General features: G+C 60.9%; 51 protein-coding genes and 1 pseudogene (1 of these 52 only partly in view). 37 read left to right on the top strand and 15 right to left on the bottom strand.

Annotated elements, in window-relative coordinates:
* Together B4F27_RS03160 and B4F27_RS03155 are read right to left on the bottom strand one after the other, a co-directional pair.
* Window positions 1–3,822, bottom strand: partial view of a cytochrome P450 gene (locus B4F27_RS03160; protein ID WP_286758840.1) — the 5' portion only. The gene continues 1,041 nt to the left of window position 1, outside the view; 3,822 of the gene's 4,863 nt are visible here — the first part of the coding sequence; it begins with the start codon at window positions 3,820–3,822; its stop codon lies off the left edge, out of view.
* A 56-nt stretch (window positions 3,823–3,878) separates the two neighbouring features.
* Window positions 3,879–5,510 (bottom strand): hypothetical protein, encoded by a 1,632-nt coding sequence (locus B4F27_RS03155; protein ID WP_286758839.1) that lies wholly within the window; start codon window positions 5,508–5,510, stop codon window positions 3,879–3,881.
* A 192-nt stretch (window positions 5,511–5,702) separates the two neighbouring features.
* Between B4F27_RS03155 and B4F27_RS03150 the strand changes: the two genes are divergently transcribed.
* A complete protein-coding gene (locus tag B4F27_RS03150) occupies window positions 5,703–7,388 on the top strand; it encodes a thiamine pyrophosphate-dependent enzyme (protein ID WP_286758838.1) in 1,686 nt (561 codons plus the stop codon).
* A gap of 70 nt (window positions 7,389–7,458) precedes the next feature.
* Here the strand turns inward: B4F27_RS03150 and B4F27_RS03145 are convergent, their stop codons facing one another.
* Entirely contained in the window at window positions 7,459–8,208 is a 750-nt protein-coding gene (locus B4F27_RS03145; RefSeq protein WP_286758837.1) for an SDR family oxidoreductase, read from the bottom strand.
* A 96-nt stretch (window positions 8,209–8,304) separates the two neighbouring features.
* Between B4F27_RS03145 and B4F27_RS03140 the strand changes: the two genes are divergently transcribed.
* Window positions 8,305–8,940 carry a glutathione S-transferase family protein gene (locus B4F27_RS03140; RefSeq protein WP_074636903.1) on the top strand — a complete coding sequence of 212 codons (636 nt, stop codon included), beginning with the start codon at window positions 8,305–8,307 and terminating at the stop codon, window positions 8,938–8,940.
* A gap of 13 nt (window positions 8,941–8,953) precedes the next feature.
* Here B4F27_RS03140 and B4F27_RS03135 read toward each other — a convergent pair whose 3' ends face one another.
* The 4 genes from B4F27_RS03135 to B4F27_RS03120 all read right to left on the bottom strand — a co-directional run bounded on the left by B4F27_RS03135 (window position 8,954) and on the right by B4F27_RS03120 (window position 12,085).
* A complete protein-coding gene (locus B4F27_RS03135; protein WP_009824373.1) occupies window positions 8,954–9,247 on the bottom strand; it encodes a CcdB family protein in 294 nt (97 codons plus the stop codon).
* 8 nt (window positions 9,248–9,255) lie between these two features.
* Window positions 9,256–9,477, bottom strand: a complete 222-nt coding sequence (locus B4F27_RS03130) for a type II toxin-antitoxin system CcdA family antitoxin (RefSeq protein ID WP_037966680.1) — start codon at window positions 9,475–9,477, stop codon at window positions 9,256–9,258.
* Window positions 9,478–9,641: 164 nt separating this feature from the next.
* On the bottom strand, window positions 9,642–10,787 hold the full coding sequence (locus B4F27_RS03125) for a ParB/RepB/Spo0J family partition protein (protein ID WP_286758836.1): 1,146 nt from the start codon (window positions 10,785–10,787) through the stop codon (window positions 9,642–9,644).
* Window positions 10,787–12,085 carry an AAA family ATPase gene (locus tag B4F27_RS03120; RefSeq protein ID WP_009824376.1) on the bottom strand — a complete coding sequence of 433 codons (1,299 nt, stop codon included), beginning with the start codon at window positions 12,083–12,085 and terminating at the stop codon, window positions 10,787–10,789. The genes B4F27_RS03125 and B4F27_RS03120 overlap by 1 nt, the downstream gene beginning before the upstream one ends.
* Window positions 12,086–12,589: 504 nt before the next feature.
* On the opposite strand from B4F27_RS03120, the gene B4F27_RS03115 reads away from it, so the two are divergent.
* The 10 genes from B4F27_RS03115 to B4F27_RS03070 all read left to right on the top strand — a co-directional run bounded on the left by B4F27_RS03115 (window position 12,590) and on the right by B4F27_RS03070 (window position 24,862).
* Window positions 12,590–13,270 carry a DnaA N-terminal domain-containing protein gene (locus B4F27_RS03115; RefSeq protein ID WP_005848978.1) on the top strand — a complete coding sequence of 227 codons (681 nt, stop codon included), beginning with the start codon at window positions 12,590–12,592 and terminating at the stop codon, window positions 13,268–13,270.
* Between the two features lie 123 nt (window positions 13,271–13,393).
* Window positions 13,394–14,155, top strand: a complete 762-nt coding sequence (locus tag B4F27_RS03110) for an SDR family NAD(P)-dependent oxidoreductase (protein ID WP_286758835.1) — start codon at window positions 13,394–13,396, stop codon at window positions 14,153–14,155.
* A gap of 24 nt (window positions 14,156–14,179) precedes the next feature.
* Entirely contained in the window at window positions 14,180–15,340 is a 1,161-nt protein-coding gene (locus tag B4F27_RS03105) for an acetyl-CoA C-acetyltransferase (RefSeq protein ID WP_074636909.1), read from the top strand.
* Window positions 15,341–15,441: 101 nt separating this feature from the next.
* On the top strand, window positions 15,442–16,419 hold the full coding sequence (locus tag B4F27_RS03100) for an NAD(P)H-dependent flavin oxidoreductase (protein WP_005848974.1): 978 nt from the start codon (window positions 15,442–15,444) through the stop codon (window positions 16,417–16,419).
* A gap of 58 nt (window positions 16,420–16,477) precedes the next feature.
* On the top strand, window positions 16,478–17,740 hold the full coding sequence (locus B4F27_RS03095; RefSeq protein WP_286758834.1) for a glycerate kinase type-2 family protein: 1,263 nt from the start codon (window positions 16,478–16,480) through the stop codon (window positions 17,738–17,740).
* A 267-nt stretch (window positions 17,741–18,007) separates the two neighbouring features.
* Window positions 18,008–21,124, top strand: coding sequence for a CHASE domain-containing protein (locus B4F27_RS03090; RefSeq protein ID WP_286758833.1), 3,117 nt, complete (start codon window positions 18,008–18,010; stop codon window positions 21,122–21,124).
* Window positions 21,125–21,259: 135 nt separating this feature from the next.
* On the top strand, window positions 21,260–22,912 hold the full coding sequence (locus B4F27_RS03085) for a PAS domain-containing sensor histidine kinase (protein WP_074636913.1): 1,653 nt from the start codon (window positions 21,260–21,262) through the stop codon (window positions 22,910–22,912).
* Window positions 22,913–22,921: 9 nt separating this feature from the next.
* A complete protein-coding gene (locus B4F27_RS03080; protein ID WP_005848967.1) occupies window positions 22,922–23,287 on the top strand; it encodes a response regulator in 366 nt (121 codons plus the stop codon).
* 334 nt (window positions 23,288–23,621) lie between these two features.
* A complete protein-coding gene (locus B4F27_RS03075; RefSeq protein ID WP_286758832.1) occupies window positions 23,622–24,125 on the top strand; it encodes an RNA polymerase sigma factor in 504 nt (167 codons plus the stop codon).
* The gene (locus tag B4F27_RS03070; RefSeq protein ID WP_286758831.1) at window positions 24,122–24,862 is read left to right on the top strand and encodes a hypothetical protein; all 741 of its coding nucleotides are present in this window, start codon (window positions 24,122–24,124) and stop codon (window positions 24,860–24,862) included. The genes B4F27_RS03075 and B4F27_RS03070 overlap by 4 nt, the downstream gene beginning before the upstream one ends.
* Before the next feature lies 1 nt (window position 24,863).
* On the opposite strand, the gene B4F27_RS03065 is transcribed toward B4F27_RS03070, so the two are convergent.
* The 3 genes from B4F27_RS03065 to B4F27_RS03055 form a co-directional block, all read right to left on the bottom strand.
* Window positions 24,864–25,613, bottom strand: a complete 750-nt coding sequence (locus tag B4F27_RS03065; protein WP_286758830.1) for a c-type cytochrome — start codon at window positions 25,611–25,613, stop codon at window positions 24,864–24,866.
* A gap of 55 nt (window positions 25,614–25,668) precedes the next feature.
* The gene (locus B4F27_RS03060; protein ID WP_260005617.1) at window positions 25,669–26,853 is read right to left on the bottom strand and encodes a sulfite oxidase; all 1,185 of its coding nucleotides are present in this window, start codon (window positions 26,851–26,853) and stop codon (window positions 25,669–25,671) included.
* A 268-nt stretch (window positions 26,854–27,121) separates the two neighbouring features.
* On the bottom strand, window positions 27,122–27,658 hold the full coding sequence (locus tag B4F27_RS03055) for a peroxiredoxin family protein (protein WP_278375705.1): 537 nt from the start codon (window positions 27,656–27,658) through the stop codon (window positions 27,122–27,124).
* A 238-nt stretch (window positions 27,659–27,896) separates the two neighbouring features.
* Between B4F27_RS03055 and B4F27_RS03050 the strand changes: the two genes are divergently transcribed.
* From B4F27_RS03050 to B4F27_RS03030, 5 genes are all read left to right on the top strand, one after another.
* Window positions 27,897–28,892: a TRAP transporter substrate-binding protein gene (locus B4F27_RS03050; protein WP_132997914.1), complete on the top strand. Its 996-nt coding sequence runs from the start codon at window positions 27,897–27,899 to the stop codon at window positions 28,890–28,892.
* A gap of 71 nt (window positions 28,893–28,963) precedes the next feature.
* On the top strand, window positions 28,964–29,494 hold the full coding sequence (locus B4F27_RS03045; protein ID WP_254704279.1) for a TRAP transporter small permease: 531 nt from the start codon (window positions 28,964–28,966) through the stop codon (window positions 29,492–29,494).
* A 2-nt stretch (window positions 29,495–29,496) separates the two neighbouring features.
* Window positions 29,497–30,777 (top strand): TRAP transporter large permease, encoded by a 1,281-nt coding sequence (locus B4F27_RS03040; RefSeq protein ID WP_286758829.1) that lies wholly within the window; start codon window positions 29,497–29,499, stop codon window positions 30,775–30,777.
* Window positions 30,778–30,835: 58 nt separating this feature from the next.
* A complete protein-coding gene (locus tag B4F27_RS03035) occupies window positions 30,836–31,552 on the top strand; it encodes a ribonuclease activity regulator RraA (RefSeq protein ID WP_005848951.1) in 717 nt (238 codons plus the stop codon).
* Complete coding sequence (locus B4F27_RS03030) at window positions 31,528–32,271, top strand: FadR/GntR family transcriptional regulator (protein ID WP_050752188.1); 744 nt, start codon at window positions 31,528–31,530, stop codon at window positions 32,269–32,271. Before B4F27_RS03035 ends, B4F27_RS03030 begins: the two co-directional genes overlap by 25 nt.
* Before the next feature lie 4 nt (window positions 32,272–32,275).
* Here the strand turns inward: B4F27_RS03030 and B4F27_RS03025 are convergent, their stop codons facing one another.
* A complete protein-coding gene (locus B4F27_RS03025) occupies window positions 32,276–32,623 on the bottom strand; it encodes a cupin domain-containing protein (RefSeq protein WP_005848947.1) in 348 nt (115 codons plus the stop codon).
* Between the two features lie 371 nt (window positions 32,624–32,994).
* Between B4F27_RS03025 and B4F27_RS03020 the strand changes: the two genes are divergently transcribed.
* The 16 genes from B4F27_RS03020 to B4F27_RS02945 all read left to right on the top strand — a co-directional run bounded on the left by B4F27_RS03020 (window position 32,995) and on the right by B4F27_RS02945 (window position 49,583).
* On the top strand, window positions 32,995–33,741 hold the full coding sequence (locus tag B4F27_RS03020) for an SDR family NAD(P)-dependent oxidoreductase (RefSeq protein ID WP_005848946.1): 747 nt from the start codon (window positions 32,995–32,997) through the stop codon (window positions 33,739–33,741).
* Between the two features lie 71 nt (window positions 33,742–33,812).
* The gene (locus B4F27_RS03015; RefSeq protein WP_286758828.1) at window positions 33,813–35,318 is read left to right on the top strand and encodes an aldehyde dehydrogenase (NADP(+)); all 1,506 of its coding nucleotides are present in this window, start codon (window positions 33,813–33,815) and stop codon (window positions 35,316–35,318) included.
* 166 nt (window positions 35,319–35,484) lie between these two features.
* A complete protein-coding gene (locus B4F27_RS03010; RefSeq protein WP_286758827.1) occupies window positions 35,485–36,477 on the top strand; it encodes a TRAP transporter substrate-binding protein in 993 nt (330 codons plus the stop codon).
* 75 nt (window positions 36,478–36,552) lie between these two features.
* Window positions 36,553–37,047: a TRAP transporter small permease gene (locus B4F27_RS03005; RefSeq protein ID WP_005848940.1), complete on the top strand. Its 495-nt coding sequence runs from the start codon at window positions 36,553–36,555 to the stop codon at window positions 37,045–37,047.
* Window positions 37,044–38,354, top strand: coding sequence for a TRAP transporter large permease (locus tag B4F27_RS03000; protein ID WP_009824395.1), 1,311 nt, complete (start codon window positions 37,044–37,046; stop codon window positions 38,352–38,354). Before B4F27_RS03005 ends, B4F27_RS03000 begins: the two co-directional genes overlap by 4 nt.
* Window positions 38,355–38,391: 37 nt before the next feature.
* Window positions 38,392–39,582 (top strand): mannonate dehydratase, encoded by a 1,191-nt coding sequence (gene uxuA / locus B4F27_RS02995; RefSeq protein WP_286758826.1) that lies wholly within the window; start codon window positions 38,392–38,394, stop codon window positions 39,580–39,582.
* Entirely contained in the window at window positions 39,579–40,490 is a 912-nt protein-coding gene (locus B4F27_RS02990) for a sugar kinase (RefSeq protein ID WP_286758825.1), read from the top strand. Before uxuA ends, B4F27_RS02990 begins: the two co-directional genes overlap by 4 nt.
* Window positions 40,491–40,620: 130 nt before the next feature.
* Entirely contained in the window at window positions 40,621–42,231 is a 1,611-nt protein-coding gene (gene ccoN, locus B4F27_RS02985) for a cytochrome-c oxidase, cbb3-type subunit I (protein ID WP_286758824.1), read from the top strand.
* Between the two features lie 5 nt (window positions 42,232–42,236).
* Window positions 42,237–43,073 (top strand): cytochrome-c oxidase, cbb3-type subunit II, encoded by an 837-nt coding sequence (gene ccoO / locus B4F27_RS02980; protein ID WP_260005601.1) that lies wholly within the window; start codon window positions 42,237–42,239, stop codon window positions 43,071–43,073.
* 10 nt (window positions 43,074–43,083) lie between these two features.
* Window positions 43,084–43,272 (top strand): CcoQ/FixQ family Cbb3-type cytochrome c oxidase assembly chaperone, encoded by a 189-nt coding sequence (locus tag B4F27_RS02975; RefSeq protein ID WP_074636931.1) that lies wholly within the window; start codon window positions 43,084–43,086, stop codon window positions 43,270–43,272.
* Complete coding sequence (gene ccoP / locus B4F27_RS02970; RefSeq protein ID WP_286758823.1) at window positions 43,269–44,174, top strand: cytochrome-c oxidase, cbb3-type subunit III; 906 nt, start codon at window positions 43,269–43,271, stop codon at window positions 44,172–44,174. The genes B4F27_RS02975 and ccoP overlap by 4 nt, the downstream gene beginning before the upstream one ends.
* Window positions 44,175–44,270: 96 nt before the next feature.
* Window positions 44,271–45,878, top strand: coding sequence for a cytochrome c oxidase accessory protein CcoG (gene ccoG, locus B4F27_RS02965; RefSeq protein ID WP_286758822.1), 1,608 nt, complete (start codon window positions 44,271–44,273; stop codon window positions 45,876–45,878).
* Window positions 45,859–46,329 (top strand): FixH family protein, encoded by a 471-nt coding sequence (locus tag B4F27_RS02960; RefSeq protein WP_286758821.1) that lies wholly within the window; start codon window positions 45,859–45,861, stop codon window positions 46,327–46,329. The genes ccoG and B4F27_RS02960 overlap by 20 nt, the downstream gene beginning before the upstream one ends.
* Window positions 46,326–48,446, top strand: a complete 2,121-nt coding sequence (locus tag B4F27_RS02955; RefSeq protein ID WP_286758820.1) for a heavy metal translocating P-type ATPase — start codon at window positions 46,326–46,328, stop codon at window positions 48,444–48,446. Before B4F27_RS02960 ends, B4F27_RS02955 begins: the two co-directional genes overlap by 4 nt.
* Window positions 48,443–48,607, top strand: coding sequence for a cbb3-type cytochrome oxidase assembly protein CcoS (gene ccoS / locus B4F27_RS02950; protein ID WP_286758819.1), 165 nt, complete (start codon window positions 48,443–48,445; stop codon window positions 48,605–48,607). The genes B4F27_RS02955 and ccoS overlap by 4 nt, the downstream gene beginning before the upstream one ends.
* A gap of 154 nt (window positions 48,608–48,761) precedes the next feature.
* Window positions 48,762–49,583: a glycosyltransferase family 25 protein gene (locus B4F27_RS02945; protein WP_349676269.1), complete on the top strand. Its 822-nt coding sequence runs from the start codon at window positions 48,762–48,764 to the stop codon at window positions 49,581–49,583.
* Window positions 49,584–49,588: 5 nt separating this feature from the next.
* Here the strand turns inward: B4F27_RS02945 and B4F27_RS02940 are convergent, their stop codons facing one another.
* From B4F27_RS02940 to B4F27_RS02930, 3 genes are all read right to left on the bottom strand, one after another.
* Complete coding sequence (locus B4F27_RS02940; protein ID WP_286758818.1) at window positions 49,589–50,377, bottom strand: hypothetical protein; 789 nt, start codon at window positions 50,375–50,377, stop codon at window positions 49,589–49,591.
* Entirely contained in the window at window positions 50,343–51,188 is an 846-nt protein-coding gene (locus tag B4F27_RS02935) for a glycosyltransferase family 25 protein (protein WP_286758817.1), read from the bottom strand. Before B4F27_RS02935 ends, B4F27_RS02940 begins: the two co-directional genes overlap by 35 nt.
* Before the next feature lie 308 nt (window positions 51,189–51,496).
* Window positions 51,497–52,657 carry a glycosyltransferase gene (locus tag B4F27_RS02930; protein ID WP_286758816.1) on the bottom strand — a complete coding sequence of 387 codons (1,161 nt, stop codon included), beginning with the start codon at window positions 52,655–52,657 and terminating at the stop codon, window positions 51,497–51,499.
* 181 nt (window positions 52,658–52,838) lie between these two features.
* Here B4F27_RS02930 and hmgA point away from each other — a divergent pair, with 181 nt between their 5' ends.
* The 4 genes from hmgA to B4F27_RS02910 all read left to right on the top strand — a co-directional run bounded on the left by hmgA (window position 52,839) and on the right by B4F27_RS02910 (window position 57,125).
* On the top strand, window positions 52,839–54,200 hold the full coding sequence (gene hmgA / locus B4F27_RS02925; protein WP_009824410.1) for a homogentisate 1,2-dioxygenase: 1,362 nt from the start codon (window positions 52,839–52,841) through the stop codon (window positions 54,198–54,200).
* Between the two features lie 140 nt (window positions 54,201–54,340).
* Complete coding sequence (locus tag B4F27_RS02920; protein WP_005848911.1) at window positions 54,341–55,291, top strand: MBL fold metallo-hydrolase; 951 nt, start codon at window positions 54,341–54,343, stop codon at window positions 55,289–55,291.
* A gap of 23 nt (window positions 55,292–55,314) precedes the next feature.
* Window positions 55,315–56,940, top strand: a complete 1,626-nt coding sequence (locus B4F27_RS02915) for an FAD-dependent oxidoreductase (RefSeq protein ID WP_286758815.1) — start codon at window positions 55,315–55,317, stop codon at window positions 56,938–56,940.
* A 2-nt stretch (window positions 56,941–56,942) separates the two neighbouring features.
* Entirely contained in the window at window positions 56,943–57,125 is a 183-nt protein-coding gene (locus B4F27_RS02910; protein WP_074636951.1) for a DUF2783 domain-containing protein, read from the top strand.
* 164 nt (window positions 57,126–57,289) lie between these two features.
* On the opposite strand, the pseudogene B4F27_RS02905 reads toward B4F27_RS02910, so the two are convergent.
* Window positions 57,290–57,511 (bottom strand): annotated as a pseudogene (locus B4F27_RS02905) (transposase); the annotation flags it as partial.
* Window positions 57,512–57,546: the final 35 nt, after the last annotated feature.

Below are 57,546 nucleotides of genomic sequence, written 5' to 3'. Positions count from 1 at the left end.
CACGATATCCTTGTCGCCGGGCATGTGGTCGCCCTGCCGGATCCTGATGTCGGCCTGCATATCCTCGCGGATCGCATCCGCGATGCCCTCTTGCGGCAGATGTCGCGCCTCAAGCCCGCGCGCCTTGGCCGCCACAAACTCCTTCAAAGCCTTGTCATTGTGCAAGATCTGCCGCACCGCCAGAAAGCTCCCGCCGCGGCCAAAATCACGCTGGTCCCCCAGATGCAGCCGCCCAAAGCGCGGCACCAGATCCGTCACCGGCCGCTCGACCGCCGACAGCCCCTGCGCCGCCGGCGTATCGGCGGGCACGGTGATCGCCAGCGGCAGGTAGCCCCGGGAATCGGGATACCCCAGGATGAACTCCCCCGCGCCGACCACATCATCCGGCGCGGCCTTGCCTTTGGCAAAGGCCTGGGTATGGCGCATGATCGGCTGCGAGATACCGTCACGCGTGCCGAACCCGTCGCTATGGGCCAAGCCGCGGCGTTGCAGATCCGCCCGCACGATGCTGTCCACCGCGATGCCATATTGCTCGAACATCACGGTCAGCGTGTCGTCGGTCGCCCCCTGCTCCGAAGGATCGCGGGCATAGGACAGCAGCAAAGCGTGCGCGGCGCCGTCGCTCCACCGCCAGCGGGCGGGATCGGCGGGCGTGCCCGCATCGCCCAACATCCGCGCCCGTGCCGCCATGCCGCTGGCAAAGGCATGGGGCAACGTCGCGCGCCCGTCGTGGGGCGTGTCGGGAAACCCCAGCAGCGACAGCCCGCCAGAGGACAGGGCAATGAAATGCGCCGGATAATCGGGATAGGCGTCGCCAAAGCTCAGCCGCGCATCCCAGGGCGCACCGGGGGTCTCGGCATTGCGCGCCTCTTGCAGCAACTGCGCGATCAGGCGCTTGCCCCCCTGCCCCGTGTCAAAGCGCAGCACCCGCGCCGTCATCAACGGATGTCGCCCCAGCCCGTTGAACAGCAAGGTCTGCACCTGGTCCGTCTCGATCGCATCGGCGGGGCGCGGCGCGGTGTAGAATAGGTTGGCCCACGCGCGATATTCGTCATGGGTCAGCGCCCGCGCCAGCCCGTCGCGCACCAGCGCATTGGTGCGGATCATCCCTGTGGTCAGCTGCGGAAAGCGGCTGTACCAGACCTGCGTCTGCACCTGCTGGCGCCGCACCCAGCGTTTGAACCTGTCACCGTCCTGCGCCCCGTCCAGAAAAAACCACCGGCTGCGCGGAAAGCCCACGCAGTTGTTCCACGCCATCGTCTGGCCGCGGTGCACCTTGGTGATGAAATCTTCGAGGTAGCTTTCCCAGCTGCCGTCGTAATTGCCCTGAAAGATCAGCTTTTGACTGCCTTTGGGGCAGTACCAGCGCGCATAATGAATGGTGGCGAAATCGGTGACAAAGCCGGGGCGGAACCACAGGATTTTCATATATTTGATGATGTGGAACGCCAGCGCCGTGGTCAGCCGCCGCAGCAGGCCGGGATTCAAGGCACTGACCGAGGTGATGTGGTTCTGCGCATAGCCGGGCAGATCCTCCATCGCTTGCACGGCGGCGACGTGATCATGAGGCGCATAGCGGTCATCCGGCGTCTCGCGCGTCTCGACCCGCCGCAACCACGCCAGCACCCCGCCCGCCACCGTAAGCGCCAGCAACAGCGGCACCATCCAAAGCGAGACATAGACATCCGCCGCCTGCAACAGACTGACAATACCAAAGGCGACCAGCCCCACAGGCAGCACCAACGCCAGCAGCGCAAAGACCGCCAAGGGCTTCAGCCCCAGCCCCGCATATTTCGCGATAAACCCCGAGAAGGGGAAATCCTTGTGCCGCGAGAAGCGCGGATAGCGATGGGATGGGCGGTACAGCAGCGCCGCTTTCGCAGGGTCCTGCTGCATCTGTTTGCGGATATCGGCGACCAGATCGGCGGGGTCCGTGGTGCCCTCGGCTGCGCGCTGTCGCACCTGCGCCTCGGCCCAGTCATACAGGTTTTTCTCCGCCTCGATCTGGCGCACAGGCATATGTTCGGTGCCGTTGAAGTTCACCCCGATGGTGCCCCAGGGCTTGGTATCGGGATGCAGCAGATGCGCGCGCACCGCCGCGACAAACCCGCCCTGCGCATCTTTCAGAAACGGCAACACTATCGAACAGGGCGCGTCGATCCGTTGCGCCAGCCGCGCCAGCGCGTCCCGCGGCATGCCATCGGTGTTGAACTCTGCCAGCAGATGGGTGGGCCGCGCATCAAGCCGCGTCTCGGCCCCCAGATTAACCAGATTGAGGCTTGCGAAATGCACGATCCCCGTGCCCTCAAGCCCCTGCTTCAAATCTGATGTCTCCTCCTGCAACCCCGCCAGGACCGCGCGGAGCGCCTCTATATCCACACCCTCTTTCAAGGGCACAGGCGCCACGATCGTCGACTGTGCCGCGTGGCCTTCCACCATGTCGAACCGCATCCGCAAGCGGCCCAGATAGGGGCCATAGAACTTTGGCCGCTCGGGCAGAAAGGCGATGCCGGGGCGCGACAGGATGATCTGGAATGCCTCGGTGATGATCTCATGCGCCATCTCGTGCCCCAGACAGTGATGCATCCCCAAACCAAAGGACAGATCCGGCAGCGCGGTGCCGTCCTTGGCCAGAAACCCTTCGCCGGGCATGAAGCGGTTGGGGTGTTTCACCACCCGCGGATCATGCAGGGCTTGCGCTGTTGCCAGAATGACCACGGCACCGGGTTTGATCCGCCGCAGCGCCTCGGGCAGGCCCTGCGTATCGCCGGCCTCTTTGCGCAGGCGGAACTGGCCGGGAAAAAGCGACGGATTAAAGCGGGCGATCTCGAACAATATGTCACGCAGGGCCAAGCGGGCCTGCGGATCGTCGGGGGTGGCTTCGGCCCGCGCGGCACAGCGCAGCGCCTGATGGAACTGGTCCGGCTTGCGGCGCATCTGGTCGAGTATCTTGCCCGCCGCAAGCGCGGTGGTGGGCACAAAGCCGGTGATCACCCCGAACAGGATCACCCGCACGGTGTCTTTGTCCGACTGCTCCCAAACCGGCCCGCCATCGCCCTGCCGCGCGACCTGATCCATCAACCCTTGCAAGAAACCCGCCTGTGCGGGGTCCGCACGTTCGTCGGCGGACAGATTGGCATAGGCGTCGATACTGGCATCCAGCAGATCGCAAATACGCTTGGCCCCGATCATCGCCTGCCGACGCACCGCAGGCGTGCCCGAGGGGTCGGCAAAGATCAGCGAGGAACAGGCCGCTGAAAACGCGGCAAAGTTTTCCGCGCTCGGGGCCGCGATGCCAAAGGTCTTCAGACAGGCCTCTGCCGTCACGCGCATAAAGACATCGCGCGCCATGTCGATCTGCCCGCCGCTATCCTCCAGCAAGGCTTCGGTCACGCGGCGCACCACAGGGCGCACATGGGTCACCGGATCAATCGCCGCCCAAGGATCGCGCAAAATCGCCATCTGCGCGGCATGGGTCTGTGCATCATCGCCCAAGGCAAACACCGGCGGGCCTGCCATCTCTTCCATCTCGGGGCCAAAGGGCACGCCGAAAACATCGGGCCGATGCAATGCCGCGACAATATCAGCGTGGCGCGTGACAAAGTGATACGGTCCCAACCGGACCACCGGCGCAATCCGCTGCATCAGGCGTAGCCCGCCATGTTTCATCAGCCCTTGCGTGATCCGGCTCCGCACCTGTGCGACCCAACTGCCGTTCAGCGCATCAAGCGTGAAATGCCGCGTTCCCAGATCAGAGGGATGCGCCCGCTCCTCCGCCTGCGCTTGCCGGATACCAGCGTAGTTGTCTGCATATTTCGTCATGCGTCGGATGCCTTCTGCAAAGGCCCCCCGGGGGGTCACCAGCCGGCGCGCCGTACCTAGAACATCTCTTCAATCATACGCGCGTTCAGCGACCGGTCCGAAAAGGGAAGCCAGTTGATATAGCTGCGGTTGAAACGGGGCTCGAACTCGTACAGGTCGCGCTTGGCACGCGCCACGGCGTCGGGGCGGCCCATGCGGTGCAGCGCCAGGACCTTGACCATATGGGCGTACCAATAGGCGGGGCGCAGCAACAAGGCGTGATCCGCGTGCTGCAGCGCGGCCGACAGATCCCCCGCCAGCAGCGCGGCAAGGGCTGTCTCCCCCTCGAAACAAAAGCGCTGCGGGTGGTGGGGCGACAGGCGGATCGCGTGTTCCAGCGCCTCCAGCGCCGCCAGGGGGTTGCCATCATAGGCCAGATTTGTGCCGCGCTGGTCATGGGCAAAGGCCAGCGAGGGGCACAGCCGGATCGCCTCGTCCGTGTAATGCACAGCAGCCGTCTTGTTGCCCAGCCAACATTCCGCACAGCCCGCAATCCAATAGCCCCGCCCGTCCGACACATCCAGCTTGATCGCCTTTTGCGCCTGTCGCCGCGCCAGCTTGATGTCACGCGGATCGGCGCGGCAGGTCCAGACCCGCCACAGCGTGGTCAGCGCAAGATAGACATGCGCCTCTACATGACCGGGGTTGCGCGCGATGATATCCTCGAAGATCCCCTGCGCCTTCTCGAAATCCTCGGGGGTGAGGCGGTTGATATGCCAGCGCCCCTGCCACAGCAGCGCCTCGTCGCTTTGTGCCGGCCGCGACTGGGACCGCTGTTCGTAGGATTGCGCCAAGGCACAGCTGAAATTCCCCGCCACCTCGATCGCCATATCCCGCGCGACGGCGGCAAACCCCGCCCCGATATCGGCAGCATCGGCCAGCGGCGCGGTAAACTGCGCACGTTTCACCGATTGCCCTGTGGTCAGATGCGTCAGCTCCACCATCAAGACCAACCGCCCGCCGCTCTGGCGCAACTGGCCGGTCACCACGTAATTCGCCGTCGCAGGCCGCGCGGCACCGGCGGCGCTGCGGCCACTGTGCACGGCCCAATCCATAAAACTGATCCACCGATGCCGCGCCAGCTGGTCCAACACCTGCTCTGCCAGTTCCTGCGCCTGAGGGGTCAGCGGCTCGGCACTGGCAAAGGGCATGAGCGTCACACAAGGCACATCCAGCGGCGGGGCGAAGTCAACCTCTGATGGGTCGGGACCGCCCTGCGACGTCTCTAGCTGGCGGGACCAAAAGGCGCGTTGCTCGCGCAGCCAGTTGTCGAATTCAGGGTCCCTGATATCAAGCCCTTCAAGGAACTCCGCCTGCCCCGGCAACCGCTGCGCCACCGACGAAAGCTCAAGCGCATCTACCGCGACCTCGCTCAGCGACAGCGTGACCGTGGTGCGATCCGCTTGCAGCACATCGCCCATCGGGGCAAGCGCACGGCGCAGGGCAGACAGCGTCTGGCGCAGGCTCGCCGCACCCTCACGCTCTCCGCGTTCGCTCCATAGCTTGTATTGCAACCAACGTCTTTCGCGCCTGCCACCGGGGGCGACCGCCAACATCGCCAGCACAGCGCGCGCCTTCTTCGAGGTGATGGTGACACGTGACCCATCGGTGCGCCGCAAATCGAACGGCCCGATGACATTTAGCTGCAATCCTAGAGTTTTATGAGAACCATCCGCCAAAACTACCCACCACTTTCGTCATGGTTGAGTGTGCGGGATACGTTTCCATCCGTCAATTTTTTTTCACCGCCGATGTTTCCCTAACGGCATTGCAAAACCCGCCCCGGCGTGCTGCATCTTCGGCAATCGAAAATACCAGATGACATGGACGGAGCCCGACCAATGACCCAGAACGCCCCCCTCAAACGCCGGACCGGCGGACAGGTCCTTGTGGACCAGCTTTTGATCCACGGGGCCGACACCGCCTATTGCGTGCCCGGTGAAAGCTACCTCGAGGTGCTGGACGCGCTGCATGACGTGCAAGACCGGTTCACCCTGATCAACGCCCGCCACGAGGCCGGTGCGGCGAATATGGCCGAAACCTACGGCAAGCTGCACGGCACCCCAGGTATCTGCATGGTCACCCGCGGCCCCGGCGCCTGCCACGCCGCCATTGGCGTGCATATCGCGCAACAGGATAGCACGCCGATGATCCTGCTGGTGGGCCAGATCGCCCGCGACACCACCGACCGCGAAGCATTTCAGGAAGTCGACTACCGCGCCATGTTCGGCCCGATCGCCAAATGGGCGACCCAGATCGATGATGCGTCGCGGGTGCCTGAATATATGGCCCGCGCCTTCCGCGTCGCCACCTCTGGCCGGCCCGGTCCGGTTGTCATCGCCCTGCCCGAAGACATGCTGACCGAAATCGTCGAAGTCGCCGATGCGCGGCCCTATACCGCCACGCAGGCTCAGCTTTCCACGGCAAATGTAGACGCGCTGAAGGACGAGATCGCACAGGCCAAACGCCCGCTGATGCTGCTTGGCGGCTCCGGCTGGACCGAGGATGCCGCCGCCGCGATCACCCGCTTTGCCGAGACCAACAACATCCCCGTCGCCACCTCCTTCCGGCGACAGGATATCGTGCACAACCTGTCGCCCGTCTTTGCGGGCGATTTCGGCACCTCCACCGCGCCGACGCTTTTTGCGCACCAGAAAGAGGCCGACCTGCTGATCGTCATCGGCGCCCGGTTGGGCGAGATGACGACCAAGACCTACACCACCCTGCAATCGCCCAACCCCGATACCCGTCTGGTGCACCTGCACCCTGACGCGGACGAGATCGGCCGCGTCTATTCCCCCGACCTCGGCTTCGCCGCCTCCCCCGCCGCTGCGGCATCGGCACTCGACTCACTTGATCTCGACCGCGCTGACGATTGGCAGGATTGGTGCGCTAAGCTGCATGGCGATTACCTGACCGACACCGACAGCCCCAATGGCGCGGAATGGGAGCTCGACATGGGCGTCGCCCTTTGCCAGATCCGCGACAGCCTGCCGCAAGATACAATCGTGACGCTGGACGCTGGCAACCACACCGGCTGGGCGCAACGCTATCTGCGTTTTGGCCGCCCGGGGCGCATCGTAGGGTCGACCTGTGGCGCGATGGGGTATTCCGTTCCGGCGGGCGTTTCTGCGGCGCTGGCGCATAAGGATCAACTGGTGCTGTCATTCGTCGGCGATGGCGGCTTCATGATGAGCGGGCAAGAGCTCGCCACCGCCGCGCAATACGGGGCAACGCCGATCGTGCTGCTGTTCAACAACGGCATCTATGGCACCATCCGCATGCATCAGGAACGCGACCACCCCGAACGCATTTCAGGCACCACGCTGATCAATCAGGACTTCTGCAAAATGGCCGAGGGTTATGGCGCGCATGCGGAGCGCGTGACCAAAACCGCCGACTTCGCCGCCGCCTTTGACCGTGCCCGCGCCAGCGGTCGCCCGGCCTTGATCGAACTGGTCACCAACCCCGAACAGATCTCTACCCGCACCACGATCACGAAACTGCGCGATGCGGCAAAGAAGTAGGCTCTAAACCGCTGATTAGAGACACATACCGGCACCCCGCCCGCAACCTTGCGTGGGCGGGGCCCCTCCCCTAGCCGCGCCCGATAAAGGGCATCTTGGTCGCCATCACCGTCACGAACATGGCGTTTGAAGCAGGCGGCAGGCTTGCCATATAGACCAGCGTGCGGCCCACATCCTCTACATCCATGCGCGGCTCTGCCCGACGTGACCCGTCCGGTTGCAGCACACCCTGGGCCATCTGCTCTGTCATCTCGCTGGCGGCATTGCCGATGTCGATCTGACCACAAGCGATGTCATGCGCCCGCCCGTCCAGCGACAGCGACCGCGTCAGCCCTGTCACCGCATGTTTCGTCGCCGTATAGGGTGCCGAGAACGGGCGCGGCACATGGGCAGAAATAGACCCGTTGTTGATGATCCGCCCACCCTTGGGCGACTGCCGTTTCATCAACCCGAAGGCCGCGCGCGCGCATAGAAACGACCCCGTGAGGTTCGCGGCCACAATGGCGTTCCAGTCGTCCAGCGACAGGTCGTCAATCTCGACCGCGGGGGCGTTGACGCCCGCATTGTTGAACAGCAGGTCCAACCGTCCGAACTGCGCCTCGATCTGGTCAAACAGCGCCAGCACATCCGCCTCGACCCCGACATCCGCGGTGATCGCCAGATGCCCCTCCCCCGCCAACGCGGCACAGGCCTCCTCTAGCGGGGCCATCCGGCGCCCCGTCAGCACCAGCGTAAACCCCGCCTCTGCCAGCGCTGCGGCGCAGGCGCGCCCGACGCCGCTGCCCCCGCCGGTAACCAGTGCAATCTTCCTCTCCATCATCCCCCCGATCTGCGCCTTTGTGATCCGCGCAAGCTGATTTATACCAAGGGCATAGCAACCCGTTTTCCCCCCTGACGCAAGCCGAAGGACGCCGCAATGATCGACCTCTATACCTGGACCACCCCGAACGGCCGCAAGGTCTCTATCCTGCTGGAGGAGTTGGGCGTACCCTATACCGCCCACCCCATCGACATCACCAAGGACGACCAATTCGCGCCCGACTTCCTTAAAATCAGCCCCAATAACAAGATCCCCGCGATCAAGGACCATCACAACGGCCTCTGCCTGATGGAATCCGGCGCGATCATGTGGTATCTCGCTGATAAATATGGAAAATTCCTGCCGAACGATGCGATCGGACGTGCCAAGGTGCATGAATGGCTGATGTGGCAGATGGGCGGCTTGGGTCCAATGGCCGGACAGGCGCATCACTTCTTGCAGTTCAACCCGGGCAAGGCCCCCTACGCCGAAACCCGCTATGCGACAGAGGTCCAGCGGCTTTACGGCGTGCTCGACAAACAGCTCGAGGGGCAAGACTACATCTGCGGTGACTATTCGATTGCGGATATGGCCTGTTGGCCCTGGGTCGCACGCTATGAATGGCAGCGGGTGGACCTGACGCAATTCCCCAATGTGTTGCGCTGGTACAAAGCACTGCGCGCCCGCGACGCGGTGATCAAAGGGTATCAGGTGCCGAAAGATGTGGGCGAGGTTCCCCGCGGGGAACCGTAAGCCGCGGGCACAATCACAGCCCGTCGATCAGGATATCCAGCGCCCGCTTCAACGCATCGCGCTCTGCCTCAAGCGAGGTCACCTTGTCGCGCAGCGCGGTGCCGGGTACGGCGGCCAGCTCTTGCACCCGCACGATCCATGCGGTGCCGTCGACCTCTACCTGCGGGGTCAGACCGGGAAAGGCAGCGTACCGCCCCGCCTCGCGCAGCGGTGCCACCACGCGCGAGGCGTCGATGCCAATCAGGTCGGTTTGCAGATCCACCACAAGCTGCCCGCCTGCAAGTCGGTACACGTCAAACTGCGCCATAGCTCGAGCTAGAAACTGCGGAAGCGTTCAAGCGGCAGGCCCTCGGCCTCTACCTCTTGTGCATAGGTATCCAGCGCCTGCTGGTTCTCGATCCGCCAGCGGCGGTTGCGTTCTGCCTTGGCGGCGTCCGAAATCGCGGCCTCGGCCAACCGCGACATGTTCAGCCCAAGCGCGCGCGCCGTCTCGGCGACGCTGGCATCCAATGTAAGATTCACTTTGACACGGCCCATGGCACCCTCTCGTACTATGCGTATAGGGCAGGAGTATAGGTGAGGCTGAGGATTCGGGCAAGGTGGCGCGGGTTGGCGCGTATATGTGGGCCTATCGCGCCCATTAGGCCCGACCCGGCGCCAAGAAGAAGGGGCAAGGCGATCCGCCCTGCCCCCTTCGAGTTTCAGTCTTTCTGATCCAGCGCTGCAAGAAACGCCTCGATCCCGCGCTGTAATCGCGCCTTGCTGACAGCCGAGAAATCGCGCGGCAAGCGCATCTCTACCTTCCCGTCCGACGCGATCACCCGCATCTCCCCCTGTGGCAACCCAAGCCGCAAGGATGTCTTGGCAGAGCTTCGGCCCGCAGGTTTTGGTGCGGCTTTCTTTGCCGTGATCCCTGCCCGCAGAATCGCAAGTTCGGCATCGGCATCCCGTTCCGGCTGCTTGATCAACGCCTTTTTCAGCGCCATCGCATTGCCCGCCTGCGCATCAAGGAAACGATAAACATCCAGCCCAAGCGCCCGCGGGATCGCCTCTGGGTAGCGCAGCGCGCCGTCCAGATCGGCAAGCACACGGGCGAACTGCCGGATATAGGTCTTCTTCTGTTTCAGCGCAGAGGCATAGAGCGTGCCAACCGCATCGCTCACCTCGACGCCCGAATCCTGCGCATAGGACAGGGCCAGCCGCGCCATCTCGCCAAAGGACAGGTCTTTGCGCACAAGGTTCTCGTCCACCATCTTGCGGTACAGATCCGCAAGGGGTTCCCCGCGGGGAACCAGCGCGGCGGGGATGCGGGAATAGCGCGGGTCGCCGGTTTCGGCCGCAAGTTCGCGGAAGGCGGTGAGCCGGCGGAAGCCTTGAATAAGCTCATACCCGTTATCCGTCTGCTCCACCCGAATGGGATTGGAAAGGCCGACCGACTGGATCGACTGCTTCAGTTCTGCCAGTTCGGGGTCGACATTGGCCGACCGGTCGCGGGTCAGCTTGTCGGTATGCACATCCGAGGTCTGGATCAGGTCGGTGATCAACCCCAGCCGTTTCAGCCGCACATGCTCATGCGCCAGCGCGTCGTTTTCCGCGCGAATGGCGGCCTCTGCACTGGCGCGCTCTGAGGTGGCTTCAAGCGTTTCCGAGATCGCGCTCGCCATCGGGCCGCGTCGCGACGGGGCAGGGGGGTTGGGCACAGGATCAGAGTTCTGCAACGGGTGGCCCTGAATGTTGTACTCTTTCACAACGGGCGGTTCGGCAGGTGCGTTCCCCGCGGGGAACGCCACGTCTTCCTCTTCATCCAGATCGAAGTTGATATCGAAAACAGAGCGTTTCTTAACCATTATTCATCCTCCAGTTTATCCCACGCATCGACAAGCGTGGCACGGAATTCATCATAGGCCCGATCAAAGGAGGCCCGCGCGCGGCGCCAGGTCTCGCGGGTCATCTGGCGGTAGTCCATCTCATAGATCGACGACAGGAACCGGCCTGACTGTTCAACCGCGCGGGTCATTTCAATCGGGTGCTCTGCTACATGTGGCTTAAAGACCTGATTAAATGCTGACTGCATCGCACGGTGCAGATCGTTATTAGGCTCGAAACGGGTCAATAGAAACTTGATGTCAGCAAAGGCCTTGACCGGATCGGTGCCCGACGGCAGCCGCCCGCGGAAGCGGCCCAGATCCTCAAGCGCCTCAGACAGCTGGCCGATGAAGCTGGTGGTGCTGTCATATTCCCAATAGCCGGGGCCGGAGGGAATATACAAAACATCCGCCGCAAAGACCGCGTTCATCGACTGGTAGCCAATGGCGGGCGGGCAGTCGAAGATGATCAGGTCATAGGCGTCCGGCGGGATCGTATCAAGATAACGGGACACGGCGGCAAAGAACGACCATTCGGGGTTCAGGTGCCGGTACTGCGCGCTGGCAAATTCAACGAACGCGGCATTGGCACAGCTGGGGATCAGGTCGATCGTGGGCCAGCTGGTCGGCTTGATGAAATCGGTGGCGCGCAATTCGCTGAGCCCCATGCCAGTGACAGAGGCAGGCAGTTTGCGTTGGGGCAGGGTGGCCCCGCTTTCCGCGCCGCCTTGCACGGCGTTCATCCGCTCTGTCTCGCGGATCAGGTCGCGGGCCATGATACCCCAGACAGTGACCTCTTCCGAGACATCCGACAGCCCCATCGAATGGCTGAGTGTGGCCTGCGGATCGAAATCCACGGCCAGCACGCGGTAGCCGTCAAGCGCGGCCGCATGGGCGAAATGCAGCGCGACGGTGGACTTGCCCGCGCCGCCCTTGAAGTTCGCAATCGCGGCACGCACCGCCCGCTTGCCCGCAGGGCGCGGCGGCATCAGCGACCGGTTCTTGATCTTCAGCTTGCGCCGCAGCTCGTTGATCTCTTCCAGCGCATACCAGCGCTGGCGGCCTTCCTCTTCCACCTGCCCCTCGGGCAGGGACGGGTCAGCGGCCAGCCGGCCGCGCAGGGTCGACGGGTTGGTCTTGAAGATCAGCTCCGCCACTTCCCAGCTTGAGAACCGGCGCAGGGTCTTTTCCATCTCGGGCGAATAGGTCTGATGCCGGATGTGCCCCTGCATCTTGAGCGACTGCGCCTGAAGCTTTGCCAGGTCCGCATAGGTAAACATAAGCTGTCCTTTTCCCTACCCGTTCCCCGCGGGGAACCGCCGCCCCGCACGCTGTGGCGGCACCGGAAAACCCGAAAGAGAACGCTAATTACTACTCAATTTGGATTTACGCTGAATTTGCATCTTATGGAAAGACATTTATTCTATAAACAGGTTTTCAATATCCCTTATACCACAGGGCCCCGGTGCGATTCGGGCGATAGGCGCGGCTCTATAGCCCCGGGGCGGAAATATAGGGGGACAGCAGGATCGACCCCGCGACATATTGGGGGACAAAAACGCTGTAATAGGGGACGCTCTGCATGACCCCCTATACCAATGATACCTCAACTTTCAAATTTGAATGGGGAAGAAAGAGGGTCGGTGCAAAACCAATCCTTGACAGAATCGGGTTTCCGGACGCAAATCAGGGAAGAGGCGGAAAAGACGTTGTCTACGCCCCGAGGATCCATCAAGAGATCGAACTGAGGCTGCACATTCACACCGTGCCAGATCGGAGCAGCTATGCTTTCACCGAAACCCGTGGGGCGTGACGCCGCCGCGCGCAAGTATGATATCATCACCGCCTTGGGGGCCTATGCCCTTGCCGGCGGGAAACATGATCACCGTCTGGTGCTGCGCTTCATTACACTTGTAACGGCGCGCTACAACTGGGCGCGCAATGAACTGGCCGTCGGTCAGCGCGAGATCGCGCAGCTTTGGTCCGTCGATGAACGCACCGTCAAACGCGAGATGGCAAAGCTGCGCGGCTGCGGCTGGCTGGTGGTCAAACGTCAGGGCGCGCGCGGACGGGTGACGGAATACGGGCTCGACCTTGATGCGATCCTTGAAAAGACGCGCCCGCAATGGCCGCAGGTCGGGCCGGACTTTGATCTGCGCATGCAGGGCGCGCCGGAACCGACGCGGGTGGTGCCTTTGCCCGTGCGTGGCACCGCCCCGACGCCGCCTGTCGAAGGGGGCAGCGAATGGGCGTTGGCGCAGGCTGTGCTTCATGCCGAAGATGCCGGTGTCTATGGCAGTTGGCTGCATAATCTCACGCGGCAGGATCGGGCAGGGGGGCGTGTCACGCTTCAGGCCCCCAGCCGTTTTCACGGGGCCTATGTGCAGACCCATCTGATCCCCCGCGTTCTGGCCGCATTGCAGGCCGTAGATAGTGACGTGTCCGAGGTCGTGATCACGGCCTAAACCGGATCGGCTGAACGGGGGGCCGCGGGTCCCACGCTTTGCCATTGTAATCCGCGAAACCGCAGGCGACATTCCCCGCAATTAAACTGTTGCCCCTGCGTCAGCAGGGAAGGGGAGGATACCATGCAATTGAACGGACAGGCCGCCATCGTCACCGGTGGCGCTTCGGGATTGGGCGGGGCCACGGCAGCGTTTCTGGCGCAGGCCGGGGCCAAGGTCACTATCTTTGATATGAACGCTGAACTGGGCGAGGAAAAAGCCACCGCCATCGGGGGCAAGTTTCTGCGCGTTGATGTCACCGACGAAAGCGCGGTAGAGGCCGCGATCGCGGAGGCCGAAGGGCTGCACGGCAAGGCGCGTATTCTGGTAAACTGCGCGGGCATCGGCCCACCTGCCAAGGTCGTGGATCGTGACGGCGCGGCGCTGCCCTTGGCGAGTTTTACCAATGTGGTGAATGTGAACCTGCTGGGGTCGTTCAACGTGCTGTCGAAATTCGCCGCGGCCTTGCACAAGGCGGAGTCCGTGGGCGAGGAACGCGGCGTGATCATCAACACGGCGTCGGTCGCGGCGTTCGACGGCCAGATCGGGCAGGCGGCCTATGCGGCATCGAAGGGCGGGATCGTGGGCATGACCTTGCCCGTCGCCCGCGAGCTGGCGCGCTATGGCATCCGGGTGATGACGATTGCACCGGGGCTGTTCCTCACACCGCTGCTGGAGGGTCTGCCGCAGGAGGCGCAGGATTCGCTCGGCGCGCAGGTGCCCTTCCCCAGCCGTTTGGGCGATCCGTCGGAATACGCCAAGATGGTCGGGGCGATTATCGACAACCCGATGCTGAACGGTGAAACGATCCGCCTTGATGGCGCGATCCGCATGGCACCGAAATAGAGACTGAATAGAGGGGAAAGCGTTATGGCACATGCCTATATCGTAGAGACAGCCCGCACCGCAGGGGGGCGCCGTGGCGGCGCGCTGCGCGACTGGCACCCTGCCAATCTGGGGGCCGAAGTGTTGAATGCGCTGGTGGCGCGGTCCGGGATCGACGGCGCGGTGATTGATGACGTGATCGTCGGTTGCGTCAGCCAGGGCGGAGAGCAATCCTTTGCCTTCGGGCGCAACTGTGTGCTGGCCTCGAACCTGCCGCAATCGGTGCCCGCGGTCACCATCGACCGGCAATGTGGCAGCTCGCAACAGGCGGTGCAATTCGCGGCACAGGCGGTGATGTCGGGCACGCAGGATGTGGTTGTCGCCATGGGTGTCGAAAGCATGACACGGGTGCCGATGGGGTCGAATGTATCGCTTTATGCCAAGGCGGGGTTGGGCGAGGGCCCGTTCAGCGACCGGATCGAGGCGCGCTACGGCACCAAGAATTTCAGCCAGTTCATCGGCGCGGAAATGGTCGCGCAAAAGCACGGGTTCACCCGCGCGGAACTGGACGCCTATGCGCTGGAAAGCCACCGCCGCGCCACCGCTGCGCGGGATGGTGGGGCCTTTGACGCAGAGATCATTCCGCTGGCCATCGAGGGCGGGATGCACACCCGCGACGAAGGCATCCGCGATGATGCGACGCTTGACGGGATTTCCTCTGTTAAACTGCTTGATCCGGACGGCATGATCTCTGCAGCGAATGCGTCGCAGATTTGCGATGGGGCGGCGGGCGTGTTGGTCGTGTCCGAAGCCGCGCTGAAGAAATACAATCTGACGCCGAAGGCGCGGATCGTGAACCTGACGGTGACCGCGGGCGATCCGGTGATCATGCTGGAGGAACCGCTGCCCGCCACAGACCGCGCGCTGGAACGGGCCGGTATGAAGATCGACGACATCGATCTGTTCGAGGTCAACGAAGCCTTTGCGCCGATCCCGATGGCATGGGCAAAACACACCGGGGCCGATCCGGCCAAGTTGAATGTGAATGGCGGCGCGATTGCGCTTGGGCATCCCTTGGGGGCCTCTGGTGCGCGGCTGATGACGACGCTGGTGCACAGCCTGCATACGCGCGGCCAAAAATACGGGTTGCAAACCATGTGCGAAGGCGGCGGCATCGCCAATGTCACCATCATCGAGGCGCTGTAGTCCCGATCACAAGAAGGGAGTGACGGACGCAACGTTCGTCATTTCCAAAGCGCGCACATCCTGACAAGTTGCAGGAAAATAATACGTCCCGGAGGAACAAGATGACGCTACCCGCCCTTTTCGACAATTTGCGTATCCCGCTGATTGGCAGCCCGCTGTTCATTATCTCGAACCCTGATCTGGTGATTGCACAGTGCAAGGCCGGTATTGTGGGCAGCTTTCCAGCGCTGAACGCACGCGAAGCGGAAGGCGAACCGATTGAGCTGGACCGCTGGTTGACGCGCATCAAGGAAGAGCTGGACCGTCACAACCAAGCGAACCCTGACAATCCCGCCGCCCCCTATGCGGTGAACCAGATCGTGCATAAATCCAATGCGCGGCTTGAACGGGACGTAGAGATTTGCGTCAAGCACGAGGTGCCGCTGTGGATCACGTCGCTTGGGGCGCAGGAATGGCTGAACGATGCGGCCCATGGCGCGGGCGGTGTTGTCTTGCACGACATCATCAACAACCGCTTTGCCCATAAGGCGATTGAAAAAGGGGCCGATGGTCTGATCGCTGTGGCCGCAGGGGCAGGGGGGCACGCCGGTGCCTTGTCGCCGCTGGCACTGATCCAGGAAATCCGCGAATGGTTCAACGGGCCGCTGTTCCTGTCGGGGGCGATTGCCAAGGGCGACAGCATTCTTGCGGCGCAGGCCATGGGCGCGGATGGCGGCTATGCCGGGTCGGCGTTTATCGCCACGCAAGAGGCGAATGCCGACGCACGCTACAAGCAGATGATCGCGGATTCGGGGGCTTCGGATATTGTGTACTCCGACTTGTTCACCGGCGTTTGGGGCAACTATCTGAAAGCCTCGATCGAGGCGCAGGGCATGGACCCGAACAACCTTGAACGGTCCGACCCGTCGAACATGAACTTCGGTGCCGATCGCGAAAAGCCCAAAAGCTGGAAAGAGATTTGGGGGGCTGGTCAGGGCATCGGCGCGGTCAAGGATGTGCGCCCCGCCGCCGAGGTGGTCGAGCGGATGGCGACAGAATACGCCGCGGCACGCAAACGTCTGTTCGATCAGACCGCGTGAGTGTAAAACAGGCCGTCCCTTCGGGGGCGGCTTTTTTGATGACGGGATAGGGATCGCCATGCACACCGCGCCGGAGACGACTTTACGCCGCTTGTTCGACCGCGCGGTCGCCGTGGCCGATCCGATGCAATCGCTGGCCGCGCATCTGCCGCCGAAACCCACGGGCCGTGTGGTGGTGATCGGTGCGGGCAAGGCCAGCGCGCGCATGGCCGAGGCGGTAGAGGCGGCCTGGGGCCCCTGCGACGGTTTGGTGATCACCCGCTATGGATACGCCCGCCCCTGTCAGGGGATCGAGATTGTCGAGGCCGCCCACCCCGTGCCCGATGCCGCCGGACAGGTCGCAACCGCGCGGATGCTAGAGCTGGTGCAGGGCTTGGGCGAAGGGGACTTTGTGCTGGCTTTGATCTCGGGCGGGGCGTCGGCGCTGCTGACCGCGCCCCTGGGGGAGATTACGCTGGCCGAGAAACAGGCGGTGAACGCGGGGTTGCTGGCCTCTGGTGCGCCGATCACGCAGATGAATGTGGTGCGCAAGCATCTGTCGCAGGTCAAAGGCGGGCAGCTGGCGGCGGCGGCCTATCCGGCGGCGATGCACACATTGATGATCTCGGATGTGCCGGGGGATGATATGGCGATGATCGGGTCGGGCCCCACGGTGGGCGATGCCTCCACCTCGCGCGATGCGCAGGCGATCTTGACGCGGTGGGGCGTGGCGGTTCCGGCCTCGGTCACGCGGGCTCTTGCTGCGGGGTCGCAGGTCGTGCCGCCGGATGATGCGCGGCTGTCGCGTGTGATGAACCGGATTTATGCGGCCCCCAAGCAATCGCTGGATGCGGCACAGGCTTTGGCCGAGGCAGAGGGGTTTCGCGTGATCCGTCTGGGCAATGACCTGGAGGGCGAGGCCCGCGAGGTCGCCCGCGCCCATGCCGCCTTGGCCCTGCAAGAACAGGCGCGTCTACATCCCGGCGATGCGCCGATTGTTATCCTGTCGGGCGGCGAGCTGACGGTCACGCGGCGCGGGAATGGCGTTGGTGGACCGAATGCGGAATATGCCTTGGCGCTGATGCTGGCCCTGAACGGGGCGGCAGGTATCTGGGGGTTGGCCTGCGATACCGACGGCGTCGACGGCGCGGCCGAGGTGGCGGGGGCGATCATCGGGCCCGATAGCCTGGCGCGGGCGGGGGCCGCGCGCGCCGACGCAGAATCGGCGTTAGCGGTAAATGACGCCCACGGTTTCTTTGGCCGGATCGGCTGTCAGGTGGTGACGGGACCGACGCTGACGAACGTCAACGACTTCCGTGCTATGATTGTGCATCCCGTATGATCAACAACCCTGAGTTGGGGCGTCTTTAGATTCTGTTGAGGTTTCTGTCTTAATCCTGTGCGCAAGTAATAATTAACGTTGGCAGGGAAACCGGTGCTACTTATAAGTGAGGGATGCCGGTAACATGATCAGCGGGTGGCTTTCATCGATTAGGCGCTTTTCAGTTTTGCGAAATGTGAGAGTATAGTTTTGTTCAAGCGCTTAGATTTGATTTTGGTCGTTGTCTGCCTTCTCGTGACCTTCGGGATCTACGCTGAAGGCGCGCGAATGAACCGCGCCGCGGCAAAGGCCGAATTCGCCCGCATCACCGAGGATGGACTTCAGGCGCTGGATCGTCGGATGAACATCTATCTGCAAAGTCTGAACGGTGCCGCGGGGATGATGCAATCGTCGGAGAATATCGAGTACGACGATTTCGAGACCTTTGTCGAAAGTCTGGATTTCGAAAACTACCTGCCCGGCATCAACGGCATCGGTTTTGTGGAACCCGTGGCCAAGGTGGACGAGGATGCTTTCGTCGCCGATATGCGTGCCAATGGGACGCCGGGGTTCGAGATCAGGCCAGAAACGAACCATGACCAGAAATATGTGATCAAATATATCGCGCCGGTGCTGCCCAACAAGGAAGCCGTCGGGCTGGACATCAGCTTTGAAAAAGGGCGGCGCGAGGCGGCGGATCGGGCGCGAGAAACCAACACCCCGCAGCTGACACCGCGCATCCTGCTGGTGCAGGACGCGATGAAGGAACCGGGGTTCTTGCTGCTGCGGCCGCTGTTCTATGCCTCCGGCCCGCGCGAGGGGACGTTTCGCGGCTGGGTCTATGCGCCGTTCATCGGCCGCAACCTGTTGCAGGATCTGACGCCGAACCAGAACAATGTGTATGATTTCCACGTTTATGACGGCGATACGACCGACCCCGAGGCTCTGATCTATGCCAGTCAGGATCGCGAACATGCGGCGGGTAAATATAGTATGGTCTATACCACCGAATTCTTCGGGCGGACCTGGACCGTCCAATATGAAAGCACCCCCTTGTTCGAGGCGTTGTTCCCCGGTGGCACGCCGCTGCTTGCGCTGATCGCAGGGATTGCCCTGACCGCGATGCTGGTCGTGGTGTTGCGCGCCATTCGCCAACGTGGGGATTCTTTGGCCGAGGTGGCCGCGCTGCGCGAACAGCAGATCAGCGCCCGCGAAGAGGAAAACCGGTCGATCATCGAGAACAGCGTTGTGGGGATCTTCATTCTGGATGAACGCCGCGAGATCCTGTTTGCCAACCACGCCGCGCTCGAGATTTTCGACAAGCATGAAGACGGGATGGGCGGGTTGCCCCTGACCAAATTCGTGACAGAGGCGGGGTGGCTGCCCGCAGAGGCAGGCTATAACGCCACGGGCACCAAACACGACGGATCCACGCTGCACCTTGATCTACATTATAACGAATGGGAGACGCTGAATGGCGTCAAACGCATCACCGCCATTGTGCGGGATGTGTCGGTCGAGGTCGGGGCCGTCGGGGAACTGGCCGGGATCAAGGAACGCTATGACCATGCCCTCGCGGGGTCAGAGATTGGCGTGTTCGAGATCGACCTGATGTCGGGCACATCGGTGGTCTCGCCGACGTGGCGCAAGATCATGGATGTCGGTCCGGAGATCGAGGATACGCAGGAAGAGTTCCTGAGCCGTATCCACCCCGACGATCTGCCCCGTCTGATCGAGGCGGATCAGGATTGTATCACCGGCAAGGCAGAACGGTCGCGGACCGAATACCGGATGCAGTTCGGCGAAAGCTGGCGCTGGATGCGGTCGGATGCCGTGGTCGTGGACCGCGCCGACGACGGGTCGGCGATACGGATGGTCGGGACGCAAAGCGACATTACCGCGCTGCGTCACGCCCGCAACGCGCTTGAGGCAAGCGAGAAGCGATTCCGCACCGTGCTGAATGCGGCCCCCGTAGGCATGGCGACCCTGAACAGCAACGGGCAGTTCACCAGCGTGAACAACGCGATGTGCGAGCTGACGGGATATTCGCAAAAGGCAATGACCGACCGGTTCAACCTTGCGCAGATCATCCCCGAGGAAGATGTGAAGCTGATGCGTGATATCGTGACCAAGTTCACCGAAAGCGGGTCGAACGAGGTTTACCGCGGCGAACATCCGATCATGCACAAGGACGGCGGCCAGCGGTGGGGGCTGTTCAACATCACCTGGACCTTCGACAAAAACGAAGGGGCTTATGTCTTTATCGCGCAGGTCAACGATATCACCGACCAGAAGAAGATCGACGAGATCAAGAATGAATTCGTGTCCACCGTTAGCCATGAATTGCGCACGCCGCTGACCTCTATCAAAGGGGCGCTTGGCCTGATCGAGATGTCGGCGCGTGATACCATGCCTGCCTCGGCGCTGCGCCTGATCGAGATCGCGCGCAATAACGCCGACCGTCTGACCACCATCGTCAACGATATTCTCGACCTCGAAAAGATATCGTCGGGCAAGATCGACTTTGACCTCAGCCCGATGAGCCTGAACGAGGTCATCTCTTCGGCCGTGCAAGAGATGATGCCCTTTGCCGTCACCCATAACACCAAACTGGTGATGGATCTGCCCGACACCGACATCAATGTAACTGCCGATTGGTCACGGATGATGCAGGTGCTGGCGAACCTGATGTCGAATGCGTGCAAGTACTCGACCGAAGGCACCGACGTCACGATCAAGGCCGAGACGATTGGCGACATGGCGATTGTTTACGTGCAGAACTTCGGCCCCGGTGTGCCCGAGAATTTCAAGAACCGGATTTTTCAGGCGTTCTCTCAGGCCGATGGATCGGACACGCGGGCCAAGGGCGGGACGGGCCTTGGGCTGAATATCACGCGACAGATCGTCTGGCGTCAGGGCGGCAACATCGGCTTTGAAAGCAAGCCGAGCGGGACCACGATTTTCTGGTTCACCTGCCCGCTGGCCACCGATGCCGAAGGGTATGACGTGCTGCCCGATGCCCGCACGTTCGAAGTGATCGACGGCACGAAGGACAACCTTAGGGTGTTGCACCTTGAGGATGACGAAGAATTTGCAGAGGTGCTGCGCGAAGGGTTGAGACCCTTTGCCGATGTGCAAAACGTCACGCGGTTGAACGAGGTCCACGATGCGCTGAGCGCGGGGCCGCTGGATGTGATTATCCTCGACTGGACCGTGCCAGATGGCGACGCCGCTGCCGTCCTGGACGATATCGCCGAGCTTCAGCCAAATGCGCGGGTGGTCGGGCTGACCTCTGACGCGGCGCGCGCGAGGGATAGCCGGGTGGGCACCCATCTGGTGAAATCGCAGACCGATCTGAACCACATTATCGAAAGTATTGTGGGTCCGACACAAAGAGCGAGTTGATCTCCTTATGGTTGTGTCTAAAGTTGCTAAAAATCGCCTTAAAAATGTCTAGATACTTTTGTCTATGATGGCGCAAGGGATGGAGAGGGTGCTTGGCTAGGGATGGTGCCTTCTTTTTGTAAGTAAGGACGCGATATGTCTTGGAACGGAAAGAAGCGCCATATTGCCACCGGTTTCGTCGCCGGATCGGCCTTGGCTGGGGGGTGGTACGCCGCGACCTCGGCGCTGCTGTCGGGCACACCGGCGCAAACCGTTCCGGTTATCGGGGCCATCGCCATTGCCAGTCTGGTGCCGCTGATCGCTGCGAACGTGCGGGCCACGCCGGCGCGTGCGACGGTTGACGACAGCGTTGCCCAACAGCTGCGCGTGCTGAAGATGCACACGATGGTAAACGTGGTCGACACCGATAACCTGCTGGTCGAGGTGAACGATCTGTTGCTAGAGGCAACCGGCTATACCCGCCAAGAGCTGATCGGCAAACCGGTCGCGATGCTGTATTCCAAGGACAATAGAACCACCGCCACTGAAATCCGCGATCTGCTGCGGCAGGGCAAAAGCTGGCAGGGTGAAACGACGCTGCGCAATCGTGACGGGTCAAACTGCGTGACACAGACGACAGTGACCCCGTTGCTGGATGCGAATGGCCGCTGGATCGGGTCGATCTCGGCGCGGACGGACATCACCTCTACCACCAAGCTGATCGCGCGGCGCGACACGGCAATGACCTTACACGAGCTGCGCGACGACATCTGGATCGTGTCCGAAGACAACCTTGAGTTGCGCTATATGAACCTTGCCGCCAAGGCACGGTTCGGCTGGTCGACGCGGCCCAAGAACGGGCAAACGGTGCGCGATATGGCGGCCGAGCGCGGCTGCGAGGATGTGCTCGACGCCTGTCTGCGGATGATGGATATCGGCGACACCTATATGACGTTCAGCGCAACGATATCGGGCACGAACTTTGAAGGGTCGATCAAATGGCTCAACAAGGGGACAGTCGACGGGCGTCTGCTGATCATGCTGCACGACATCACCGAACGGCTTGAACAAGAGCAACTTCAGGCGGATTTTATCTCTATGGTCAGCCACGAACTTCGGTCGCCCTTGACCTCGATCAAAGGGTCGATGGGGCTGCTGTTGTCGAAAGCCGCGGGCCAGCTGCCGCCCAAGGCCGAGGGCTTGCTGGAGATCGCGCATCGCAATGCCGATCGTCTGGTGCTGATCATCAACGACATTCTGGATATGGAGAAGATCTCCTCCGGGCGTCTGGATTTCGAACTGGAAACCGCCGACCTGTCGGAACTGGTGGCCGAATCTCTGCGCGCCAATGCGACCGCCCATCAGCGGTTCGGCTTGCAGATCAAATGCCACGGGGTGGATACGCCCACCTATATCGAGACCGACGCCAACCGTATCATTCAAGTTTTAACCAACTTGATGTCGAATGCTGCGAAGTTTTCCAAGCCGGGCGGCACGGTGGAGATCTCCGTCGAAAAAACGCCCGAAAACGTATGTGTGTCTGTACGCGATGAGGGTATGGGCATTGCGCCCGAAGACCAGCATAAGATCTTTCAGCGGTTTGCAGATATGGCGAATTCCGACCGGGCGACCAAAGGCGGTACCGGTTTGGGGCTGAGCATCTGTAAAGCAATTGTTGAAGGTTTGGGTGGTACGATCGATTTTGTCAGTAAAGAAGGGCGGGGGACAACTTTCACCTTCACTTTACCTGTCAAAACGCGCCATTCTGGGCCAGAGAATGATTTTGAAAGACTAGAGAACGTTGGATAAGAGTCCCGTATGATTAAATTGCTTCACGTAGAAGACGACGCCGATATTCGCGAAATCGCCAAAATGTCACTCGAACTGTCGGGTGATTTCGTGGTTGAGCAATGCGATTGCGGCGAACAGGCGCTTGAAAAGACGCTGGACTATATCCCCGACGTGTTTTTGCTGGATATGATGATGCCCGGCATGACCGGCCGTCAAACGCTTGAGAAACTGCGCGAGAATCCGGATTTCGCAAATGTGCCCGCGATCTTCATGACCGCCCGTGCCCAGCCGAACGAGCTGGAAGAACTGCGCGGCATCGGCGCGACAGAGGTGATCAGCAAACCCTTTGATCCCATGTCGCTCGCCGACCAGATCAAGGCAGCCATCGCCTAAATAGGGCCAGATGTTAGATGAAAAAACCGCGGCGGAAATGCTGCGGTTTTTTTTTGCTTTGTGGGTGTCGCTGTTTGTTAGGTTGATACGGGTGGGACGTTTGTTTGAAAATCTAAGGTACCGAAGAAACGTTATGTTAAATAATGGCGAACACCTAAACCCAGCCGGTGAAGCCACCTGACTACCGTTTCAGAGTCAGCCGCGTGCGCCGCGATTTTTCCGGCAAGAATCACGGATATTCTCGACGCAACTCCTACGCCAGACACTGCACGAAGAATTCCGACAGCGGTCTGTGTTGGCTTTGATCCGGCTTGAAAACGCGGTACGGATTGATATGGCGCAGCGTACCCTTATCGAGATTCTTTTGCCTGAGTTAATGGCCTATGCCACGGCCATCTGCCAGTCGCGCGACGCGGCAGAGGATCTGGTGCAGGACGCGGTGGAGCGGGGGTTGCGGTCTGATCGCAGACCCGAGCTGCTGGAGGAATTGCGCCCGTGGATGTTCCGCGTCATTCGCAACCTGCACTATGACGAGCTAAGAAAAAGACGTGTACGCCGTGAATATTCGGCAGAGGAGAAACGTCTATCTGATGAAGCAGGCGGACCGGATACCGCGCGGGATGTATTGATCCGGCTGGCGTTCGAGAAGCTGCCGCCCGAAACCCGCGAGGTGCTATGCCTTGTGGACATTATGGGCCTGAAATACGCCGAGGCGGCGAAAGTGATGGATGTGCCAAACGGCACAGTGATGAGCCGGATCAGCCGCGCGCGTCGGGCGTTACTGGACGTCGTCGATGGGGCCGGAACGGCAAAACAGGAAGTGACGCGGAAGACATGAGCGAGCTGAACGACAAAGACTGGGAACAGGTCAACGCCTACCATGATGGCGCGCTGAACGCGTCGGAAATGCGTGCCTTAGAGACGCGGTTGGCAGCCGAACCCGCGCTGGCTGCGGCGCTTGAGGATGTGCGGCGCGTTTCGCGCGGTTTGGCGTTGATGCGTCCGGTGCTGGACGACCAAGACGCTACGCCGCAAACGAGGGTTGCAAACAGCAACCGGCACCCGCGACGTTGGCTATGGGGCGGTGCTGTCGCCGCAGCGATGGCCTTGGCGATGGTTTTCGGGTCTGACTTCGTCGCCACCCCCACGGCTTTCGACATTCACACCGAACTGGCAGCACAGACCTATGATGTAGGCTCTGGCGATCTGCGCCCCGTGGCGGGGGGTGGTTTGGCGGGTGTGCCGGATCTTGAGGGCGCGAACCTGACAGCCGTCGCGTCTCGCGTGGCAAAGCAGGGCGATATCATGCATTATGCGGGCCAGAATGGATGTCGCCTGACCTACCTGCGCGGCGGGTTTGCCCTGCCAGAGGGTAAGAGCACGTCAGAAAAGCAGATCGCGAGCTGGGGCTCCCAGGACCAACAGCGCCATATTATCGTCGCGACGGGGATGGACCGCACCCGGTTCGATGCCATTGCCCGCTATCTTAGGCTTGAAACGCGCGAACGCGCCTCTGAAAGCGTGATGGCAGCACTTTCAAAGACGGTTCGTTCGGCGCGGCCTTGCGTCGGTTAGGTCAGTCGGCGTCTGACAAACTGGCGAGATAGGCGATCACATCGGCTTGGTCTTCCGGCTTGCGCAGCCCGGCAAAGCTCATCTTGGTGCCGGGCACGGCCTTGCGGGGGTTGGCAAGGAAAGCCGCAAGCCGGTCGGGTGTCCAGTCGCCAGCATGGTCGGTCAGCGCGCCGGAATAGCGGAACCCGTCTACCGCCGCGACAGAGGCACCGACGATCCCGTACAGATTTGGCCCGACGCGGCTTGGGCCATCTTCTTCGACCGTGTGACAGGCTTTGCACTTCCTGAATACTTTCTCGCCCGCGGCGGGGTCGCCTTGTGCCAGAAACTCGGCGCCGGGGGTTTCCGGCTCTGCTGCGGCGGCGTCCTCGGTCGGCGCGCTGGCGTCGCTTTGGGCCGCGGCGTCGCCTTGGGCTGCGGCGTCTGATCCGCCCGCGGCCGTCGCGACATAGGTCGAGACCGTCTCGATCTCTGCATCAGTCAGCGTTTCGGCGAAGCCGGGCATAATGCCGATCCCGCTTGTCACGGCGGCGCGGACCTGTTCGACGGTGGGCTTGAAGTCATCAAGGTTCGGGCCGATCTCGCCTTCGGCACCCGCGTCTTTCAAGCTGTGACAAAGGGCACATTGCGGCTGCGCTGTCTCGTTGAAAAGGGCGCGCCCCGCGTCAAGAGAGGCGTCGGCTGCTTCTACGCTGCCGATCAGCGCAAGGAAAAGGGCACCGCCAAGGCGCGGCGTCAGGGATGGGGTCATTTCAATGTCTCCGGGTAAGGGTCGGACCGACGGCCAAGGCCGCCGGTCTATGGTATCAGCTGACAGTCACGTCGACGGCATGTGCCCGCCATCCGTTGTTGCCATAACCGCGTTCGTTTGGCGGAAAGTTCTCTGGCTGGGCGTCGCCTGCGGCATTGGTTGCCCGGCTTGCCAGCATATGCGTGCCTTCCGTCAAATCGGTGATCAGCACAAAGGGTCGCCACGCGTAGGGGCCAAGGTCAGGCCCCAGAAACTGCGCATCGGCCCAGGTCTGCCCGCCGTCGGTGGACACTTCGACTTTCTCAAGACCGCTGACACCGCCCATGGCGACGCCGTGAATCTGCACCTTGCCCGTCGCGGCATCCACCAGCGGCCCGGTGATCCATGATTTCACCGACATCTCGTACATGGAGGGTTGCGAGGGATCACCTTTTTCGCCGACAGGGCGGACGCGGTAGCCGGTCTGCTGGATCTTATTGGGCGATTCCTCGACCGTCAGGGCCAACCGTTTGAGATACTTGATATTGTTGACCCCGTAGTAGCCCGGGATAATCAGCCGCAGGGGGCCACCGTGCGCCAGCGGCACGGGTTCGCCGTTCATCTCCCATGCGAGGATCGCGCGATCCATCGCAGCCTTGGGGACAGAACGTTCAACCTGGATCGATTCAGGCGGTAGCCCTTGGGGAATGTCCTCTCCGCCCGTGCCGGTCAGATACACGGCATCTGCGTCGGCGCCACCCATTGCGTCAATAACGGCGCGCACGGGCACGCCTGTCCACACGACATTGCCCGCCGCCCCGACGGACCACTGCGACCCGCTCGTCTCGTGATCGAAGAAGGCGCGCCCATTGCCCGAGCATTGCAGCACGCAGACCACCGTTTCGACGCCAAGCGTTTTCAACGCACCGACGGTCATCTTGCCGGGGTTTGCAACACCGTCGATCTCGACCTCCCAGGCATCGCGATCGGCAACGATCTTGTCCGAGGGGGCGGGCAAGTTGTTGCGGATGTAAAGTTCGGTTGTGGGGGTGATCAGCTCTGACCCCTGTGCGGCGCGTTTCGTCTCGAGCGTCTGCTTGGAATGGACGATCATGTCCTCGGCGTCTTTCCAGGCGACGTAATCCGGCAAAGGCTCTGCGCCTGATTGTGCCAAAGCCGGTGCCCCGACCGCGACGGCTGCCATCGTGCCGGCCGATCCGATCAAAAAGTGCCGACGCTTAACGTTTTCAATGACTTTCATGTCTTCCTCCCGTGGTTCCGGGCCTTTGCTCTGCATGGTGAGCAAAGGCTCTATGACCAAGTGACGTCCGGGGGGTGCGGTTTATTCCCGCGTGACAAAATAACTTTCGATAAAGATTGAGGGCGCCCGCTGGATCGGTGTCCGTTCGCGCAGGCCCGCTGTATCCAGCGGTTTGGCAGAACTCGGGTCTGTCGCCTAGCGGGAGCCGTTGTGTTGTACTGGGGGGGCTCCTCTTGGCTGTCTTGCGGTTTGTAGGATCGGGTCGGGTTCAGGCGTTCCCGCGGACAGGTTTGTCGTTGTTGATTGTGAATATCATCCCGTCGAGAAGTTCATCCAGATCGGGGCGCGCCGCCGGGCCGTTAGAGATGGCTATGATCTGCGTCGTGCCGTCGGGGCGCAGGCAGAAAATACCGGGCTCTGCAAAGCGACGGTCGGTTTCCTGCGAAGACAGCGGGTCGCTGACGTAAAGCCCCATGGCGCGCATGTCACTCTCTTGCAGGTCGTAGCCGATATCGAAGGTCCACCCGAAGCGCGCGACATCATCGCTGACTTTCTCCAGCGGGTCGGCCGAGACGCATTTCACCGCAAAACCCGCGTCTTCCCACTTTGCATAGTTGTGTTCCAGCTTGCCCAGGTAGGTCTTGCAGCGTCCGCAATGCTTGCCACGGTATACGATGAGCAGCGTCCAGCCGTCGGTCGCGCCGCCCACCGTCATTGTGCCGCCACCGAATTTAGGCACCTCGAACACGGGGAAGGCGGTGCCCGCCTGCAGTTTGGTTGTCTGGTTGGAATGCGAATTTGTCATGTATCTATCTCTTCCTATGTGTTGACCCGCCCGTGCAGCAGGGGCGAAATTTCCGTCGCCTTACTTGCCCCTTCGCAGACCTTAAGCCCTTTTAGATTCTAAATTTTGTGTCAGTGAAGTGAAGATCAAAACAACAAGGTCGGGCGCGTCCCCATTAAAACTCGAAAAATAGTACTTGTAAATATTTGTAAGTCATGTGATCACTTTTGCAATAATTTGTCTTTGGGAGGAAACAAATATGAAACTGAATAAAATCATCACCCGTGGTGCCTTTGCGATTGCCGCGGCATCGACGCTGGCTGTCATGCCCGTGACGGCGCAGGCAAAGGACTGGCGCGGCTGGAATATCCACGTCGAGGATTACCCTGTATCGCACGGTATGGAAGCCTTCATGGAAGAGGTCACCGAAAAGACAGGGGGCGAGATCAAGGGCAAGGTGTTCCACGCTGGCGTTCTGGGCTCGCAGCCCGATGCGATTGAACAGCTGCGTCTCGGGATCATGGATTTTGGCGTCTTCAGCCTTGGGCCGATGGGGCAGGCCGTGCCTGCGACCAACGTCGTGTCCTTGCCCTTCGTGTTCAAAAGCGTGCCACAGATGTATGAGCTGATGGACGGCGAACCGGGGGCCGCACTTGGGGAAGCGCTAGAGGAAAAGGGGATCGTCGCCCTTGGCTATTATGACGCCGGCGCGCGGTCTTTCTATAATTCGGTCAAGCCGATCAATACGCCCGAAGACGTGCAAGGCATGAAAGTGCGCGTGATGAACAACGACCTCTTCGTCGGCATGATCGAATCCATGGGCGGCAACGCCACCCCGATGGCCTTTGCGGAAGTCTACCAGTCGATCAAGACCGGCGTTGTGGACGGGGCAGAGAACAACCCGCCGTCTTATGAATCCACCAGCCACTTCGAGGTCGCGAAATACTATTCGTTGACCCAGCACCTGATCATTCCCGAATGCCTGTGCATGAGCAAAAAGACCTTTGACGGTCTGACACCAGAACAGCAGGAAATCGTGAAAACCGCCGGTAAAAACTCCACCGATCTGCAGCGCAAACTCTGGGGCGAACGCGAGGCGGCGTCGATGAAGATCATCATGGACGGTGGCGTCGAAGTGAACGAGATCGCCGACAAATCGGCGTTCCAGGAAGCGATGGTGCCCGTCTACGAAAAGTATCTGGCGGCCAATCCAGAGATGACGGATCTCGTCAATCTGTTCCGCAACGCTGACTGATCAGCGCGGCTGGACAATCGTGCGCCCTGTTGCAACGGGGCGCACCCTTTCTCTCACAAAGGAATAGGGCCGTGGAACACGCACCCCTCTGGATGAAGCATACCGAGCGTGCGCTCGACGGGCTGAGTTTTCTTTGCATGCTCGCGGCCTCTATCGCCATCGTCGTGCTGATCGCGACCTTTGGCTGGCTGGTGTTCGGGCGCTATGTCTTGAACGTCACACCGACATGGGTCGAACAGCTGGCGCTATTGCTGATCTGCTATGTGACCTATCTGGGCGCGGCGGTCGGGATCCATGAGAACACACATCTCGGGGTGACGCTATTCCGCGACATGATGGGCTGGCGGGTCAGTCATTTCCTGAAACTCGTCATTGATATCGTCCTTGCCGGTTTTGGCCTGATCATGCTGGTCGCAAGTATTGAGCTGGTGAAATTCGGGTGGAGCACAATGCTCCCCATGCTGAACATCCCTGAAAGCTTCCGGTCCTTGTCGGCTGCGATGTGCGGCGGGCTTGTCTTTATATTTGCCGGACTGCGCGCGGTGTTTCGGATCGCCTGTCTTCTGCGCGGTATCCCCTATCATGAAAAAGGTCTGTTTTAATCATGGGTCTGACAATCCTTCTTGGCATTTTCGGTGTCTCCGTCGTGATCGGTATCCCCGTCGCCTTTGCAATGGGTATCGCAGCCCTGACCGCGTTCTGGTACGAAGGTTTTCCGCTGCTGATCACCTTTCAACGGTCGGTTTCCGGCATCTCTGTCTTCTCGCTGCTGGCGATCCCGTTCTTCGTTTTCGCAGGCGAGCTGATGCTGCACGGCGGTATCGCCATGCGTCTGGTCAAGTTCGCCTCGGCCCTTGTGGGTCACGTGCGCGGCGGTCTGGCATCGGTGAACATCTTTTCCAGCATGTTGTTCGGCGGGATTTCGGGGTCGGCTGTGGCTGATATCTCGGCGCTCGGCTCTATTCTGATCCCTGTCATGAAGGAACGGGGCTATCATTCTGATTACGCGGTGAACGTGACCGTTACATCATCAATTGCAGGCATCGTTATTCCGCCCAGCCACAATATGATTATCTTTGCGGTGGCCGCAGGCGGGGGGATCTCGATCTCGAAGCTGTTCCTCGCGGGGGTGGTGCCCGGTATGCTGATGTGTCTGTGCCTTGCGGTGGCGGCCTATGTCATTGCGATCAAACGTAACTATCCGGCAGAACCCTTCCCAGGCTGGCGCGCGGTCGGCGTTGCATCGCTGCATGCGCTGCCGGGTCTGGTGACGGCGGTGATCATCGTCGGCGGCGTTCTGTCGGGTGTTTTCACCGTAACTGAATCCGGTGCCTTCGGTGCGATCTATGCGCTGCTGCTGACCTATTTCGTCTATCGCAGCCTCGACTGGAACGGGTTCAAGACCGCCGTCGTCTCTGCCGTGCGCACAACGGCGATGGTCATGGTGCTGATCGGTTTTGCCAGTTCATTCGCCTATCTTCTGGCGCTGTATCAGGTGCCCGAAAAGCTGAGCAGCTTCATGCTTGGCATCTCGGAAGAAAAGATCGCCGTTCTGCTGATGATCAACATCATGCTGCTGGTGCTGGGGATGATCATGGATATGGCCGCGCTGATCCTGATCTGCACCCCGATCTTCCTGCCCATTGTGCGCGATCTTGGCATGGACCCCACCCAGTTCGGGATCATGCTGCTGGTCAACCTCGGGCTTGGTCTGTGCACGCCCCCTGTCGGCACCTGCCTGTTCGTGGGCTGTGCCGTCGGCAGGGTCAAGATCGAGGAAACGCTCAGGACCATATGGCCCTTTTACCTGGCCATTCTGATGGCGCTCTTGCTGGTCACATATGTCCCCGCCGTGTCGCTGTTCCTGCCCTCATTGCTTGAATGAGCCGACCTTTTCCACGCCTTTCAAAACGCCCGAAATACCATAGTAGAAAGTATTCACCATGACTGAACCGACGCCAGAACTCCTTGAAAAGCTCATGCATGTCAGCACGGCAACGCTGACCACCGCATTGTTCAAGCGCGGCTTTCGTAACGTCTTTATTCAGGGGCCGTACCGTATGAACCCCGGGCCGAATATGGTCGGGCCGGCCTACACCCTGCGCTATATTCCCGCACGCGAGGATCTGGACGGGCTAGAGTCTTTCGCGGACCGTGCCAACCCGCAGCGCAAGGGCGTAGAGGAATGCCCCCCCGGGTCCGTCTTCATGATCGACTCCCGGCGCGATTCAACGGCGGCGTCGGCGGGGTGTATTCTGGCCACCCGATTGATGAAGCGCGGCTGCAAGGGGATCGTCACCGACGGGGGGTTCCGCGACACGCCCGAGATTTCGGCGCTCGAGATGCCCGCCTATCACACGCGCCCCAGTGCGCCGACAAACCTGACCAAACACCACGCCGTCGCGATCAATGATCCTATCGCATGTGGCGGTGTTTCCGTCTTTCCGGGTGATATTATCGTGGGCGACAATGAAGGCGTCGTTTGCATCCCCAAGCATCTGGTGGCAGAAATAGCGTCAGAAACCGAAGAGATGACCGTTTTCGAAGACTTCGTTCTGGAAATGGTGCAAAATGGTGCTTCGATTTTTGGGCTTTACCCACCGACAGATCCGGCAACGAAGGACGAATTCAAAGCATGGCGGGAACAAAACAACCGGTAGCAGGCGCAGATGCGAGCCGTTCCGCCATGGGCAAGCCCGCCAAGGAACGCACGCTCGCGGATCACGCCTACGAGAAAATCCTCGCGATGATTTCCAGCGGGGAGACCGCGGTCGGGGATAAGCTGCCGACGGAACACGCCATGAGCGAGATGCTGGAGGTGTCCCGGCCGGTGCTGCGTCAGGCGCTCAAGCAGCTGCGCGAAGACGGCGTGGTCGTGTCGCGGCAGGGGTCCGGGTCATTCGTGCAGCGCCGCCCCGATACGGCGGTGCTGACCTTTGCGCCCGTGGGGTCCATCGCTGATATCCAGCGCACCTTCGAATTCCGCGCCGCGATCGAGGGGGAGGCGGCGTTCCTTGCCGCCGTGCGCCATACAGAAGCGGATCTGGCCAAGCTGCGCGCGCATTTCAAGGAGCTGGACCGCTGCATTCGCGAAGGGGAGTTGGGTGTCGAGGCGGACGAGGCCTTTCATCAGGCGATCTGCGAGGCGTCCGGCAACCAGTATTTCGCAACTGCGCGCACCTCGATGAAGTCGAACATCCTGACGGGCCTCAACCTGACGCGGAACCTGTCGCTTAGCAAGCCGCGCGAGCGGATGGAGCTTGTCCAGCAAGAACACCGCCGCATCCTCGCCGCGATCATCGCGCGGGATCAGGCCGAAGCCCGCGCCGCCATGCGCGCCCATGTCGAGAATGCAAAGAACCGTGTGTTCGAAGGCTAACCGCTTACTCTAGCGGTAGCCCGTGGGCCGCCATAAAATCATCCCGCCGCGGTGCAAAACTGTCGAGCAGTTTCCCCGCCTGCAAGCACAGGCAGGAGTGTTCGACGTTCGACGGGATGATCAACGCATCGCCGGGGTTCAGGATCTGCGTGTCGCCCCCAACGGTGAATTCGAACTGGCCAGAGGACACGAAGGTCGTCTGCACATGGGGGTGCGAATGGGGCACGCCGACGCCGTCCTTTTCGAACATGAACTCTACCATCATCAGCGCTTTGTCCTGACACAAGATGCGCCGCTGCGCGCCGGGGCCAGAGGTCATCCAACCCTGTGATGCGTCTGCTGTGGTGTCCATTGGTATGCCTCCCTCAGGCTTTAATCAGATGTAATAATTTGTAACTGTTTTTGGTTGTTGTCAACAGATTTGGGTGTGGGGTTTGCCGTAGGCCGTAGTGATTTTCATCGGGTTTTGTGCCTAATTACGTCCATAATCCACTGTTTTTTCGGGCTTTTCCGCTGGGGTCAAAGACGTTCGCGACTTACCAATCTCTATATTTGTAATAATTTATATTGTCGCGCCCCGAGGTTTGCCCTAAGCAAGGGGACGGATAATGCAGTTGTTGGGCGTGCATCGCCGCCCTGGAACCCCATTGTGCATCGAAGGGAGACGCGGAGAGCACTGCTCGGTCAGGTTCCTCCGCAGAATTTTATATTCAGGAGACGATCATGGACCTCAAAGGGAAAACCGCAATTGTAACCGGCGGTGGCCGCGATATCGGCCGCGCCTGCGTGCTTGAGCTCGCGGCGCGGGGCGCGAATGTGGCGATCAACTATATGGCAAGCTCTGAAGGGGCCGACAGCGCCGTCGCCGAGATCAAGGCGGCGGGCGGCAATGCCTTCGCGCTGCAGGGCGATATGACCAAAGAGGCCGATGTTGCCGCGTTGGTAGAAAAGACCGTCAAGGAATTCGGACAGGTCGATACGCTGGTCCACGTCACCGGCGGGCTGGTCGCGCGGGTCACCATGTCGGAGATGACGCTGGATCACTGGCAGTCGGTCATGGACGTGAACCTGACATCCTTTGTGCTGATGGTGCGTGAATGCCTGCCCCATATGACCGAAGGATCGTCGATTGTCGGGCTCGCGTCGCAGGCCGGTCGCGATGGCGGCGGGCCCGGTGCCTCGGCTTACGGCGCATCCAAGGGGGCGCTGATGACGCTGACGCGGGGTCTGGCGAAAGAGCTTGGTCCGAAAATCCGCGTGAATTCGCTTTGTCCGGGGATGATCGATACCGATTTCCACAACATCTTTACCAAACCCGAAGTGCGCACCCATGTGGCCAATGTCTCGCCCGTGAAACGCGAGGGGACTTCGGAAGATGTGGCCAAGCTGGCGGTGTTCCTTGCCTCGGATGATGCGGCGTTCATCACAGGTGCCAACGTCGATATCAACGGCGGCATGCTGTTTTCCTGACAACGACACGACCGGCGGCTGCGGATGCACGCGGCCGCCGGCTTTTTGACAGAAGCTAAAGGAAGCGCAGCATGGAACTGATGGGCAAACACCTGATCGCAGGCGAATGGACCGGCGCGGCAGAGCAATTTTCATCCGACCCCGCCGACGGGGAGCCACGGATTTTCGCCGCCGGCACCGTTGATCTGGTAGACCGCGCCGCGCAGGCTGCCGAGGATGCGTTTGACGCCTACAGCGCCACCACAGCGCAGGATCGCGCGGCCTTCCTGAATGCGATCGCGGACGAGGTTGACGCCCGTATCGACACATTGGCCCTGATCGGCGCCCAGGAAACCGGCCTGCCAGACGCACGTTTGCGCGGTGAAACAGGGCGCACATCCGGTCAGCTGCGCATGTTCGCGACGCATATCCTTGAAGGCGATTTTCTGGACGCGCGCCATGATGCGGCCCTGCCGGATCGCACGCCTTTGCCGCGATCCGATTTGCGGATGATCCAGCGCCCGATTGGCCCTGTTGCGGTCTTTGGGGCGTCGAACTTCCCGCTCGCTTTTTCGACGGCAGGCGGGGATACGGCGTCGGCCTTGGCGGCGGGCTGTCCGGTGGTTGTCAGGGGGCACCACGCGCATCCCGGCACGGCAGAGGTTGTGGCCGCAGCGATTGCCGCAGCTATTACAGCTTGCGACATGCCCGCGGGTGTATTCTCGTTGATCCAAGGCGGCGGGCTAGAGGTCGGGCAGGCGTTGGTGCAGCATCCGTTGATCAAGGCCGTCGGCTTTACCGGATCGCTGCGCGGCGGACGCGCGCTGTTTGATCTATGCGCACAGCGGCCCGAACCCATTCCGTTTTTTGGCGAGCTTGGGTCGATCAACCCGGTCTTTATACTGCCCGCCGCAGCCTCCGCCCGTGGCGCAGAGATCGGCGCGGGGTGGGCCGCGTCGCTGACGATGGGGGCAGGACAGTTCTGCACGAACCCCGGCGTGGTGGTGGTCACTGACGGCCCCGGTGCCGATGCCTTCCGCGATGCCGCTGTCGCCGCCTTGCACGAAAGCCCTGCCCAAACAACGCTAACGGCGGGGATCGCCGATGCCTATTTCGACGGGCGTGATCGTATCGCGCGCGCGGGGTGTACGCGCGCGCTCGTCTCTTCGGATCGGGGGGAGGCGCGCCGTGTCACCCCCGCTGTCTTCGAGGTCTCCGGCACCGATTGGCTGAACAGCGACGCGCTGGCGCATGAGGTCTTCGGGCCGCTTGGCATTATCGTGCGTGTGGCCGATGCGGATGAGATGGCCGCGGTTGCCAAAGGGCTGGACGGGCAGCTGACCTGCACATTGCAAATGGATGCAGGCGATACTGCTGCCGCCAAAGCCTTGATGCCGGTGCTAGAGCGCAAGGCAGGGCGGATATTGGCCAACGGTTTTCCCACGGGCGTGGAGGTCAGCGGCGCGATGGTCCACGGCGGGCCCTATCCCGCGTCGACCAACTTTGGCGCGACCTCGGTCGGGACGCTGGCCATCCGCCGTTTCCTGCGCCCCGTCTGCTACCAAGACCTGCCGGCAGAGCTGCTGCCGGTTGTTTGACCCTCTGCGGGGCAGCGGCGCGTGGGGGGTAAGCCGCTGATAAACTTGATGTATACAAATAATTACAAATAAACTTGACGCATTACAAATACTAACGACATATTTCACGTCAGGGAGAAGCTGGTCAGGCACGTATCTGGTCAGGCAACAATCAGGGAGGACTACCATGTCATTTTTTACCAAGACAGCACAGCTTGTTTCGGGTGCCGCCGTTGCTGCGACGCTCTTTACAGCCACCGCGCAGGCCGAGACGGTTCTGCGGGGGGCCAGCATGTTCGACGAAGAACACGCCTTTACCAAAACACTGCGCAAATTCGAGGAACTGGTCGGCGAGAAGTACGACGGCGATGTGACGTTTGACTTACGTCTGAACGGCGAGCTTGGCGTCGAAAGTGATTACGTCACCTTCCTGAACCAGGGTGTGGCGATTGACTATACGATCCTTGCGCCGTCCAATATGGCCAAGTTCGCCCCGTCCATCCCGCTGATGGACATGCCGTTCCTGTTCCGCGATCTGGACCACTGGAATGCGGCCCTGTCCAGCGATGTGCTTGCGCCGCTGGAGGACGAGCTGCTGGAGAAGGCCGATATCAAGATCGTGGGCTACACCGGCGGGGGCACGCGCAATCTGCTGTCCAAAAACCCTGTCGTGACCTTTGATGATCTGAAGGGACACAAGATGCGCGTCATGGGCGCGCCGATCCAGGCGCAGATCTTCCAGGCGTTGACAGCAGCCCCTTCGGCGATTGCCTATAACGAGGTTTACAACGCCATCCAGACCGGCGTCATCGCAGGGTTTGAAAACGAGGCCGCAAGCATTCAGAACCTTAAGTTCTACGAGGTGGCCCCGAACCTGACGCTGACGCGCCATTCGATCACCGTGCGCCCCATCGTGATGAGCGGCAAGACCTTCAACAGCCTGCCCGAAGACCTGCAGGCCGCCGTGCTTGAAGCGGGCGAAGAGGCAGGGGCCTTTGGCCGCGAGCTGGAATCGCGCGAGGACGGCGTTAAGCTGCAAGAGATGGTCGATGCGGGTCAGCTGACCGTGTCCGAATTCGAAAACCGCGACAAGATGCTGGAGATGGTCAAGCCGGTGCAGGATGCCTGTGCTGCCGAGATCGGCGCATCGGACCTGCTTGAAGCGGTCCGCGCCAAGTAATCCCTGCGGATGCCCCCCTTGGGTTCTTGTGACCCGAGGGGGATTTTATTTTCACTCAAGCTGATCGGTAAGCACATGATCCTGCGTGGTCTGGAACTGCTCGCATCCTTGCTCCGCTTCGTTGTGGGGGTGCTGATGTTTTCACTGGCGATCCCCGTCGGCCTGCAGGTCATTGCGCGCTACACTGGGGTGATCCCCGTCTATTTATGGACCGAAGAGCTGGCCACGTTCATCTTTGTATGGGTTGTGATGCTCGGGTCTGCCCTGGCGGTGTGGGAGGGGACGCATTTCGACGTTCAGGTTATCCCCGGCGCCAAACATCCGCTGCTGGCGTTCTTGCAGCAAGCGCTGGTGCTTGGGCTGGTCGCGGGGTTTGCGCTGTTGTTCGCATGGTACGGCATTGATTACGCCAAGTTCGGGGGCAACCAGACGTCGGTCATGATGCGTGCAAATCTGATGTTCACGCATATCTCTGTTCCGATCGCCGGTGTGCTTTGGGCGGTCTTTGCCCTTTACCGTTTGTATCAAGCATTTGCGGTCTACCGCACAGAGGGGCGGGCCGTATCATGATCGTTTCAACGGGCCTTGCCTGTCTTATTCTTGTGGGCGGTTTCATCCTGCTGGTGGCGTTGCGGGTGCCGGTCGCCTTTGCCTTGGGGATCGCGACAATTCCGATTGTGATGCTGGATATCCGGCTGACGCCCTTCATTGTCATCGACCGGATGTTCCAGTCGTATAACTCGTTCATCCTGCTTGCCGTGCCGTTCTTTCTGTTGGCGGCGAACCTGATGAATTCGGGGTTGATCACGCAAAAGCTGATTGATTTTGCCCGCGTGCTGACTGGCTGGATGCCCGGAGGGTTGGGCCATGTGAATGTCGCCGTGTCGATGCTGTTTGCCGGTATCTCGGGGTCGTCCACGGCAGATGCGGCGGGCTGCGGCAAGATCCTGATCCCCGCGATGGTCAAAGAGGGCTATGACACCCGTTTTGCCATCGCGATCACGGCCTGTTCGTCCGTGATGGGGGTGATCATTCCGCCCAGTATCCTCATGGTGGTCTGGGGCGGGGTCATGCAGATCTCGGTCGGCGCGCTGTTTCTGGCGGGGGCCATTCCCGGCTTGCTGATCGGTTTTGCCCTGATGGCGACCGTCTATGGCTATGCCAAGAAATACGATTACCCCGTCACCTTGCGGCCCACATTCGCGCAGTTCTGGTCGGCGTTCAAAGGCGCGGCGCTGGCGATGCTGACCCCGGTTCTGGTGATCGGCGGCATCGTGGGGGGCATTGTGACCCCCACCGAAAGCGCGATCATCGCGGCGGGCTATGCGTTGATCCTTGGGGTTTTCGTCTATCGTACCGTGTCGGTGCGGGATCTTGGCGGCATCTTTTATGACACGGGCCGTTTTGCGTCGATCTCGCTTTTTGCGATCGGGACGGCTTCGGCTTTTGGCTGGATGCTGGCGTTCTACAACGTGCCGCGTTTGATCGTGGACGTGCTGACCGCGCATGAGCTTGGCGTCATCGGCACGTCGTTGATCATCGCGGCGCTGTTCCTGTTTTTCGGTCTGTTCATCGATGCCATCCCGACCATTATCATTCTGGGTACGGTGCTTTTGCCCGTGGCGCGGGCGGCGGGCATTGATCCGGTGGCCTTTGCGATTATCGGGATCATCTCGCTGGCCTTTGGTCTGGTCACGCCGCCTTATGGCTTGTGTCTGCTGATCTCTGCGTCGATCGGGGGGATGAATGTGGTCAAGGTACTGCGGGATGTCTGCATCATTCTGGCCCCGATGCTGGTGATCTTGTTGCTGGTCATTCTTTTCCCGCAGATCGCCCTGTGGCTGCCGCGCACGCTCATGCCGATGTCATTCCAATGACCCGTCGGCGCAGACATCTGATCGAATAGGATATCCCATGAAAGAAACATGGCGCTGGTTTGGCCCCACTGATCCGGTCACGCTTACCCATATCAAGCAGGCCGGCGCGTCGGGCATTGTGACCGCTTTGCACGACTACGCCCCCGGCGAGGTCTGGCCGCTAAGGGATATCACCGCCCTTCAGGCGCGGATCGAGGAGGCCGGCCTGAGCTGGGATGTATGCGAGTCGATCTGGATGCCGGACGCGATCAAGCTGAAGGGTGCCGGTGCCACGGCAGAGATCGCGGCATGGATCGAGACGATGCGCAATCTGGCGCGCGCGGGCATCCAGACGATCTGCTACAACTTCATGCCGCTGCTGGACTGGACCCGCACCGATCTGCGCTTCGAGATCGACGGGCAGGGGCAGGCCCTGCGTTTTGACATGGTGGATTTCGTGGTGTTCGACGTGCATATCCTTGCGCGCCCGAACGCTCAGGCCGACCACGCCCCCGATCTGCTGGCCGCGGCGCAGATGCGGTGGGGACATATGACAAAGCCCGAGATCGCCGCGTTAGAGGCGAATATCATCGCCGGGCTCCCCGGTAGCGCGAAAGGGTTTACGCGGGCGGATCTGCTGGCGGGCATCGAAAGTTTCGCATCCCTGTCGCACCGCGACCTTCAGGCCAATCTGGCCGCGTTCCTAAACGTCGTCGTGCCAGAGGCAGAGGCCTTGGGGGTCCGGCTTGCCATCCATCCCGATGATCCGCCGTTCCCGCTTTTCGGTTTGCCGCGCTGCGTTTCGACCGCGCAGGATTTGGCGTTTATTCTTGATGCGGTGCCGAGCGTTGCGAACGGGCTGACGTTGTGCACCGGATCACTTGGGGCCCGTGCGGATAATGATCTGCCGGACATGGCCCGCCGCTTTGGCGCGCATATCCACTTTGCCCATTTGCGCAATGTGCAGCGCGAGGGGGATGGCAGCTTTCATGAAGCCGCAGCGCTTGGGGGGAGCACCGATATGATTGCGGTCCTCGCGGCCCTGCGCGCGGCAGAACAGGGGCAGCCCGCCCGCGCTATCCCCATGCGCCCGGATCACGGTCACCTGCTGGCATTCGAACAGCAGCAGAAAACAAATCCGGGCTATTCCTATCTGGGGCGGCTCAAAGGATTGGCGGAGCTACGAGGTGCCTTGGCCGCGCTGGACCATTCAGACACCGGATCAAAACACGCAAGGCAGGTGCAATGACCTCACTTCTTGGCATCGGCGAATGTATGATCGAACTGTCGTCGGCGGGCGATGACCTGTGGCGGCAACGATTTTCCGGCGATGTGTTCAACGCCCTGTGGTACGCGCGGGCGCACTGCGCCGATGATGCGGATGTCGCCTTTCACACCGCTGTTGGCACGGACCCTATGTCGGACCAGATGCTGACCTTTATCCGGTCGGGCGGAATCCGCTGTGCGCAGACGCCGCGCATCGCCGACCGGCGCCCCGGTCTGTATACGATCCAGCTGAACGGGGCCGAGCGCAGCTTTACCTATTGGCGAGACACATCGGCGGCGCAGATGATGGTGCGCCACCCCGGCCCGCTTTGGCGCGATGTGGCAGGGGCGGATGTGGTCTATTTCTCGGGCATCACGCTGGCGATCCTGCCGCCTGACGATCTAGAGACACTCCTGGCCGGCTTGGTAGAGCATAAAAAGCACGGCGGGCTTTTGGCCTTTGATCCGAATATCCGGCCTCACCTCTGGGCGGATAAAGACCGGATGCTTGATGTCATATCGCGGGCCGCGGGCCTGAGCGATCTTGTACTGCCAAGTTTCGACGATGAAACAACGGCCTTTGGTGACCGGACCCCGCAGGAAAGCGCGAAACGCTATGCCGATCTGGGGGCCGGGCATGTTGTGGTCAAGAACGGGCCTGCGGATACGATCCACCTGCAGGACGGCCAGCTGACGGCTTTCCCCGTGGCCCCGGTCAGCGACATTATCGATACGACCGCCGCCGGAGATTCCTTTAACGGCGCCTATATCGCGTGCCTTCTGCGCGGCATGCCGACCGAGGACGCCATATCGGCCGCGCAGAGATGTGCGGGGCAGGTGATCAGGCATAAGGGTGCCATTATCTCGCGCAATGATCTGGGGCTGGTCTGACAGAGCGCGCGTACCCGCCGATAGATTGCCCCCTAAAATGCCCGCCAAGCCCTTGCCGCATTTGATCTAGATCAAGGCGCCGCCCCTGCCGCCATGAGAACCGTGTCCCGAAATAAAGGGGATTCGGGATATGTTCGATACGCTCAAGTTGATCGTGCTTGCGCTCATTGTGTTTTTCGCAGCTTTGGCGGCCGATTGGGCGCGGGATCCGGCCTATATGGTCCATGCGCTGCTGATCATGGTGATCGCCGCCGGCCTGTTCTTCTGGCAACTGCGCAATATGCCGGTCGACGGTGTCGCCGCGCCCCATGCGCCAGCGCCGCAGGGCTATATGGACGGGCCGATCCGCTATGGCGTGATTGCCACGGCGTTCTGGGGTGTTGCCGGGTTCCTTGCGGGGACATACATCGCCTTTCAACTCGCCTTTCCCGCGCTGAATATCGAATGGGCGCAGCCCTATGCCAACTTTGGCCGTCTGCGCCCGCTGCACACCAGCGCGGTGATCTTCGCCTTTGGCGGTAATGCGCTGATCGCCTCTTCTTTTTACATCGTGCAACGTACGTCGGCGGCACGGCTTTGGGGCGGCAACGCCGCTTGGTTTGTTTTCTGGGGCTATCAGTTGTTCATCGTGCTGGCAGCGACGGGCTATCTGCTGGGGGCGACCCAATCGAAGGAATATGCCGAGCCGGAATGGTATGTCGACATCTGGCTGACCATCGTCTGGCTGACCTACCTCGCCGTGTTCTTCGGTACGATCCTGAACCGGCGCGAGCGTCATATCTATGTCGCCAACTGGTTCTTTCTGGCCTTCATCATCACCGTGGCCATGCTGCATGTGGTCAACAACCTCGCCATTCCGGTGTCGATCTGGGGCTCCAAATCGGTGCAGGTCTTTGCGGGTGTGCAGGATGCGATGACTCAGTGGTGGTACGGGCATAACGCCGTGGGCTTCTTCCTGACCGCCGGTTTTCTGGGCATGATGTACTACTTTGTCCCGAAACAGGCGGGCCGTCCGGTCTATAGCTACAAACTGTCGATCATCCACTTCTGGGCGCTGATCTTTCTGTATATCTGGGCGGGTCCGCACCACCTGCACTATACCGCTTTGCCCGATTGGGCAGCGACGCTGGGGATGGTGTTTTCGATCATCCTGTGGATGCCCAGTTGGGGCGGCATGATCAACGGCTTGATGACGCTTGAGGGTGCGTGGGACAAGATCCGCACCGATCCGATCATCCGCATGTTTGTCGCCTCGCTCGCCTTCTACGGGATGTCCACCTTTGAAGGGCCGATGATGTCGATCCGCGCGGTGAACAGCCTTAGCCACTACACCGACTGGACCATCGGGCACGTGCATTCCGGCGCGCTTGGCTGGAACGGGCTCATCACCTTCGGCGCGCTGTATTTCCTGACACCGCGGCTTTGGGGGCGGGCGCAGATGCATTCGCTGTCGGCGATCAACCTGCACTTCTGGCTCGCGACCGTGGGCATCGTTCTTTACGCGGCGTCGATGTGGGTCTCGGGCATTATGGAAGGGCTGATGTGGCGCGAGGTCGATGCCAATGGCTTCCTTGTCAACAGCTTTGCCGACACCGTCGAAGCCAAATTCCTGATGTATGTGGTCCGTGGTCTGGGCGGGGTGCTCTACCTCGCGGGGGGTGCGGTGATGGTCTGGAATATGTGGATGACCATCCGCGCCCCGCAAGCCCGCCCCGTCACCGTCGCCCTGCCAGCGGAGTAAGATCAATGGCCAAGAACCCCCAAAGCCCCAACTATGACCCCGCTGACGATCCCAAGGTGGTGACCGCCAGCGAAGGGATGAAAAAGGGCAAAATCCCGAACGAGCTGCCGCCCGAGACGCAGACGATCACCTTTCACCAGCGGTTTGAACGCAATGCGACGCTCCTGCTGATCGCCTCTCTCGGGGTGGTCAGTATCGGCGGGATCATCGAGATCGCGCCGCTGTTCTGGCTCGAAAACACGATCGAGAAGGTCGAGGGCATGCGCCCCTATTCGCCGCTGGAACTGGCGGGGCGCGAGATCTACGTGCGCGAGGGCTGCTATGTCTGCCACAGCCAGATGATCCGCCCCATGCGCGACGAGACGGAGCGTTACGGCCATTACAGCCTCGCCGCCGAATCCATGTATGACCACCCGTTTCAGTGGGGCTCCAAACGCACCGGTCCGGATCTGGCGCGGGTCGGTGGGCGCTATTCGGACGAGTGGCATGTGGACCACCTGATGGACCCGCAGTCGGTCGTGCCCGAAAGCGTGATGCCGAAATACGCCTTTCTGATGGAGGCCAAGCTGGAAAGCGAGGATGTGACCGATCTGCTGGCGACCCACCGTATGGTTGGCGTGCCCTACACCGACGAGATGATCGCCAGCGCGAGCGGAGATTTCCGCATGCAGGTTGACCCGATGGGGGATTATGACGCGCTGCTTGACCGCTACCCCGGTGCGCAGGTGCGCGACTTTGACGGGCAGCCCGGTGTCAGCGAGATGGATGCCCTGATCGCCTATCTGCAAATGCTCGGGACGTTGGTCGATTTCTCGACCTTTGTGCCCGATGCCACCCGCTGAGGAGCTTGCCATGGACACCTATTCCTTCTTGCGTGAACTGGCTGATAGCTGGGCGCTCTTGATCCTGACGTTGATCTTTCTGGGGGTCATTGCTTGGGCCTATCGCCCCGGCTCGCGCGCGCTGCATGATGACGCGGCGGATGTGCCGTTTCGCAACAATGACCCCGACCAAGCCCGCCAAGACGGAGCCCGCCAATGACCGACAACCGCAAGATCGACCCCACCACAGGCACCGAAACCACGGGCCACAGCTGGGATGGCATTGAAGAGCTGAACACACCCCTGCCGCGGTGGTGGCTTTGGACATTCTACGCCACCATCGTCTGGGGCGTGATCTATACCATCCTCTATCCCGCGTGGCCGATGGTTTCGGGGGCGACGGCGGGGTTGTTGGGCTATTCCACCCGTGGCGAGGTCGCGGCCGAGATCGCGCGTGTCGATCAGTCGAATGCCGACCTGACGGAAAGCCTGATCAACGTCGATATGGGGGTTCTGAAAGACAACGAAGAACTGCACCGTTTCGCTGTGCAGGCGGGGCGTTCGGTCTTTGCGGCGAATTGTTCGCAATGTCATGGCGCGGGGGCAGGGGGTGTGGTGGCCTCGGGCTACCCGAACCTTCTGGATGACGATTGGCTTTGGGGCGGTACGATGGCCGAGATCGCCTATACTGTGCGCCACGGCATCCGCAACGAGGATGACGCCGACGCGCGGGTGTCGCAGATGCCGTCCTTTGACTGGCTGGGCGCTGCGGAACTGGACGCCACGGCCCATTTCGTGCGCAGCCTTTCGGGGCTCGCGCATGACGAGGCAGCGGCCCAAGCGGGTGCGGATATCTTCGCCACGAATTGCAGCGCGTGCCACGGTGAAAAAGGCCTTGGGGATCGCGAGATCGGCGCGCCAAACCTTGCCGATGCGATCTGGCTGCGCGGCGGCAGTCACGAGGCGATCATCCAACAGCTGAAAACGCCGCGCATGGGGGTCATGCCGCCGTGGCAGGCGCGTTTGGGCGAAGCCGATGTGCGCGCTGTGACGGCCTATGTGCACGGTCTGGGCGGGGGGGAGGCCGCGATGGACACGGCCCAAGATACGCCTGCTGACTGAGCCGCAGCACGACAAGACCTGTTGTTTGATGCAGATCAAAGCGGCCTGCGCCCCACGGGTGTAGGCCGCAAGACGTAACCCCGGAGCCACCCGCCCATGTCCAACGCCGCCCCCCCGCTTTTCGCCGCGCGCGAGCCGATCTTCCCCCGCCGGGTGAGCGGCTTTTTCCGCCGGCTGAAATGGGTGATCCTGATCCTCACGCTGGGGGTCTACTACGTCACCCCGTGGCTCCGTTGGGACCGAGGGCCGAACCTGCCGGATCAGGCGGTTCTGGTCGATCTTGCGAACCGCCGTTTCCATTTCTTCTGGATCGAGATCTGGCCGCACGAATTCTATTTCGTCGCCGGACTGCTGATCATGGCGGGACTGGGGCTGTTCCTGTTTACCTCTGCCTTGGGTCGGGTCTGGTGTGGCTATGCCTGCCCGCAAACCGTCTGGTCTGACCTCTTCATGACTGTGGAGCGCTGGATCGAGGGCGACCGCAACGCCCGCATTCGCCTACACAATGCGCCGTGGAGCCTACGCAAGGCGCGGTTGCGGGGGGCGAAATGGGCGGTCTGGTTGCTGATCGCGGTGGCGACGGGCGGGGCTTGGGTCTTTTACTTTGCCGATGCGCCCCGTCTCGCGCGCGACCTCGTGACCCTGCAAGCCGCCCCCGTGGCCTATGCCACCATCGCCGTGCTCACCGCCACGACCTTTATCTTTGGCGGCTTCATGCGCGAACAAATCTGCATCTACATGTGCCCCTGGCCCCGCATCCAAGGCGCGATGATGGACCCCGGCACGCTGACCGTCGGCTACCGCAAATGGCGGGGGGAGCCGCGCGGGAAGGGTGGGGTGAAACGCCAGCAAGCCGCCGCCGCCGCGATTGGCAGCGGCGATGCCGTGGCGCGCTATGGTGCCGCGCTGGACATAAACTCCGCCGGAGACCGCCAGTCGCGCAGCGGCGACGTGCTGGGGGATTGTATCGATTGCAACGCCTGTGTCGCCGTCTGCCCGATGGGGATCGACATCCGCGAGGGTCAGCAGATGGAGTGTATTACCTGCGCCCTCTGCATCGACGCCTGTGACGATGTGATGGCCAAGATCGGGCGGCCACGGGGGCTGATCGACTATCTCGCGCTGGATGACGAACCGCCAACCGCCCCGCTACAAAGCGCCGCAGTCGCGGGGTTTGCAGAAGCCCCCGCCGGTGACGTTGCCGATGCCAAGCTGCCCCCGTGGCAGCCCAAGCCGCTTTGGCAGCATGTCTTTCGACCCCGCACGATTGTGTACACGACGGCATGGGCCGCCATTGGTGTGGCGCTGGTCGTAGCGCTGTTCATCCGGCCCGAGATCGACATGACCATCGCGCCGGTGCGCAACCCGACCTTTGTCACCCTGTCGGACGGGTCCATCCGCAACGCCTATGACATCCGCCTGCGCAACAAACACACCGAAGCGCGGGATTTCAGAGTGTCGCTGGTGGCCGACAGTCCTTTGGAACTGGCGGTAGAGGGCGCAAGTAACGCCGTGGTCAACGTGCCCGCTGACACCAGCCGGTTGCAACGTGTCTATGTGATCGCCCCGCCGCAGACCCCCGCGGCCCGCGCGCAGCGCAGTGATCTGCGCCTTTGGGTCGAAGATGTCACTTCGGGCGAGCGGGCCTATGGCAATACAATTTTCAACGGAAAGGAAGGATCTGATGAGCGCAGTACAGACTGAACGCCCGCTGACCGGCTGGCACGTGCTGGCGATGTTTATCGGCGGCTTTTCGATCATCATCTCGGTGAACCTCGCGCTGGCGTTCAACGCGGTGCGGACTTTCCCCGGCAAAGAGACCGAGTCGAGCTATGTCGCCTCGCAGAACTTCGATACCGACCGCGCCGCACAGGAAGCTTTGGGCTGGACCGTGCGGACGGCGCTGACCGACACGACGCTTACGCTCTCTGTGACAGATGGGGGCAATCGCGTGGTAAGGCCCAAGATCATCTTTGCCACATTGGGGCGCGCGACGACGGTGGCGGATGACATCGCGCCGGAGTTCAGCTGGGACGGCAGCGCATGGGTCGCCCCCGTCACGTCGGGCCCCGGCAACTGGAACCTGCGGATAGAGATGCGGGCCGCTGACGGCACGCTCTTTCGGCGCCGCATCCCGCTGCGGGGCCTGCGATGACTGTCGCTGCCTGTCCGGGCTGTATCGCGCTGGCCCCATCGGTCGACACCGCGAAGAAGGGCGCGGCCGACACCGAGGCGGCGGTCTACCTTGCGCTGCCGCAGATCCGCTGTGCCGCCTGCATTGCGGGGGTCGAAGGAGTTTTGGCCAAGCTGCCCTCTGTAAAAGCGGCCAGAGTAAACCTGAGCGCCAAGCGGGTTCGCCTTGTGCTCGCCCCCGGGTGTGACGCCAGCACCGCCCTTCAGGCCTTGAACGACGCAGGTTTTGACGCGCATGAACTGGACGCGACCGCCCTGCGCCCCGCCAATGACGACGCGGGGCGGCGCCTGCTGGCCCGTGCTGCGGTGGCGGGCTTTGCGATGATGAATGTGATGGCGATCTCTGTCGCGGTCTGGTCGGGGGCCGGGGATGTGACACGGGTGATGTTCCACTGGGTCTCGGCCGCGATAGCACTGCCCGCCCTCGCATTTTCTGCGGTGCCTTTCTTTGCCTCGGCATGGGGGGCCTTGCGGGCGGGGCGGATGAACATGGATGTCCCCATTGCGTTGGCGATCCTGCTGGCCGCTGCGACATCGCTTTATGAAACCTTTGCGGCACGCGGGGCGCATACATGGTTTGATGCCGCGCTGTCGCTCACGTTTTTCTTGCTGGTGGGGCGGTATCTTGAACACCGCGCGCGGGCGACGGCGCGTTCTGCCGCAGCAGAGCTGACGGCGCTGGAGCTGCCGCGCGCCACCCGACTGACCGCGACAGGGCGCGAAACCGTGGATGTCGCCATGCTGATGCCAGACGACCGGATCGCATTGGCCGCAGGGGCCCGTGCGCCTGTGGACGGCATAGCTGAAACCGCCGCAATGGTGGACCGCTCTGCCCTGACCGGAGAGGCGGACCCCGTCGCTTTGGCGGCAGGGGATCTGGTCTGCGCGGGCGAAGTGATCCTTGGTGCACCGCTGACACTGCGGGCCACGCATCGTGCCGAAGACAGCACCCTGCGCCGTTTGGCGGCCCTCGTCGATGTCGCAGAGACCGGCAAGCACCGCTACAGCGGCATCGCGGACCGCGCCGCACGGCTTTATGCGCCGGTGGTGCATGGTTTGGCCGCGGTGGCTTTCGCGGTCTGGTGGGCACTGACGGGGGATCTGCATCACGCCATTGCGGTGGCCACCGCGACGTTGATCATTACCTGCCCCTGCGCCTTGGCGCTTGCCATTCCGGCGGTCACGGCGGCAATGACGGGGCGGTTGTTCCGTGCGGGCGTGCTGCTGAAATCGCCCACGGCGCTGGAACGGCTGGCTGACATCGACACGGTCGTTTTTGACAAAACCGGCACGCTGACCGAAGGGGTGGCTGTTCTTCCCGCGCTTGATTCCGACGCCGCGTCAGTTGCCTTGAGCCTGGCCCAAGCGTCGAACCACCCCGCGTCCCGTGCGCTCGCGGCATCCCTTGCGGGGCAGGCTCCTGCCGAGTTGCGCGACGTGGTCGAGGTCGCAGGAAAGGGGGTCACCGCCCTTTGGAATGGTCTGCCCGTGGGGCTGGTGCGCGGAGAGGACGGGCCCGAGCTTCATCTGCCCGATCGGTGCATCCCCCTGCCGCTGACCGAGACCCCGCGCCCCGGCACTGCCGCGTTGATCGCCGCGCTTCGCGCCGGCGGGTGGCAGGTCGCGATGATCACCGGCGACACATCGGCCCGCGCCGCCGCCCTTGCCGCAAAGCTTGGGATTGATCAGATACATGCCGGTGTCTTGCCGCACGAGAAAGTCGATCTGGTGCGTGGTATGACAGAACAGGGCAGGCGGGTGCTGATGGTGGGTGACGGGCTGAATGACACCGCAGCGCTTGCCGCCGCACATGCATCGCTCGCCCCCGGTTCAGCGCTGGACGCGGCGAGGGTCGCCTCGGACGGGGTCATTCTGGGTGGCACTTTAGGTACCGTCGCGCAGACCCTGATGCTTGCACGTCGGGCGCGCAGCCGCATCAAGCAGAACCTCGCCCTCGCCGTCGCCTATAACTGCGTGGCGATCCCGGTCGCGGTCATGGGCTTTGCCACACCGCTGATGGCGGCGGCGGTCATGTCTTCGTCCTCCATCCTTGTCGTCCTGAATGCGTTGCGACGATGAATATTCTGATTGTCCTGATCCCCGTTTCCATATGCCTTGGCGCAGCAGGGCTGATCGCCTGTCTGTGGACATTGCGCAGTGGTCAGTACGAAGACCTGGATGGTGATGCTGCGCGTATCTTGCTGGAGGATGACATAAGTGTTGAAGGTGAAGAGGGGTAGAGCTGGGCTGAGGACGCATGTCACAGCCTACCACGCAGCAGCGGATGTGATGGCCGCTCCCATCCTCGGCCCCATTAGGATCACCGGGGGCGAGAATAATCATCTTAGATTGCCGTGTGAGGTGACTGTTGATAGAAGCCGGTAGTCGCACGCCATCTGTCCGGAGGGGCTCCTCATACTGTCGATCATCATCAACGTCGCTTCGGCTCGGGACCGTATGGCCTTTATGGCGCAACAGATGGATGCGCTTGGCCTGCCCTATGAGCGGCTCGAAGCCGTTACCCCCGATGCGCAGAGCGGATCGCATAACGCGGCCTATTGGGCCAGCTGGCAACGCCCCCTTAAGGAAACCGAGAAAGCTTGTTTTCTGAGCCACGTCGCCGCATGGGAGCGTGTTGCGGCTTTGGGGGAACCTGCGTTGATCCTTGAGGACGATGTCGTGCTTTCTCGTGCGACGCAGGTATTGCTCAAGTCCTGTCGCGGGCTGGTGGATGTCGACCATCTGACGCTTGAGGTACGCCAGCGTCGGAAGATTGTCGCCAAAGACGCACAACCGCTGACAGACGACCACGTTATGCGCCGTCTCTATCAGGATCGCAGCGGTGCCGCCGCATATGTGCTATGGCCGTCAGGGGCGGCAAAACTGTTGCAGCGTGCAAAAACACAGGCAGCACTTGCCGATGCGATGATCTGTGGTGCTTACGAGCTTAAGAGCTATCAGGTCGAACCGGCCTGCGCGATCCAGATCGACCAAGCGGAGGCTTACGGCGTTGCTGTCGGGCTTAAGACACATTCGCTGATCGGGGCCGGTGTGCCGACACGGCAGCCAAGCACCGCGAGGTTCAAGCTGCGCCGCATCGCCGCCCAACTTCGCATGGGCATGCAAGCCTTGCTTCATGCCGTGGACGCCGAACGCCGCGAGATATCACTGATGCCTGCCGAGTTTTATACGGCCCCCCAAGAGCCGCGGCGCTAAGCCCTTTACCACCAGCTAGTTTTTTCCCGTTTGTGCTGTGCCTTAAAACGCGCAAATGCGGTGTCATTGATCTGCAGCCGTGCCCAGATTTCCTGAAAAATGGGCCCGACGGGATCAAGCGCCATAAACGGTTCCATCCTCCAGACCATATTGCGCAGGGTGTCATCCGTTCCGACGGTAAAGCAGGACATTCCTTCGAAAAGCGGGATGAGCCGGTGTTGAACATCCTCGACATGTGCCGGAGCCATCGTGGTGTCCAAGGTATCCGTCAGATACCGTTCACTTTCGTACATTTTAACTGTGTTAACGACCGCGCTGGTCATCATGGCAACCGCGCGCACTGCCATATCGCTATCATGGGCCGCAAATGTGTCGGTGGCTGAGACAAGCCAGCGGATATTCAGTTTCTCGCGCAGGAAATCCCCCTCGGCCATCCACAGGGTGCGGAATTTTTGATAGGTTTCAGCCAGGTTGTGGTCGCGCCGGATCAGCACGATCAACTCTGCATGATAAAGCAGCAGCGCAGACTGCCCCGAAAATTCCGTCCTTAGATTTTGCAGATGCAGGTCGATGGATTTCGCTGACCCTCGCGTCTGAACCGGATCGCCCGCGTCAATCATCGTCGCTTTGAGCTCGGCTAGATTATGTTCCGCCGCCGCATGCCTGCGCGCCCCCCAGCGTTTGCGATGCTGGTTGAGGGATAAAAACCGTCTAAGCCGTCCGGGTTTCTTTCGCATTGGTCTCGCTTTTCCTATCGGGTTAGTGGCGCAACACTCCGTAAAGACGCAGTACATCAAACCGCCGACGTAGTCTTCGGCTTTTTAGGAAGGGTCTGAGAAGCCGGTATTTCAGTGCCATCTTCCCTTGGTCAAAGCGCCCCGGAATATCGGAGTCCTTGTCAGTTTGCGTCACAATAGGTCGGGCTAAAAAGCCCTGCCGCAGCATGCCCGGGGCATGCCGCCAAACGAGATCGATCGGAAAGAAGAGGTGCTCGGAGGTCTGCAGAAACGCCTCTGCCGCACGACGTGAAACGATGTACCCGCTTCCCAGTAGCGGTGCCGGATCACATTCACACGCCACATGGCCGTTGGGGAGCGGATGAAGGTGAAAAATCCGCCAACGCCTACGCCATTCAAGCCTGCGCCATAGGCGACGCCGTGACCGTTCAAACACCGTTGGGCGTGTTCTAACTGCGTCGTTCGCAAGTTGACTGAGTGTCTCTTCATCCAGCGTGTAGGTGTAAGGCGCGTTAGAGGAGAGATTCAAGAAATCCAGGCCAAGGCCGGGCATTTGCTTCTGAACCATCTCCAAATCCGGTGCGATATCAATATCATCTTCAAGGATCAGTGCATATTCTTCGTCTGTTTCAAGAAACTGCCGCCAAACGGCGATGTGCGAGGCGGCACATGCGATCTCGCCACGCACGGGCTGTTTTTTTTGATTAATTACGAATAAGTGTCGATTAACATCAGGCAGTTTCGCATCTTCGTCCTGCCCGTCGACGGCGCGGAAGATTTTGAATGGCAACCCTAGTTCAGCCATCTTTCGCGAAACTTCCGACAGTCGATCAGGGCGCCGCTTTAGGTTGATCAGGTAAGTATCCACAGAGTTCCTCGTTATTTAGAACTGGACAGTATCCAGTACCTTTATTTTTCCAGCTAGAGCTTGTGTGGCCAAAACCTTGATCGGACCAGATATTGTTAGGTACCCCTTAGGATACGACTTCAGGTTGTTGGTCAAGATCACTCATAGACGCCACATATCTGGTATTCACGAGGCATTCCCCACTTTCAGGCGCAACAACCCGTGACCGGACTACGAAAGCTATGTATCGCGTGGGCATATTGAGTGCGGAGTATTAAGCCCCAAGGACGTCACACCGTCTTGTCGTCAAATGTTTCCGGACACATCCATCAAGCGCTGAGGCTCATATAAGCGCGGGTCACGGCCTTGGCATCGAACTTTTCGGGGAAGTCGATCCTGAAGCGCTCCGGGTTGTCTGAGGCTTCCGTCATTCGGGCTGAAAGCGCTTCGATATTATCGGCTGGTGACACGAGATTTGGTGTGGGCAGTATTTCAGCCGGCCCCGAGGGGCAATCCGTGCTGATGACGGGGACACCAAGGACAATCGCTTCGAGGATTGTCATGTTCAGCCCTTCATATTCCGACGATACAACCATGAATTTTGCCGCTTTGATCAACGGGAACGGGTTTTTCTGGAAGCCCACAAAATGCACGCGGTCCGCGATGCCCAAAGAATGCGCCAATGCTTTGGTTTCTTCCAGCAAGGGGCCGGTTCCGACAAGCAGCAGGTCATACGGGGTCTTTGCCTGCGCATATGCATGTAGCAGACGATCGTGGCGCTTGGCTTTTTTGAACTTGCCTACGTTGACGATATAGTCCTTCCGGCGCGGCACCGGTTCACCGGCCTGCCGTTGGATCAACGCCGGTTCAACCGGGTTATAGATTGTGCGCGTCTCGAGCGATTGACCAAAAAGCGCCTGCATGTCCTCTTCGACGCCTTTGCTGACGCAGATACATTTTTTTCCGCTGTAGACGCAGCGCAGTTTTTCCAGCTCCGCGTTTTGCTGACCCCCCAGGGCATATTCATGTGACGCAGTGCTGTGCATGACAAAGTGAACATTCGGCAGTTGGCTGTGCGAGAGGATGAGATCAACTGGGAACAGATTAGAGAGAACGAGGTTAGGCACACCTATATGTTTTTTGACAAACCTGTCGAAAGCCATGGCCGCGACTTTGCCCCGGATTTTGCGCGGCAGTGAACGCCAAAGCCGATATGGAAACCTGTGAATTGGCACCTCAGGGTCGAGATCGTGATCGATGTCGTCTTTAAAAACAACGATGTGTGCTTGGTGGCCCATGGCATTCATAGTGCGGGCCAAGGTCTGAACAACGCGCTCTGCACCACCGCCCTGTAGGCTGAAAACAGCGAGAACTATCGTTTTCATATATTCTTCTCCAATACGCGCTTTGGGCGTTGCATAGACCAAACGGTAGATAATGCGCACGGGCGTTGTGAAGTCCAGAACGGTTTTTGCAAGGTGTCTTGCCAAGCGGGCCTATCTGTTAGGGGCATGTCCGGTGGCTTCAGTTGGGCCGACATTGGCGCGGCGGAACTGGCGCCAGATGTTTTAGCCATCCCTTGCACCCCATCATGCCGCAGCGCTAAAAAACCGGTTGTTAGTTACAAATGCAACCTTTAGGCAATCGCTAGTGGAACGCGAGGAGCCGAGTATGACTGTCGAAAAACATCCGACCCGTATGACCCAAGCCCCGTCTCTTCCCGGGGCCAACGCCGGATATATGCCGGGCTTCGGGAATGATTTCGAGACAGAAGCGCTGCCGGATGCCTTGCCGCAAGGGATGAACAGCCCGCAAAAATGCAACTACGGGCTTTATGGTGAGCAGCTTAGCGGGACTGCCTTTACGGCGCCAAGCCATCAGAACGAACGTACCTGGTGCTACCGCATTCGCCCGTCGGTCAAACACTCGCACCGGTATCACAAGATTGATCTGCCGCTTTGGAAATCCGCGCCCAACATTGTCGCGGATGTCACGAGCCTTGGGCAATATCGCTGGGATCCGCTGCCGCACACAGACACGCCGCTGACATGGCTGACGGGGATGCGCACGATGACGACGGCGGGGGATGTCCATACGCAGGTCGGCATGGCGACCCATGTGTATCTTGTGAATGCCTCCATGGTTGATGCGTATTTCTATTCTGCCGACAGCGAGATGCTGATCGTCCCGCAGGAAGGTCGCCTTCGGTTTTCGACTGAACTGGGGATCATTGATATCGCGCCGCAGGAAATCGCGATCATTCCGCGGGGGCTGGTCTACCGTGTCGAAGTGCTTGAAGGGCCGTGCCGCGGGTTTGTCTGCGAGAACTACGGCCAAAAGTTCGAGCTGCCTAATCGTGGGCCGATCGGGGCCAACTGCATGGCCAACCCGCGCGATTTCAAAGCACCCGTTGCTGCGTTTGAAGACCGCGAAGTCCCCTCTACCGTGACGGTGAAATGGTGCGGGGAATTTCATGAAACCAAGATCGGGCAGTCACCGCTTGATGTGGTGGCATGGCACGGGAACTACGCGCCGGTGAAATATGATCTGCGCACCTATTGCCCCGTGGGGGCGGTGCTGTTCGACCATCCTGACCCGTCGATCTTTACCGTTCTCACCGCGCCCTCCGGTGTCGAAGGGACGGCGAATATCGACTTTGTCTTGTTCCGGGAACGCTGGATGGTGGCGGAAGATACGTTCCGCCCGCCGTGGTATCACAAGAATATCATGTCCGAATTGATGGGCAATATTTACGGCCAGTATGACGCGAAGCCCAAAGGCTTTATTCCCGGCGGGATCAGCTTGCACAATATGATGCTGCCGCACGGGCCTGATCGTAATGCCTTCGAGGGGGCCTCCAACGCAGAGCTGACGGCTCAAAAGCTCGACAATACGATGTCGTTCATGTTCGAGACCCGCTTCCCGCAGCAACTCACGAAATTCGCCGGACAGGAGGCCCCCTTGCAGGATGATTACATCGATTGCTGGGCGGACATCGAAAAGAAGTTCGACGGGACCCCGGGCAAGAAATGAAGCGGGTCTCCGACCGGTGAAGGCACAACGTTGACCCGGCGCGGTGCCGCAGGGCGCAACGGGTATCAGGTGGGGTCGGACAGGTGCCAAAGCACCGTTCGATCCGCAAAAAAATTCCCCAAAGTAAAAGGACCAAAACCATGGCAAAAGCATTCGCATCCCAAGGGGATATGACAGAAAAGAAAGTCACCTTCGACGAAGTCGGCGAGGGCCTGTGGGCCTTCACCGCGGAAGGCGACCCGAATTCGGGCGTGATCATCGGCGATGACAGCGTCATGATTGTAGAGGCACAGGCGACGCCGCGTCTGGCCAATAAGGTCATCGAGAAGGTGCGCGAAGTCACCGACAAGCCGATCAGCCATGTGGTGCTGACCCATTATCACGCGGTGCGCGTGTTGGGGGCCTCTGCTTATGGGGCACAGCAGATCATCATGTCCGACGTTGCCCGCGCGATGGTCGAGGAACGCGGCCAGGAAGATTGGGACAGCGAATTCCAACGCTTTCCCCGGTTGTTCGAGGGGCATGAATCAATCCCCGGGCTGACCTACCCGACCACCACATTCAGCGACAGCATGACCGTCTATCTGGGCAAACGTCGTGTTGATATCAAACATATCGGCCGCGCCCATACGGCGGGTGATGCGGTGATCCATGTGCCGGATCAGAACGTCATGTTCACCGGCGACATCGTTGAGGATCATTCGGCCTGCTATTGCGGCGACGGATACTTCGGCGACTGGGGGCAAACGCTCGATAACATCAAGGCTTATGACGTGGATGCGATCGCACCGGGTCGGGGGGGCGCCTTGATCGGCAAAGACGCCGTTGAACGGGCGATTGAAAGCACGCGTGATTTCGTCGAAAGCACCTTCAAGCCGGCGCAGCGGGTCGCCATGAAAGGCGGCACGTTGAAAGAGGCATGGGATGCGGTGCGCGCGGAATGCGACCCGAAGTTCAAGGATTACGCGATCTACGAGCACTGCCTGCCGTTCAACGTCAGCCGCGCCTTCGACGAGGCCCGCGGCATCTGGCATCCGCGTATCTGGACAGACAAGCGCGATCTGGAAATGTGGGCGCAGTTGCAGGGCTAAGGCTAGGTCTGGGAGGGCAAACCATGGTCGATATGCGCTATGATCTCGCGTTCAAACTTTACCCCTACCAAAAGGGTGCGGATCAGGATCTTGCCCCCCGGCGTCACCCTGTGGTGATCGTCGGGGGCGGGCCCATCGGGATGGCGCTGGCGCTTGATCTTGGGCGCAAGGGCACGCCTGTTGTGGTATTGGATGATCATGAAGGGGTCGGACAGGGCAGTCGCGCCATCTGTTTTGCGAAACGCACGCTCGAGATCTGCGACCGCCTTGGCGCGGGCAAAGCGATGATCGACAAGGGCGTTCAGTGGAACGTCGGCAAGGTGTTTCATGGCGATGAAAGGGTGTTCGAATTCAACCTGCAACCCGAAGACGGCCATAAGGCTCCGGCGTTTATCAACCTGCAACAGCCCTATTTCGAGAAATACCTCGTGGATGAAATCCGTGTGGCGCAATCTGACGGCGCGCCCATTGAAATCCGCGGGCGCAACGCGGTCACGGGTGTGACACCGCAGGGCGATCACGTGGTGCTGGATATCAACACACCCGACGGCCCCTACCAGCTTGAGGCCGACTGGCTGGTCGCTTGCGATGGCGCACGGTCTCCCACGCGCGAGATGCTGGGCCTGAGCTTTGAGGGCCGCGTGTTCGAGGATAATTTCCTGATTGCTGACGTGAAGATGAAGGCCGATTTCCCGACCGAACGCTGGTTCTGGTTCGAGCCGCCCTTCAAAGGCAGCGGCGCGTCGGCGCTTTTACACAAGCAGCCCGATGACATTTGGCGGATCGATTTCCAACTGGGGTGGGACATTGACCGCGCCAAGGAACTCAAGCCCGAAAATATCCGCGCCCGCGTGGATGCCATGTTGGGCGAGGGGGCGGAATACGAGCTCGAATGGACCTCGATCTACACGTTCCAATGTCGGCGTATGGAAAAGTTTCGACACGGCAGGGTGCTCTTTGCGGGCGACAGCGCGCATCAGGTCTCTCCCTTCGGGGCGCGGGGGGCCAACTCCGGCGTGCAGGACGCGGACAATCTGGCGTGGAAACTTGATCTGGTGATCAAGGGCTTGGCACCCGACCGCCTGCTGGACAGCTATTCGCAAGAACGGGTCCACGGGGCTGACGAGAATATCCTGAACTCCACCCGCGCAACGGACTTTCTCACCCCGAAGACAGAGATGAGCAAGATTTTCCGTAATGCGGTGTTGAGCCTCGCACACCGTCACGCATTTGCACGGCCCTTGGTGAATTCCGGTCGTTTGTCTGTGCCATGTGTCTATGATGGGCTGTCACTGAACGGCCCCGATGCGCTGAATGGCCCCGCGACAAGCCGTGTCGGCGCCACCTGCAACGACGCGCCCTTGAGGGACGGCTTCTTGCTGGACGTTGTGGGCGGCGTGTTCACTGTTCTGGCGATCAATACCGGCCCGCCCGCGCTGGCCGAGGTCGACGGGGTCACGGTAAACACCGTCACGCTGAACACGCAAACCGACGATCCCAGCGGAGCCATTGCGGTACGCTACCTCGGCGACACGCCCTGCGGCATCTACCTGATCCGCCCGGACCAGCATGTCGCCGCACGGTGGGCCCGCGCAAGCGCCGCAGACATCCGGTCAGCCGTAAGCATCGCAACAGGAAAGGGGCAGTAACGATGGGGCTCAACCTTCAACCGAACATCAAGGATCCGGACGGGTTCTATGATGAATTGCTTTGCGCACATGAAGGGCGAAGCAAGGACGAAAGCGACGCATTCAACGCCCGCCTGATCCTCATCCTCGCGAACCATATCGGTGACAGAGAAACCCTGCGCGCAGCATTGGCCGCCGCCAGATAGGGGCGCCTGGCGTCTGAAGCCGCGTCGATACGTGGGATGCTATCGCTGACGTTCGTTGTCGCCGGCGAGAGAAGATACAGTTCTCGTCTAATGAGACGCGTTCCCTGTCGCCTTTTGTAAGCGATACCTGAACCGCGACCCTTGTTGGGATCAGGGTAGGGGCGTCATCGCATTTCCTCCAATATCTTTTCGCGGAAGACTTCGGCTGGCGTCTTCCATCCAAGACACTTGCGCGGCGTGTTGTTGAGGCGATCACAGATCACCTTCATATCGTGATCTGTGCATTGCCGGATGTCGCGTTTGCGGGGCAGCCACCTTCGAAGGCGTCGGTTCGTGTTCTCGACTGTGCCTTTCTGCCAGGGGCTGGAGGGGTCGCAAAACATGGGGTAATCGCTCGGTCACTCCGCGTTTCGTCATGGCA

The organism is Sulfitobacter sp. UBA1132 (genome assembly GCF_002311545.1).
Lineage (GTDB): Bacteria > Pseudomonadota > Alphaproteobacteria > Rhodobacterales > Rhodobacteraceae > Sulfitobacter > Sulfitobacter pontiacus.
This window is presented reverse-complemented; position numbering and strand designations above follow the sequence as displayed.

Excerpts from the sequence above, each read along its gene's own strand:
- B4F27_RS03150 (WP_286758838.1), top strand. The coding sequence starts at position 5,703 with ATGACCCAGAACGCCCCCCTCAAACGCCGGACCGGCGGACAGGTCCTT.
- B4F27_RS03145 (WP_286758837.1), bottom strand. The coding sequence starts at position 8,208 with ATGATGGAGAGGAAGATTGCACTGGTTACCGGCGGGGGCAGCGGCGTC.
- B4F27_RS03140 (WP_074636903.1), top strand. The coding sequence starts at position 8,305 with ATGATCGACCTCTATACCTGGACCACCCCGAACGGCCGCAAGGTCTCT.
- B4F27_RS03135 (WP_009824373.1), bottom strand. The coding sequence starts at position 9,247 with ATGGCGCAGTTTGACGTGTACCGACTTGCAGGCGGGCAGCTTGTGGTG.
- B4F27_RS03130 (WP_037966680.1), bottom strand. The coding sequence starts at position 9,477 with ATGGGCCGTGTCAAAGTGAATCTTACATTGGATGCCAGCGTCGCCGAG.
- B4F27_RS03125 (WP_286758836.1), bottom strand. The coding sequence starts at position 10,787 with ATGGTTAAGAAACGCTCTGTTTTCGATATCAACTTCGATCTGGATGAA.
- B4F27_RS03120 (WP_009824376.1), bottom strand. The coding sequence starts at position 12,085 with ATGTTTACCTATGCGGACCTGGCAAAGCTTCAGGCGCAGTCGCTCAAG.
- B4F27_RS03115 (WP_005848978.1), top strand. The coding sequence starts at position 12,590 with ATGCTTTCACCGAAACCCGTGGGGCGTGACGCCGCCGCGCGCAAGTAT.
- B4F27_RS03110 (WP_286758835.1), top strand. The coding sequence starts at position 13,394 with ATGCAATTGAACGGACAGGCCGCCATCGTCACCGGTGGCGCTTCGGGA.
- B4F27_RS03105 (WP_074636909.1), top strand. The coding sequence starts at position 14,180 with ATGGCACATGCCTATATCGTAGAGACAGCCCGCACCGCAGGGGGGCGC.
- B4F27_RS03100 (WP_005848974.1), top strand. The coding sequence starts at position 15,442 with ATGACGCTACCCGCCCTTTTCGACAATTTGCGTATCCCGCTGATTGGC.
- B4F27_RS03095 (WP_286758834.1), top strand. The coding sequence starts at position 16,478 with ATGCACACCGCGCCGGAGACGACTTTACGCCGCTTGTTCGACCGCGCG.
- B4F27_RS03090 (WP_286758833.1), top strand. The coding sequence starts at position 18,008 with ATGAACCGCGCCGCGGCAAAGGCCGAATTCGCCCGCATCACCGAGGAT.
- B4F27_RS03085 (WP_074636913.1), top strand. The coding sequence starts at position 21,260 with ATGTCTTGGAACGGAAAGAAGCGCCATATTGCCACCGGTTTCGTCGCC.
- B4F27_RS03080 (WP_005848967.1), top strand. The coding sequence starts at position 22,922 with ATGATTAAATTGCTTCACGTAGAAGACGACGCCGATATTCGCGAAATC.
- B4F27_RS03075 (WP_286758832.1), top strand. The coding sequence starts at position 23,622 with ATGGCGCAGCGTACCCTTATCGAGATTCTTTTGCCTGAGTTAATGGCC.
- B4F27_RS03070 (WP_286758831.1), top strand. The coding sequence starts at position 24,122 with ATGAGCGAGCTGAACGACAAAGACTGGGAACAGGTCAACGCCTACCAT.
- B4F27_RS03065 (WP_286758830.1), bottom strand. The coding sequence starts at position 25,613 with ATGACCCCATCCCTGACGCCGCGCCTTGGCGGTGCCCTTTTCCTTGCG.
- B4F27_RS03060 (WP_260005617.1), bottom strand. The coding sequence starts at position 26,853 with ATGAAAGTCATTGAAAACGTTAAGCGTCGGCACTTTTTGATCGGATCG.
- B4F27_RS03055 (WP_278375705.1), bottom strand. The coding sequence starts at position 27,658 with ATGACAAATTCGCATTCCAACCAGACAACCAAACTGCAGGCGGGCACC.
- B4F27_RS03050 (WP_132997914.1), top strand. The coding sequence starts at position 27,897 with ATGAAACTGAATAAAATCATCACCCGTGGTGCCTTTGCGATTGCCGCG.
- B4F27_RS03040 (WP_286758829.1), top strand. The coding sequence starts at position 29,497 with ATGGGTCTGACAATCCTTCTTGGCATTTTCGGTGTCTCCGTCGTGATC.
- B4F27_RS03035 (WP_005848951.1), top strand. The coding sequence starts at position 30,836 with ATGACTGAACCGACGCCAGAACTCCTTGAAAAGCTCATGCATGTCAGC.
- B4F27_RS03030 (WP_050752188.1), top strand. The coding sequence starts at position 31,528 with ATGGCGGGAACAAAACAACCGGTAGCAGGCGCAGATGCGAGCCGTTCC.
- B4F27_RS03025 (WP_005848947.1), bottom strand. The coding sequence starts at position 32,623 with ATGGACACCACAGCAGACGCATCACAGGGTTGGATGACCTCTGGCCCC.
- B4F27_RS03020 (WP_005848946.1), top strand. The coding sequence starts at position 32,995 with ATGGACCTCAAAGGGAAAACCGCAATTGTAACCGGCGGTGGCCGCGAT.
- B4F27_RS03015 (WP_286758828.1), top strand. The coding sequence starts at position 33,813 with ATGGAACTGATGGGCAAACACCTGATCGCAGGCGAATGGACCGGCGCG.
- B4F27_RS03010 (WP_286758827.1), top strand. The coding sequence starts at position 35,485 with ATGTCATTTTTTACCAAGACAGCACAGCTTGTTTCGGGTGCCGCCGTT.
- B4F27_RS03005 (WP_005848940.1), top strand. The coding sequence starts at position 36,553 with ATGATCCTGCGTGGTCTGGAACTGCTCGCATCCTTGCTCCGCTTCGTT.
- B4F27_RS03000 (WP_009824395.1), top strand. The coding sequence starts at position 37,044 with ATGATCGTTTCAACGGGCCTTGCCTGTCTTATTCTTGTGGGCGGTTTC.
- uxuA (WP_286758826.1), top strand. The coding sequence starts at position 38,392 with ATGAAAGAAACATGGCGCTGGTTTGGCCCCACTGATCCGGTCACGCTT.
- B4F27_RS02990 (WP_286758825.1), top strand. The coding sequence starts at position 39,579 with ATGACCTCACTTCTTGGCATCGGCGAATGTATGATCGAACTGTCGTCG.
- ccoN (WP_286758824.1), top strand. The coding sequence starts at position 40,621 with ATGTTCGATACGCTCAAGTTGATCGTGCTTGCGCTCATTGTGTTTTTC.
- ccoO (WP_260005601.1), top strand. The coding sequence starts at position 42,237 with ATGGCCAAGAACCCCCAAAGCCCCAACTATGACCCCGCTGACGATCCC.
- B4F27_RS02975 (WP_074636931.1), top strand. The coding sequence starts at position 43,084 with ATGGACACCTATTCCTTCTTGCGTGAACTGGCTGATAGCTGGGCGCTC.
- ccoP (WP_286758823.1), top strand. The coding sequence starts at position 43,269 with ATGACCGACAACCGCAAGATCGACCCCACCACAGGCACCGAAACCACG.
- ccoG (WP_286758822.1), top strand. The coding sequence starts at position 44,271 with ATGTCCAACGCCGCCCCCCCGCTTTTCGCCGCGCGCGAGCCGATCTTC.
- B4F27_RS02960 (WP_286758821.1), top strand. The coding sequence starts at position 45,859 with ATGAGCGCAGTACAGACTGAACGCCCGCTGACCGGCTGGCACGTGCTG.
- B4F27_RS02955 (WP_286758820.1), top strand. The coding sequence starts at position 46,326 with ATGACTGTCGCTGCCTGTCCGGGCTGTATCGCGCTGGCCCCATCGGTC.
- ccoS (WP_286758819.1), top strand. The coding sequence starts at position 48,443 with ATGAATATTCTGATTGTCCTGATCCCCGTTTCCATATGCCTTGGCGCA.
- B4F27_RS02940 (WP_286758818.1), bottom strand. The coding sequence starts at position 50,377 with ATGTACTGCGTCTTTACGGAGTGTTGCGCCACTAACCCGATAGGAAAA.
- hmgA (WP_009824410.1), top strand. The coding sequence starts at position 52,839 with ATGACTGTCGAAAAACATCCGACCCGTATGACCCAAGCCCCGTCTCTT.
- B4F27_RS02920 (WP_005848911.1), top strand. The coding sequence starts at position 54,341 with ATGGCAAAAGCATTCGCATCCCAAGGGGATATGACAGAAAAGAAAGTC.
- B4F27_RS02915 (WP_286758815.1), top strand. The coding sequence starts at position 55,315 with ATGGTCGATATGCGCTATGATCTCGCGTTCAAACTTTACCCCTACCAA.
- B4F27_RS02910 (WP_074636951.1), top strand. The coding sequence starts at position 56,943 with ATGGGGCTCAACCTTCAACCGAACATCAAGGATCCGGACGGGTTCTAT.